The sequence below is a fragment of the Aestuariimicrobium sp. T2.26MG-19.2B genome (assembly GCF_950101875.1).
In the GTDB taxonomy this organism is placed as follows: domain Bacteria; phylum Actinomycetota; class Actinomycetes; order Propionibacteriales; family Propionibacteriaceae; genus Aestuariimicrobium; species Aestuariimicrobium kwangyangense.
This window is the reverse complement of the sequence record NZ_CATNLW010000001.1, coordinates 571,453-629,123: the sequence shown is the minus strand read 5'-3', so window position 1 is coordinate 629,123 and position 57,671 is coordinate 571,453. Positions and strand designations below refer to the sequence as shown.

47 protein-coding genes and 1 riboswitch (2 of these 48 only partly in view) are annotated in these 57,671 nt (G+C 69.1%); of the genes, 23 read left to right on the top strand and 24 right to left on the bottom strand.

Features of this window, described 5'->3' with window-relative positions; all coding sequences use genetic code 11:
- A protein-coding gene (locus QQZ11_RS02905) for a phosphotransferase (RefSeq protein ID WP_284548578.1) crosses the window boundary here: on the top strand, positions 1-161 show its end. 778 nt of this gene lie to the left of the window's left edge; the window shows 161 of its 939 coding nt (coding positions 779-939); the start codon falls outside the window, past its left edge; its stop codon occupies positions 159-161.
- 54 nt (positions 162-215) lie between these two features.
- Here QQZ11_RS02905 and QQZ11_RS02900 read toward each other — a convergent pair whose 3' ends face one another.
- The 10 genes from QQZ11_RS02900 to QQZ11_RS02855 all read right to left on the bottom strand — a co-directional run bounded on the left by QQZ11_RS02900 (position 216) and on the right by QQZ11_RS02855 (position 15,389).
- Entirely contained in the window at positions 216-431 is a 216-nt protein-coding gene (locus QQZ11_RS02900) for a hypothetical protein (RefSeq protein WP_022909379.1), read from the bottom strand.
- A gap of 12 nt (positions 432-443) precedes the next feature.
- Positions 444-2,309 carry a gamma-glutamyltransferase family protein gene (locus tag QQZ11_RS02895; RefSeq protein WP_284548576.1) on the bottom strand — a complete coding sequence of 622 codons (1,866 nt, stop codon included), beginning with the start codon at positions 2,307-2,309 and terminating at the stop codon, positions 444-446.
- Positions 2,310-2,472: 163 nt separating this feature from the next.
- Positions 2,473-4,158, bottom strand: a complete 1,686-nt coding sequence (locus QQZ11_RS02890) for a peptidoglycan-binding protein (protein ID WP_284548574.1) — start codon at positions 4,156-4,158, stop codon at positions 2,473-2,475.
- 110 nt (positions 4,159-4,268) lie between these two features.
- Positions 4,269-6,899, bottom strand: coding sequence for a hypothetical protein (locus QQZ11_RS02885; RefSeq protein ID WP_284548573.1), 2,631 nt, complete (start codon positions 6,897-6,899; stop codon positions 4,269-4,271).
- Positions 6,900-6,907: 8 nt separating this feature from the next.
- Entirely contained in the window at positions 6,908-9,148 is a 2,241-nt protein-coding gene (locus QQZ11_RS02880; RefSeq protein WP_022909383.1) for a hypothetical protein, read from the bottom strand.
- 217 nt (positions 9,149-9,365) lie between these two features.
- Positions 9,366-11,792: a CHAT domain-containing protein gene (locus QQZ11_RS02875; protein ID WP_284548572.1), complete on the bottom strand. Its 2,427-nt coding sequence runs from the start codon at positions 11,790-11,792 to the stop codon at positions 9,366-9,368.
- Complete coding sequence (locus QQZ11_RS02870) at positions 11,793-12,275, bottom strand: hypothetical protein (RefSeq protein WP_022909385.1); 483 nt, start codon at positions 12,273-12,275, stop codon at positions 11,793-11,795.
- A 4-nt stretch (positions 12,276-12,279) separates the two neighbouring features.
- A complete protein-coding gene (locus QQZ11_RS02865) occupies positions 12,280-12,849 on the bottom strand; it encodes an RNA polymerase sigma factor (RefSeq protein ID WP_284548570.1) in 570 nt (189 codons plus the stop codon).
- Positions 12,846-14,504 carry a S8 family serine peptidase gene (locus QQZ11_RS02860; RefSeq protein ID WP_284548568.1) on the bottom strand — a complete coding sequence of 553 codons (1,659 nt, stop codon included), beginning with the start codon at positions 14,502-14,504 and terminating at the stop codon, positions 12,846-12,848. Before QQZ11_RS02860 ends, QQZ11_RS02865 begins: the two co-directional genes overlap by 4 nt.
- A 177-nt stretch (positions 14,505-14,681) precedes the next feature.
- On the bottom strand, positions 14,682-15,389 hold the full coding sequence (locus QQZ11_RS02855) for an N-acetylmannosamine-6-phosphate 2-epimerase (RefSeq protein ID WP_284548567.1): 708 nt from the start codon (positions 15,387-15,389) through the stop codon (positions 14,682-14,684).
- A 118-nt stretch (positions 15,390-15,507) separates the two neighbouring features.
- On the opposite strand from QQZ11_RS02855, the gene QQZ11_RS02850 reads away from it, so the two are divergent.
- The 4 genes from QQZ11_RS02850 to QQZ11_RS02835 all read left to right on the top strand — a co-directional run bounded on the left by QQZ11_RS02850 (position 15,508) and on the right by QQZ11_RS02835 (position 19,339).
- On the top strand, positions 15,508-17,001 hold the full coding sequence (locus QQZ11_RS02850) for a methylmalonyl-CoA carboxytransferase subunit 5S (protein WP_284548565.1): 1,494 nt from the start codon (positions 15,508-15,510) through the stop codon (positions 16,999-17,001).
- A 64-nt stretch (positions 17,002-17,065) separates the two neighbouring features.
- Positions 17,066-18,613, top strand: coding sequence for an acyl-CoA carboxylase subunit beta (locus QQZ11_RS02845; protein WP_022909390.1), 1,548 nt, complete (start codon positions 17,066-17,068; stop codon positions 18,611-18,613).
- 13 nt (positions 18,614-18,626) lie between these two features.
- Positions 18,627-18,950, top strand: a complete 324-nt coding sequence (locus tag QQZ11_RS02840; protein ID WP_051139622.1) for a hypothetical protein — start codon at positions 18,627-18,629, stop codon at positions 18,948-18,950.
- 26 nt (positions 18,951-18,976) lie between these two features.
- Complete coding sequence (locus QQZ11_RS02835; RefSeq protein WP_022909392.1) at positions 18,977-19,339, top strand: biotin/lipoyl-containing protein; 363 nt, start codon at positions 18,977-18,979, stop codon at positions 19,337-19,339.
- Between the two features lie 240 nt (positions 19,340-19,579).
- Here the strand turns inward: QQZ11_RS02835 and QQZ11_RS02830 are convergent, their stop codons facing one another.
- The 4 genes from QQZ11_RS02830 to QQZ11_RS02815 form a co-directional block, all read right to left on the bottom strand.
- Complete coding sequence (locus QQZ11_RS02830; RefSeq protein WP_284548563.1) at positions 19,580-21,583, bottom strand: PhoX family protein; 2,004 nt, start codon at positions 21,581-21,583, stop codon at positions 19,580-19,582.
- 311 nt (positions 21,584-21,894) lie between these two features.
- Positions 21,895-23,568: an FAD-dependent oxidoreductase gene (locus tag QQZ11_RS02825; RefSeq protein WP_284548562.1), complete on the bottom strand. Its 1,674-nt coding sequence runs from the start codon at positions 23,566-23,568 to the stop codon at positions 21,895-21,897.
- A gap of 75 nt (positions 23,569-23,643) precedes the next feature.
- The gene (locus tag QQZ11_RS02820; protein ID WP_284548561.1) at positions 23,644-25,506 is read right to left on the bottom strand and encodes a Na+/H+ antiporter; all 1,863 of its coding nucleotides are present in this window, start codon (positions 25,504-25,506) and stop codon (positions 23,644-23,646) included.
- Between the two features lie 75 nt (positions 25,507-25,581).
- Positions 25,582-26,352 carry an SDR family NAD(P)-dependent oxidoreductase gene (locus QQZ11_RS02815; protein ID WP_022909396.1) on the bottom strand — a complete coding sequence of 257 codons (771 nt, stop codon included), beginning with the start codon at positions 26,350-26,352 and terminating at the stop codon, positions 25,582-25,584.
- A gap of 45 nt (positions 26,353-26,397) precedes the next feature.
- On the opposite strand from QQZ11_RS02815, the gene QQZ11_RS02810 reads away from it, so the two are divergent.
- Together QQZ11_RS02810 and QQZ11_RS02805 are read left to right on the top strand one after the other, a co-directional pair.
- Positions 26,398-26,700, top strand: coding sequence for a Dabb family protein (locus tag QQZ11_RS02810; protein WP_284548560.1), 303 nt, complete (start codon positions 26,398-26,400; stop codon positions 26,698-26,700).
- A 64-nt stretch (positions 26,701-26,764) separates the two neighbouring features.
- Positions 26,765-27,514 (top strand): phosphoglyceromutase, encoded by a 750-nt coding sequence (locus QQZ11_RS02805; RefSeq protein ID WP_022909398.1) that lies wholly within the window; start codon positions 26,765-26,767, stop codon positions 27,512-27,514.
- Between the two features lie 167 nt (positions 27,515-27,681).
- On the opposite strand, the gene phoU is transcribed toward QQZ11_RS02805, so the two are convergent.
- A complete protein-coding gene (gene phoU, locus QQZ11_RS02800; protein WP_022909399.1) occupies positions 27,682-28,350 on the bottom strand; it encodes a phosphate signaling complex protein PhoU in 669 nt (222 codons plus the stop codon).
- A gap of 302 nt (positions 28,351-28,652) precedes the next feature.
- Between phoU and QQZ11_RS02795 the strand changes: the two genes are divergently transcribed.
- Both QQZ11_RS02795 and QQZ11_RS02790 read left to right on the top strand, forming a co-directional pair.
- Positions 28,653-29,822 (top strand): sensor histidine kinase, encoded by a 1,170-nt coding sequence (locus tag QQZ11_RS02795; protein ID WP_084707673.1) that lies wholly within the window; start codon positions 28,653-28,655, stop codon positions 29,820-29,822.
- A 3-nt stretch (positions 29,823-29,825) separates the two neighbouring features.
- Entirely contained in the window at positions 29,826-30,503 is a 678-nt protein-coding gene (locus QQZ11_RS02790) for a response regulator transcription factor (protein WP_022909401.1), read from the top strand.
- A 109-nt stretch (positions 30,504-30,612) separates the two neighbouring features.
- On the opposite strand, the gene QQZ11_RS02785 is transcribed toward QQZ11_RS02790, so the two are convergent.
- Positions 30,613-31,101, bottom strand: coding sequence for a hypothetical protein (locus tag QQZ11_RS02785; RefSeq protein WP_284548559.1), 489 nt, complete (start codon positions 31,099-31,101; stop codon positions 30,613-30,615).
- A gap of 247 nt (positions 31,102-31,348) precedes the next feature.
- On the opposite strand from QQZ11_RS02785, the gene QQZ11_RS02780 reads away from it, so the two are divergent.
- From QQZ11_RS02780 to ispF, 3 genes are read left to right on the top strand one after another with little or no spacing between them, the layout of a single operon-like run.
- Positions 31,349-31,834, top strand: coding sequence for a CarD family transcriptional regulator (locus QQZ11_RS02780; protein ID WP_022909403.1), 486 nt, complete (start codon positions 31,349-31,351; stop codon positions 31,832-31,834).
- A 13-nt stretch (positions 31,835-31,847) separates the two neighbouring features.
- Positions 31,848-32,570 carry a 2-C-methyl-D-erythritol 4-phosphate cytidylyltransferase gene (gene ispD / locus QQZ11_RS02775; RefSeq protein ID WP_284548558.1) on the top strand — a complete coding sequence of 241 codons (723 nt, stop codon included), beginning with the start codon at positions 31,848-31,850 and terminating at the stop codon, positions 32,568-32,570.
- Entirely contained in the window at positions 32,567-33,040 is a 474-nt protein-coding gene (gene ispF / locus QQZ11_RS02770; protein WP_284548556.1) for a 2-C-methyl-D-erythritol 2,4-cyclodiphosphate synthase, read from the top strand. Before ispD ends, ispF begins: the two co-directional genes overlap by 4 nt.
- A gap of 55 nt (positions 33,041-33,095) precedes the next feature.
- Here ispF and QQZ11_RS02765 read toward each other — a convergent pair whose 3' ends face one another.
- On the bottom strand, positions 33,096-34,238 hold the full coding sequence (locus QQZ11_RS02765) for a neutral zinc metallopeptidase (protein WP_284548555.1): 1,143 nt from the start codon (positions 34,236-34,238) through the stop codon (positions 33,096-33,098).
- A 218-nt stretch (positions 34,239-34,456) separates the two neighbouring features.
- Here QQZ11_RS02765 and QQZ11_RS02760 point away from each other — a divergent pair, with 218 nt between their 5' ends.
- The gene (locus tag QQZ11_RS02760; protein WP_284548554.1) at positions 34,457-36,157 is read left to right on the top strand and encodes a DUF2207 domain-containing protein; all 1,701 of its coding nucleotides are present in this window, start codon (positions 34,457-34,459) and stop codon (positions 36,155-36,157) included.
- Positions 36,158-36,220: 63 nt separating this feature from the next.
- On the opposite strand, the gene QQZ11_RS02755 is transcribed toward QQZ11_RS02760, so the two are convergent.
- On the bottom strand, positions 36,221-37,660 hold the full coding sequence (locus QQZ11_RS02755; protein WP_284548553.1) for a glycine hydroxymethyltransferase: 1,440 nt from the start codon (positions 37,658-37,660) through the stop codon (positions 36,221-36,223).
- A gap of 281 nt (positions 37,661-37,941) precedes the next feature.
- Here QQZ11_RS02755 and QQZ11_RS02750 point away from each other — a divergent pair, with 281 nt between their 5' ends.
- A complete protein-coding gene (locus tag QQZ11_RS02750) occupies positions 37,942-38,784 on the top strand; it encodes a DUF559 domain-containing protein (protein WP_284548552.1) in 843 nt (280 codons plus the stop codon).
- A gap of 117 nt (positions 38,785-38,901) precedes the next feature.
- Here the strand turns inward: QQZ11_RS02750 and rlmB are convergent, their stop codons facing one another.
- The gene (gene rlmB / locus QQZ11_RS02745) at positions 38,902-39,846 is read right to left on the bottom strand and encodes a 23S rRNA (guanosine(2251)-2'-O)-methyltransferase RlmB (RefSeq protein WP_022909410.1); all 945 of its coding nucleotides are present in this window, start codon (positions 39,844-39,846) and stop codon (positions 38,902-38,904) included.
- Positions 39,846-41,324, bottom strand: coding sequence for a cysteine--tRNA ligase (cysS, locus tag QQZ11_RS02740; protein ID WP_284548550.1), 1,479 nt, complete (start codon positions 41,322-41,324; stop codon positions 39,846-39,848). Before cysS ends, rlmB begins: the two co-directional genes overlap by 1 nt.
- Before the next feature lie 112 nt (positions 41,325-41,436).
- On the opposite strand from cysS, the gene QQZ11_RS02735 reads away from it, so the two are divergent.
- On the top strand, positions 41,437-41,877 hold the full coding sequence (locus tag QQZ11_RS02735) for an RbsD/FucU family protein (protein ID WP_022909412.1): 441 nt from the start codon (positions 41,437-41,439) through the stop codon (positions 41,875-41,877).
- 4 nt (positions 41,878-41,881) lie between these two features.
- Here the strand turns inward: QQZ11_RS02735 and QQZ11_RS02730 are convergent, their stop codons facing one another.
- Positions 41,882-43,291 (bottom strand): DUF4032 domain-containing protein, encoded by a 1,410-nt coding sequence (locus tag QQZ11_RS02730; RefSeq protein WP_425393302.1) that lies wholly within the window; start codon positions 43,289-43,291, stop codon positions 41,882-41,884.
- A gap of 14 nt (positions 43,292-43,305) precedes the next feature.
- Positions 43,306-44,472, bottom strand: coding sequence for a trans-sulfuration enzyme family protein (locus QQZ11_RS02725; protein ID WP_284548548.1), 1,167 nt, complete (start codon positions 44,470-44,472; stop codon positions 43,306-43,308).
- A gap of 179 nt (positions 44,473-44,651) precedes the next feature.
- Here QQZ11_RS02725 and QQZ11_RS02720 point away from each other — a divergent pair, with 179 nt between their 5' ends.
- Positions 44,652-45,233 carry a GNAT family N-acetyltransferase gene (locus tag QQZ11_RS02720; RefSeq protein WP_284548547.1) on the top strand — a complete coding sequence of 194 codons (582 nt, stop codon included), beginning with the start codon at positions 44,652-44,654 and terminating at the stop codon, positions 45,231-45,233.
- Positions 45,234-45,363: 130 nt separating this feature from the next.
- On the opposite strand, the gene QQZ11_RS02715 is transcribed toward QQZ11_RS02720, so the two are convergent.
- Together QQZ11_RS02715 and QQZ11_RS02710 are read right to left on the bottom strand one after the other, a co-directional pair.
- Positions 45,364-46,479: an ABC transporter ATP-binding protein gene (locus tag QQZ11_RS02715; protein WP_022909416.1), complete on the bottom strand. Its 1,116-nt coding sequence runs from the start codon at positions 46,477-46,479 to the stop codon at positions 45,364-45,366.
- Between the two features lie 225 nt (positions 46,480-46,704).
- Positions 46,705-48,150, bottom strand: coding sequence for an L-serine ammonia-lyase (locus QQZ11_RS02710; RefSeq protein WP_284548545.1), 1,446 nt, complete (start codon positions 48,148-48,150; stop codon positions 46,705-46,707).
- A 119-nt stretch (positions 48,151-48,269) separates the two neighbouring features.
- Here QQZ11_RS02710 and tdh point away from each other — a divergent pair, with 119 nt between their 5' ends.
- From tdh to QQZ11_RS02675, 7 genes are all read left to right on the top strand, one after another.
- The gene (gene tdh, locus QQZ11_RS02705) at positions 48,270-49,298 is read left to right on the top strand and encodes an L-threonine 3-dehydrogenase (protein WP_022909418.1); all 1,029 of its coding nucleotides are present in this window, start codon (positions 48,270-48,272) and stop codon (positions 49,296-49,298) included.
- Between the two features lie 2 nt (positions 49,299-49,300).
- Complete coding sequence (locus QQZ11_RS02700) at positions 49,301-50,533, top strand: glycine C-acetyltransferase (RefSeq protein WP_446698803.1); 1,233 nt, start codon at positions 49,301-49,303, stop codon at positions 50,531-50,533.
- A 229-nt stretch (positions 50,534-50,762) separates the two neighbouring features.
- Positions 50,763-52,124: a hemolysin family protein gene (locus QQZ11_RS02695; RefSeq protein ID WP_284548543.1), complete on the top strand. Its 1,362-nt coding sequence runs from the start codon at positions 50,763-50,765 to the stop codon at positions 52,122-52,124.
- On the top strand, positions 52,117-53,172 hold the full coding sequence (locus tag QQZ11_RS02690) for a hemolysin family protein (protein ID WP_284548541.1): 1,056 nt from the start codon (positions 52,117-52,119) through the stop codon (positions 53,170-53,172). Before QQZ11_RS02695 ends, QQZ11_RS02690 begins: the two co-directional genes overlap by 8 nt.
- A gap of 100 nt (positions 53,173-53,272) precedes the next feature.
- A riboswitch (cobalamin riboswitch) is annotated at positions 53,273-53,496 on the top strand.
- A gap of 119 nt (positions 53,497-53,615) precedes the next feature.
- The gene (locus QQZ11_RS02685; protein ID WP_284548539.1) at positions 53,616-56,234 is read left to right on the top strand and encodes a ribonucleoside-diphosphate reductase subunit alpha; all 2,619 of its coding nucleotides are present in this window, start codon (positions 53,616-53,618) and stop codon (positions 56,232-56,234) included.
- 44 nt (positions 56,235-56,278) lie between these two features.
- The gene (locus tag QQZ11_RS02680) at positions 56,279-57,427 is read left to right on the top strand and encodes a ribonucleotide-diphosphate reductase subunit beta (protein WP_084707674.1); all 1,149 of its coding nucleotides are present in this window, start codon (positions 56,279-56,281) and stop codon (positions 57,425-57,427) included.
- Between the two features lie 88 nt (positions 57,428-57,515).
- Positions 57,516-57,671: the 5' end (the start) of a DedA family protein gene (locus QQZ11_RS02675; RefSeq protein WP_022909424.1), read on the top strand. 621 nt of this gene lie beyond the right edge of the window; the window shows 156 of its 777 coding nt (coding positions 1-156); its start codon is at positions 57,516-57,518; its stop codon lies off the right edge, out of view.

Genomic DNA, 57,671 nt, shown 5'->3' with positions numbered 1-57,671 from the left:
GCTGTGACGCCGATCTGCTCGACGACGTCTGGGCCGGTTTCCTCGGCTACTTCGTCTGGGTCGCCGAGAAGCCTGCCCCGGACAACCTCCCGACCATCCGCGCCTTCCAGGCCCGCTCCCGCGATGCCCTGCTGGGCGTGCTGAAGCGCCGCCTTGCCTGATCCGCGGCCGTTCTCACACCCGCCGTGTCTGCGGGCACGGGTCGGGTCCGATCGTCACCAGGGGCTGGTGGCGATCGGATGAGCCGCCCGCTCGGCAGCCACCTCGGGGCTCAGCTCGCCGTCGGCGTTGCGCGGGGTCCACGTCTGGTCGTGGGTCCACTCGGAGTCACATGAGGAACAGGTGAAGACCTCCATGTGGTCGATCTGGTCACCGGAGGGTCCCCAGTTGCACGTGCCCTGGCAGTCGCCGGACCTCAGTTCTCGTCCCATGTCTGAAGTGTGTCAGCGACCGGCGGCGTATCCCTGCATTCCGCGCGGATTCGCCCCCGCCAGCAACTGCCCGGTGTGCGGGTGACGCGCGACCACACACAGTCGTCCCTCGCTCCACGCCGGTCCGACCTGCACGATGTGCCCGCGCCGGTGCAGCCCTCCGACCACCGCCGGGTCGGTGTTCCCCTCGACGGCGATGGTGTTGGGGATCCACCCCCGCGGATAGAACGAGCCGACCACGTGTTCGGTGTGCCAGTTCGGGGCATCGAGGGCCGTCTGCAGGTCGAGCCGGGCCCGTCCCCCGCGCAGGCTCGTCCCGAAGTCGTGTGCGATGCGGCAGAACAGGTGGAACGACCACTGGTCCTGCTGGTCGCCGCCGGGAGTGCCGAAGGCCAGGGTCGGACGACCCTCGTACTGCGCGATCGAGGGGGTCAGGGTGGTGCGGGGCCGCTTGCCCGGGGTGAGGGTGTTCGGCAGGTCCTCGTCCAGCCAGGCCATCTGCAGCCGCGAGCCGAGCGGGAAGCCCAGTTCGGGGATGACCGGGTTCGACTGCAACCAGCCGCCCGAGGGGGTGGCGGCGACCATGGTTCCCCACCGGTCGACGACGTCGATGTGACAGGTGTCGCCCAGGGTCTCGCCGCGGCGGGTGACATAGGGGTCGGTGGGCTGCTGGTGTTGCACGGTCGGTTCGCCCAGACCGGACGCCGCGGCGGCGACCCGGTCGCCACGCAGCAGTCCCGTGATGTGGCTGGCCACGTGCGCCGGGATGCCCTCGAAGGGCTCGCCGGGAACCCAACCGAGCGAGGCGACCTCGCGGATCAATGACCGGCGAACCGCGGTGTAGCCACCGTCGAGCAGCAGGTCGAGTGGGGTGGGGCGGGCGTCGCCGTACCAGGCGTCCCGGTCGGCGAATGCGAGCTTGGCCCCCTCGACAAGCCGGTGCACGGTGGCCGCGTCGAAGTCACCCGAATCGGTGGTGGTGAGGTCCGCGGGGGTGAGGTCATCGAGCAGGGCGAGTTGCTGCAGGAAGACTGGCCCCTGGGTCCACTGGTCGGCCTTGTGCACCGTCCAGTCCCCCCAGCTGTGGCTCACGGTCGGTTCCCAGGTGGGCTCCCAACGGAGTTGCTCGTCCGGTTCCCAGCTGGCGGCATGCTCGGTGCCGGTGGCGTCGAGGGTGGGGGTGTTCGCAGCCCGGACGAGGGCCTCCGCGATGAATCCCTGGCGCCACACCTGCCTGGCTCGCTCGATGCGGGTCTCCCGGTCTCCACCGCCGGCCTCGGACTCGGCGAGCCAACGCTTCCAGGTGGCGGCGAGCGCGGGGTTGGTGAGCCGCTCGTCGGGACTGGGCGACCTGCCGTCGCGCAGGTAGACGTCGGCGGAGGTCGTCCAGTGGTCGGTGAACAGTGAACGGACCGATTCGACGGTGCGGCCGATCTGGGCGATCGGGAAGTGGCCGCGCTCGGCCAGTGCGATCGCGTGTTCGAGCACACCTTCGAGCCCCCAGGTGCCCTTGTCGCGCAGCAGTACCAGCCAGGCGTCGACCGCTCCGGGCACGGCGGCGGCGAGCGGCCCCGAACCCGGGACGAGGTCGAGCCCCATGGCGCGGTAGGCCTGCGCGGACGCGTGGCTCGGGGCGGGTCCCTGGCCACCCAGTACCTGGGGCTCGCCGTCGCTGGCCGTCCACAGGATGGGGGCGTCGCCACCCGGTCCATTGAGGTGCGGTTCGACCACGTGCAGGGCGAAGGCCGCGGCGCAGGCGGCGTCGGCCGCGTTGCCGCCGCGCTCGAGCACGCTCATGCCGGCGGCGGTGGCCAGCCAGTGGGTGGTGGAAACCATCGCGAAGTCGCCGGACAGGGTGGGGCGGGTGGTGAAGGCCATGACGCGAAACTACCGCTCAAGGGCGAACGGGTGCTCGGATCCGCCGCCGCGCTCACCCCTCGTGGAACTCGCAGCGCCATGGGTCGACCAGGATCACCACCGTGGCTCGACCAACCCCCGGAAATCGGGGGTTGGTCGAGCCACGGTGGTGATCCTGGCGGGCTCAGCCGAGGGCAGCCCAGGTGTTGGGTCCCACCACGCCGTCGGCCGTGAGGCCGTTGCCGCGCTGGAAGGAGCGGACGGCCGACTCGGTGGCCGGACCGAACTGGCCATCGGTCGAGAGCGAATAGCCGTTCTCGTTGAGCCGCTGCTGCAGGTACACCACGTCGGGTCCCTTCGATCCCCGCCGAATCGTCGCCCTGGCCGGTTGCTCCCCGGTGCCGGTGTCACTGTTCCCCGGGTCGGAGTTGCCGGGGTCGCTGTTGCCGGGGTCGCTGTTGCCGGGGTCGCTGTTGCCGGGGTCGGTGTTCCCTGGATCGTTGTTGCCGGGGTCCGAGTTCCCGGGATCGCCCCATCCGGACCCGGTGTTCCCGGGGTCCGAGTTCCCGGGATCGCCCCATCCGGACCCGGTGTTCCCGGGGTCCGAGTTGCCCGGGTCCGAGTTGCCGGGGTCCGAGTTGCCCGGGTCCGAATAGCCGGGGTCGGTGTTCCCTGGATCGGAACCGTTGCCCTGACCCTCGCCGAGGGCCGCCCAGGTGTCGGGTCCCACGATGCCGTCGGCCGTGAGCCCCTGGCTCTGCTGGAACGAGCGGACGGTCCGAGCTGTGCCCGGGCCGAACTGGCCATCGACCGTCAGCCAGTAGCCGAGATCGCTGAGCCGTTGTTGCAGGAAGGTCACGTCGGGCCCCGAGGAACCCTGGCGAAGGGTGGGACGTCCCGAACCCTGCCCGCCGGAACCCTGCCCGCCGGAACCCTGCCCGCCGGAACTCTGACCGCCACTCTGGCCTCCGGAACCCTGCCCACCGGAACCCTGCCCTCCGCTGGGAGGAGCCACGGTGAACGGTTCCTGCGCCTGGTAGGCCGCGGTCATCGCTCCGGTGGGGTAGTAGTTCGGCACCTGATCGGCGGGCATCCGGTTGACGATGGCCGAGTGGAAGCTGTGGTAGTCACCCACGAAGCCCCCGTCAGCCCAGACGGCCTTCAACGCCTCGGTGAACACCCCGTTGCCGTCCCCGTCGCCCGAGAGTTGCGAGTCCTGACAGCCCGAGATCAGCAGCACCTGGGCACAGATGTCGGTGCCACGGGTCTTGCCCGCCAGCGCCTGGACGCTGCGGTACACGTCCTGGCGGCGGTGGAAGTCCGCCAACGAGTCGCTGAGCGGCAGGGCTCGCGGCCTGAACGACTCCACCCTCACTCCTTGCGGCCACAGTTCGCGGCCCAGTGGGTTGCGGACCAGGGCCTCGCGGGTGGCGATCGCCAACACGGCGCGGGTCACGGTGCCCGAGTGACAGGAGTCGGAGAAGACGAGCACCCGCACCCCGGGCGCGAACTGGGCGTACATGCGCGACAGTTCGTCGTCCACGACCTGGCGGTCGTAGAGGCACCAGGTCTCGTCCATGCCGTCCTCCTCGTCACCGTTGGTGTCGGGCATCTGGCCGCCGTGCCCGGAGTAGCTGATCAGCACGATGTCGTCGGCGGTGGCCTGTTGGGCGAGATCAGACATGGCGGTGAGAACGGCCGTGGAGGTGGCCTGGCCATCGACCAGTCGGCGGGTCTGGAACCCGCAGTTGCGGGCAATGGTCTGCATGTCATTGGCGTCGTTGATGCAGCCCGCGAGCACGGGTGCGGTGATGCCATAGGCCTGGTTGTCGATGACGTTGAGGCCGATGTGCAAGGAGTAGCCGGTCATGGGAGTGGTTCCTTTCGCTGGGTCGGTGGGTTGGTGATGGCTGGGTGGCTGGGTGATGGCTGGGTCGCTGGGTGATGGCTGGGTGAATGGTCGCCCGACGCGGCAGTGCGTCAGGGGTGAGGGATCGCGATCAGGGCGCCGTCGCTGTGCACGTGCCAGTCGACGGGGGGCGCCGAGGTGCGGCTGCCGTCGGTGGCGATGGTGGTGACCGTGTAGTGCAGCACCGGGTCGGCGGCGTAGACGGTGAGCGGGAGCACGAACTGCACGTCCCCCTGCGGATGGGCGGCCGACAACTCGACGGGTGCGGGTTGGTGGCCGAGCAGTTCGGTGGCCACCTCGAGCCCCACGATGTCGGTCAGGTTGCCCGTGGCGATGAACGAGAGCCCGAGGTTCAGGTCATCGATGTAGCTGCGGTCCTCGTCCAGCGCCTCCGACCCGGGTTCGAGCTGCCAGTCCAGGGCGAGGTCGCTGCCGGTGCCCGCCGGCAGGTCGACGACGGACGAGCCCTGCGGGTCGATGGTCGTCGCCGGTGTGGCGACCGGCTGACCCGCCACCAGCACGGACGCGACCGACACCCGTCGTCCGGCCTTGTTGGTGAGCGTGAGTTGGTCGCCGGACCGGCTGACCGAGATCGGCCCGTCGGGCGGCCCGACCACCTGGTTGAGGGCCAGCCGCAGGGTGCACTGGGGATGGTCTCCCCCCGGCAACGTGTAACTGGCGGAACCCATCAGTGACGAGGCGGTCAGGATGCTCTGCAGCAGCAGCACGCCCGGGATGTCTGTCGTGAGCAGCAGCGTGAATCCCGTCGCGATCGGCATCGAGGCCACCGTCATGTTCAGCGGCACCGCCCAACTGATGGTCGGCACCAGGCCCGCATCCCAGGGGTTGACCAGTTCGACCGGTCGGCCCGCCCTGGCGCTCAGCTCCGCCGCCAGCCTCGCCCGTTGGGCGGTGGTGACGGGTGACTCGAGTGCGGCGACCAGCACGCAGCGGATGTTGGTGGGGTTCTCGGTGTCGAGCACCGTCGACAGCAGCAGCGTCGGTGCGAGGGGTTCCTCGGTGTCGTCGAGTCGGTGTCGTCCGACGTCGTAGGTGTTGGGCAGCAGCAGGTAGCGGCCGGGTTGGGTGAGGGAGCGGAAGACCTGCACGCCGGCCACGGAGGTGACCGTCTCCCGTTGCCACGTGCGGTACTCGGCCTGTCCGAGGCTGAGCGCCGGTTGGCAGCCGATGGCCTGCCAACCGTCGGTTCCCGACTGCCGGTAGAGCTGGCCGTCATCGGCGCACGGGAACAGCGCCGGCAGGTTCGTGGTCGCGGCGGTCTGGATCCACGTGTAGCTGGCCACCGTGACGGTGGTGAAGTCGGGGTCGTCGACCACCTGCAGGGGCGGACGGATCTGCAGCCGCGCCTTGGCCATCGCCGACCAGTTGACTCCCATGCCACGGTCGATCCGGTCGTGGATCCGATCGAGCATGATCTGGTGGCGTTCGGCCAGACTGGGGATCCTGGTCAGCCGCGGGTCTGCACGCCAGCCCGAGTGGGCCAGGGTGATCTGCAGTTGGGCCGGGTTGGGTTGGAAGCCGGGTGTGGAGAGCGCGCCGTAGGCCAGGCGGGCCCACGAGTCGGAGACGGCGAAGGTCAGGGTTGCGGTCGATCCGGCCTCACCGAAGTTCGCTGGCAGCGCCACCGAGGTGGCGGACACCACGTCGACCTGGTTGGCCGAGGTCTCGTCGCGGAACGGGATGGACAGTCCGGCCTGCACGGCGCAGGGGATCGGCTTCATGGCCGGTTGCCCGGCTGCCTCCCACGCCGCGGTGGTGGCGGCCGAAGGGCCGGCGGCGATCGTCAGGGTGATGGTGGCCTCCAACCCGGGTGTGCCGTCGGCCTGGTGCCCGACGGTCTGCAGGTCGAAGCGGAAGGGCGAGGTCTCGGCATCCACGCCGGGTGCCGGTGCCACCAGGGTGACCTCAGGCAGGTACCAGCGCGTGCCGTCGCCACGGTCGGTCATCAGCGGGCTGCCGTCGAGCACGGGTCCGGTCTCAACGGGCTGGATCGGGATCATCATCAGCCCGGGGTCATACCTCAGCCGGGTGGCGATCTCGATCGGGGTGACGCGGGTCTGCGCCGGTTCGATCGCGGTCGCGATCGCGGGTGGACGGATCGGGGCGACCGCCACCTGCAGGGGCACCATCGCCCCGCCCATGCGGCGCATGATCGGCAGTTCGAGGTCGAAGGCACGTCGTCGGCTCACCTGGGTGGGCCGAAAGACCTGCTCCCATCCGGCGCCGTTGACGGCGACCAGGTGGACGATGTCGGTGCGTTCGGACACCACCGGTGCCAGCACGGTGGCCAGCGGCACCCGCCAGGAGCGGGTGAGGCCGTCCACCCGTCGTGCCTCGATGCGCAGCAGCGGATCGTCGGGTCCCGGTTGCCCGTCCGTTGCCCCCGAGAGACCGGCGAGCAGGAGTCGGGCCTGGTCACCCGAGAGGGTGCCCTGCAGGGCGGCGGCACCGAACGGACCGTTGGCCTCCACCGAGGCCCACCCGTCGGGCCGGGCGAGGTCCACGAGTGTGAACCTCACCCAGCTCAACCGGTCCAGCGGACAGACGAGCTCGAGGGTGACGGTGGCCGACCTGACCAGCTCACCGATGGCCTCGTGAGGGGCTGGTGAACGGTCGAGCAGCACTGTCACGTTCGCCAGGGGAGTCCCCTTGGCGTCTCTGCGGACGTCGACTCTGGACATGGCCCGACTCACAACTTGTAGCCGAGGAAGGTGGCGGGGGCCTTCGCCGGAGCCTTGGCACCGAACAGGTCCCTGCTCGCCGGGGCCTTCGTCCCGGCTGCCGCAGCGGTGACGGGCTGACCGGTGGCCGGCTTGCCGGCCGACGAGGAGCCGGTGTCGCTCCCGGTGCCGAGCTGGTCGGGATCGGGCGGCAGTCCACGGCTGAGCTGGCGCAACTGGTGCACCCGGTCGTCCACCAGGCCACGGGTGGTGACACCCGGATCGTCCGGCATCGGAACCTGCACGATCATCGGGCCGTTGCCGTTGGCCGTGACCCAGGGCCCCGTCCACGACTGGCCCTTGCGGAACAGCGTCCCCTTGACGGTGGCGGTCACCTGGTAGCGGTAGAACGGCAGCATTGCCGGGTCACCGGAGAAGACCGTCCAGGTGCGGTCGGTGTCGAGGTCGTCGACGCCGAACCGGAACCTCACCGGAGCCATGCCCAGCGACTGGTAGTTCTCGTCGGTGGCCTCCATCACCACCTCGACCGCCTGGCTCTTGTCCTCCAGCATCGCCCCCAGTGAGATCGGTCCCACTGCGATCCGGCCCGCGTTGTCGGCACGCACCTCGAGGGTGGTGTCGTTGAGCAGGGTGCCGTTGGGTTCGGGGTCGAGATCGATCACGTTCTTCTCGATCTGCACGCGGTGGAAGGGGTCGAGCACCTCGCTGGGCGGCTCTGCCAGGAAGACCTTGCGCTTGACGTAGGTCTTGTCAGGGGTCCAGTCCGAGGGCGCGTTCGAGACGTCGCTGGCCACCTTCTGGGTGGTGGCGAACTTCCAGGTCGGGTCGGCACCGTCGGAGGAGGAGAAGCTGTGACCTTCCCAGTTGAGCTCGCCGGCGGTGTTCGGGTAGCCGATCTGCACCGACATGAACTGCACCGTGTGGTCGTCCCAGCTGGCCACCGGACGAACCACCCGGGCCAGCTTGCGTGGCCAGTCGTCGAGGTAGACGGTCAGGAAGTACTTGCGCTCAGCGTCGGGGTCGGCCTTGATGTCGTCGGCCATGCCGGCCAGCGAGGACGAGACGGTGTGGTCCTGCAGGTAGGCGAACTGCTTGGTCTCCTCGTAGTGCAGGTCGAGGTGCGATTCGTCGCGGCGGTACTTCAGCGCGACCGAGACTCCCCACGGCGAGAAGATGCTGCCGGAGCCGGAGTCGGCCTTGGCGGCGTCCACCTTGGGTGCGGGCGGGTCGAAGATCACCTTCTGGGCCATCTCCATGAACTTGTTGAACACCAGGTCGGAGCGCTCGTCCATCTTCTTGGCGATCTCGTCGGCACCCGGCAACGTGGTGTCGACCTTGATGTCGACCTTGATGTCGCCCGACTTGCGCATGTTGTTGAACTCGGCCTGGATGTCGACCTTGGCCCACAGGTAATGGGCAGAGGCGGCGGCGGAGAAGTGGGTGAAGATCGAGTCCCAGTTGCCGTCGATCTTGATGGTGCAGACCGGCGACCAGACCTTCAGCTTGTAGTTCTGGATCACGATCAGCGGGCTGGCCGCGCCGTGGAATCCTGCCCACGCGATCGAGGTGGGGTAGGTGCCCAGCAATCCCGAGAAGGCGTGGGTGCCGGTGGGGTCGATCGAACCCGCTCCCTGGCCCTGCAGCACGCAGTACCACGGGTCGAGGTTGTTGTCGGGGGCGGTGGGCTCGGCGTCGCGGGTCAGGGCCTTCGCGCGCGGCATGCCGATGGTGCGGAAGCCACCGTTCGCGAGGCTGCGGTTGCCGCCGGCGGGGTCCTGCGTGGGGAACCCGGTGGGGGTGGGTGCGAGGTTCGACACGCTCGTGGTGGTCTCGCAGATGATCGCCGGCCGGAACATCGGTGGTTTCTGGTGGCCCCTGAGTCCCCAGAAGGCGTCATCGGAGTCGGCGAACATGGCCGTGATCTGGCCCTCCGCCTGACTTCGGGTCGCCTCGGGCAGGGCGCCGGTGACCGAGAAGGTGAGCATGCCGCCCGCCACCTCGCCACCCCCGCCGACCACGCCCTCGCCGCCGGTACCGGAGAAGCGCAGCAGGTTGAACAGGTAGTCGCCGGAATCGGGGCCGTTCTTGCGGGCCATGCGCACCTGGTTGGGGATGTAGTAGAAGACGGGTGCTTCGCCGGCAGCGATCAGCTCGCGGTTGCACACGTCTGGCAGGTACAGGACGGCGTACCCGTCCTTGACGATCGGTTGGGTTCCGCCGGCGTAGGTCGGACCCATTGCCTGGACCATGGTTTCGCCTTTCCTCATGGGATGGGTGGGGACGAGGGTGTCCTCACTTCTTCCAAGAGGCGCAGCGCGGGCATGGTGATACGTGCGCAGGGAAGTGTTGCGTTGAATCTTGGGACCGATCGATTCGTCGCCGGCTGGCTTCGGGGAACCATGATCGCGAAAGGTGCTCTTCGCCCGATGAATCCCGTGAATGAGAGTGCGGTGAAGGGCGGGGCCCTCAGCTCGCGCGCCAGGTCGACCCGAAGCAGGTCCAGGCGCCCGCGGCCGGGCTGATCGCGGTCGCTTGGGCGAGGGCGCTGGCGGAGTCGTGGCCGTCGGCCAACAGGGCGTGGTAGTCGTCCATCACCTGTGCTGCCAGTGCATCGGGGATCGGTGCCACCGGCGCCACCACGCAGCTGACGCCGCAACTGAGCAGTGTGTGGGTGAACCCGAGCGGCTGGTCGCCGGGACGATGGGTGGCCCGTCCGACCTCGCAGGCGGACAGCACGACGTGGCTGGCCCGGATGGCAGCCCCCTCGAGCTCGTGGGCCCAGACCGGGCCTTCGGAGGTGAGCAGGTTCGAGAACAGGGGGTTGTCACCACGATGCTCCCCGTGGGCTGCCACGTGGGCCACGTCGGCGTCGGTGAGGGCTCTCACCAGTCCGGTCACGGGGGTGCCCGGCCAGTGACGCTGCACCGCCGCGGCTTCGGCGGGAGCAGCGGGCAGTTCAGGACCGACCACGCACGCCACCCGAGGGGCAACGACCTCGCGCTGGGTGAGGGCCCACGACGACGCGGTCGGCGCGACGGTGACCGGGCGCCCGACCCACGGCGGCAGTGCTCCCCAGGGAAGACCCGACAGCACACGCGAGGGGACGATCACCAGGGGACCAGCGATGCTGCCCAAGGGCTCGACCACCTGCGCCGCGAGTTGCCCCAGGCGCGCTTCCAGGGAGGCCCGTACCGGCACCGACAAGGGGTGTGACGCTCCCAGTCGGGCGTGGGCCGACAGGTCGGCCCGGGTGGCGTCGACCAGCTCGACGACCCGGCTGGCAGATCCCAGCTCGATCAGGCGCGTCGGCGACGATGACACCACGACCGCCGCCAAATCGTCCCCCCGGCGTACGGCGACCACCAGGGTCGCGTCGCGCTCGATCGCGGCCCGCCGAAGCTGGGCGTGGCTGAGGGGGGTGACCTGGTCGGGAAGTTGCTGCACCCGCATCCAGGTGTGCTCGCGCAGGCCCCGCTCCAGCTCCGCAATCTGGCGGACCATCTCCCGGTCGCCGGGCTGCAGTCCGGAGCGCAACACCCTCAGCTGAGAGGCCATACGGGCCAGTTCGGGGTCGTCAGCGGGGCGTTGCTGGGGGGTGCCACGGGTCGCCGCGCGCCATCGCTCGCTGACCTCGAGCAGTGCGACCGGGCCCCGCTCGGCCGCGAGGTCGAGGTCGAGTTGGGCCGCCGCCTCCCCGTGCACCGCCAGGGCCGTGCGCAGGTCGATGCTGGCAAGGCCCAGTTGCGCCCTGACCAACCGGCGGCTGGCTGCCCGTAGCACCTCCCTGGCCTTCTCGGGGCGACCGCTCGCCACCCATTGGCGCGCCTGCCCCAGTCGTGCCGAGGTCTGCTGGGACAGCGCCGGCCCCCTGGCCAGTGCCGACAGGTCACGGGCCAGGTCGCGGCCGAGTGGGGTCCCGACCGCCACCACACACGGGTCGGGCAGGGGCGCGCGCAGGGCCACCTCGGCGGACTGGCGCGCGATCTGCGGGTCGTCCAACTCCCGTGCCGTCGTGCGCAGGGCCAGTGCTGCCTCAAGACTGGGACGAGAGGCGATGGCCAGCAGCCGGGCCCGTCGCTCCCAGAATCCCTCGTCACGTGCCCCGAACGCGACCGCGGCGCTCTGGGCGGCAGCGTGGCCGGCCTCGTGGTCGCCCAGCAGCAGGTGGCACTGGGCCAGCGCCAGGTCGATCTCTGCCAGCAGCTGGTCACCCTCGGCGTGATGCCTGGTCTCGGAGAGTCCGTCACGGGCGTCGGCGAGCAGCCCCGACTCGAGCAGCACCTTGGCCCGATCCAGCCGCAGCACCGACCGGTCCATGTCGACGGGCATCTCGTCGGCGGCCTGCATCGCGGCCAGCGCGGCAGGGGTGTCGCCCCTGAGGAACTGCACCCAACCGAGGTTGTGGCGGGCCATGAACTCCAGCGGGGCGAGACCTTCGGCCCGAGCGAGGTCGGCAGCCGAGGTGAGGTCGGCGACGGCCTCGGGGTAGCGGGCCACCTGCGAGGCGATCGTCCCCCGGTTGAGCAGCACCCTCATCCGGTCGGCGGGTGGCAGGGCTGCTGCGTCGACCCTGTGGAGGGCCCGCCATGCCCCCGGTAGGTCACCGGAGCGAGCGAGCAGGATGCCGATCTGGCTTCGCGCCGACGCCTCCACGGCTGGCAGTCTTGTCCGCTGGGCGTCGGCCACCACGGCCGTCAGGGCTTGTCGGGCCGGTGTCGGGCCGTCCCTCTCGAAACCCACCCAGGCCTGGGAGATGCGAATGCGAAGCCCCAACTCCACGGCCCAGGGCGGGCACGCGGCCACCGCGCGCTGCAGCAGCACCGCCGCCTCGTCGGTGCGGTGCTCGGTGAGGGCCACGCGGGCCTGCTCGTAGAGCCGGTCGGCGTCGTCCACTCACACCTCGACGACGGGGGTGGCCACCAGTCGCGCACCGGCGCGACCGGGGTGGATGAGGAAATGGATGCTGCCGTGGGGAACGTCGGTCCACACCATCCGGCCGGTGGCGTCCGAGGTGCGCGGCCAGGTGCCGAAGTCGCCGACCAGGTCGATCTGCAGGCCACCTCCGGTGACCCAGCCGTCGATCCGGACGACGGTGTCCTCCTCCGCGATCATCACCGTCAGGCTGATCGTCGAACTGGTGAAGGTGATGGTGTCGGCCTTCGTCGACCCGCCCCGGGCGAACGCGAGGTCCTGGTCGGCGATGGTCGCGAGTTCGGCCTCCATGGCCTGCAGGGCGATGCGGAAGTGGATGCGCTCGAGCATGCCCTCGGGCATCGGGTCGTTGGCCTCCTGCGCGGCCTGCAGCCGGGTCAACAGCAGCAGGTCGTCGTCGGTGAGGGGAGCGTCCGCGCCGGGCACGGGAATGGTCTCGGGCATGTCGTCACCAACTCCAACTGGGATCGGCGGCCAATGAGGTGCGCAGTGCTGCCAGGCAGCGGCCGCGGGTGGGGCCGATCGAGCCCATCGGCATGCCGAGGGCTGCGGAGATGCCGGCGTAGTCGGGTGTCTGGGCGTGCGCGACCACCCGCAACAGGGCCTGGCAGCGCGGGCTGAGCCGTTGCACGTGTCCCCACAGGGTGCGGCCGGTGTCACGCTCGACGGCCTCGTTCTCGGGGTCGTCGGTGGCCACCAGGAACTCGGGTTCGGGGGCGGTGGCGCGCTGCTGGCGGCGAGCGCGCCAGGCGTCCCGACGCACCGTGGTGAGCAGCCAGGCCAACACGGTCTGCGGGTCTCGGATCGAGGCGGACGACTGCACCAGCTTGAGCCACGCGTTCTGCACGGTGTCCTCGGCCTCGGCCGGCGAGAGCCCCGCCGATCGCGCCACGGCCCACAGGGCAGGGGTGACCAGGTCGACCAGGTCACCCATCCGTTCGGGACGTCCCGCGAGGTGGTCGCGGAACGCCGCGGCCGCCGCATCGGCGAGCGAGGTGCTGGGCACGGTGGCGGTCATGGCTTCCACCCCACCGTCTGTTCGATGGCCGACCAACCACGCCTCAGCTGGTGGTCGCAGCCGCGTTCGGCCAGCGAGTCGTCAGCGGCGAGACAGGCCGCGATCTCGCCGGCCAGCACGGGACCTGCGAAGGAGGTGCCCGACCAGGTGGCGAACCCGCCGGCGAAGTTCTCCGGGTCGATGGTGGATCGGCGCAGGGGCCCGTCGCTCAGTCCGGCCGCTGCCTGCAACTCGCCGTCCAGGGTCTGCGGCACGGTGCTGACCAGGGCCGCCCCCGACCGGTGGGCACTGACCCAGGGGCCGGCGTTGCTGAAGTAGGCCACGGTCGACCGGTCGGGGTTGAGCGCCGCCACGCAGGCCATCGGAACCTGCCCGGGATCGAGCACCGTGCCCGGCGGCGGTGCGAATGCGGCCGGGAACAGGGGTTCGGTGGTCGACTGGTTGCCCGCCGAGGTCACGACGGCGACGCCCGCTCGTCCGAACTGGTCGAGCACCTGGCGCAGCGGGGCGTCCTCGAGCAGGTCGCTGGGGTCCTCGTGGTAGTAGCCCAACGAGAGCGAGAGCACGTCGATGATGTCGTCGTCGGGCCCGTGGTCGAGGGCGTCGAGGTGGCGGACGAGCAGCAGCGACAGCACCTGGATGAGCACCCCCTCCGGCATGCGGCCGGCGTCGTCGAGCAGGGGCACCACCTGCACCCTTGCCTCGGGGCACAGTTGGCGGATGATGCCGGTGATGAACGTGGCGTGACCAGCGTCGGACGGAACCGAGCCGTCCAGCCTGTCCCGCGGGGGCGGGGGTGGCACGTTGGGCACGTCGCCGCCCAGCCCGAGCCGCAACCCCAACGCGTGCACCTCGTCGGTGGCGAAGGCCGGGTCGGTGAACCATGCGTGGCTGCCCAGAGCGGTGTCGGGCACCACGACCAGTGGGTGCCGTGTGAGGCTGCGGCGGCGCAACGCCGGGTCGGGGAGCACGACCGAGACGGGTGCTCGTCCGCCGCTACCCGGCTGGCTGTACTGGGCGGCGGGGGGAGCACCGGCGGGCATCGACACGTAGTACGGCATCGAGACGTAATAGGGCATCGACACGTAGTACGGCATCGAGACGTAGTAGGGCATGCCCTGGTAGTCGGGCGAGGAAGCCTGCATCAGGTGGTCGAGGGCCAGGCCCCGGGCCACCTGGGGGTCGCGCCGACGGGCCTCCTGCAGGATGGGCCACGCGTCCACCGGGGCGGAGTCGGACACCAGACGCACCCGGGTCACCCAGCACCGATCCAGCTGTTCCGCGTGGTTCCTGGTGAGCGTGTCCAGCACCTCCGCGCCCCGCGGTGCGGACCGTCGTGAGTGCGTCAGGTCCCGCAGTCGTCCGGCGATCCCCTCACCGATTCCTCGGACGAACGGTCCCCGGGCGGCGTCGTTCGGCGCGCCGGTCTCGGAAGCGGGCACCCGCCGGTCGGCCACGAAGTTCTCGGGCTCGACCCGCAACCCGTGCTCGGCCGCGACCTGCTCGAGCAGGGCCAGCGGTGCGTCCTGCGCCAGACCCGGCAACCCACGCACCAGCAACACGTCCCCGAGGTGAACCGTCGGGTGCGGCGGTGCCCCCGACGGGAGCGGGGCCGAGGTGAGGGGATCGATCAGTCGGGGCAACGAGGCGGGCACGGGTTCCTCCGGTGGAGTCGCAGGGTTCGTTGCTGGTGAGGAGGAGTGCGGTGGTGCTCCTGATACATCCCGGTGCGGGTGACGACGACGTGGGCCGATGGGGTCGGCCACAGCACCCATTCCACACCTTGGAGGCACTCAACGGAAGGCCCTGTCGTTGCCCGGGTGGGACGGCCCTCAGGCGCCGCGGACCGCCTCGTTGAACCAGCCGGTGATCGAGGTGGGATGGGTGATGGCCGTACCCACCACCACAGCGAACGCCCCGGCCCGGCGACACTGCCGGGCCTGCTCGGTGGTGTGGACTCGTCCCTCGGCCACCACCACGTGGTCGGGGAGGGCCTGGACCAGCTGCACCAGCAGGTCGAGGTCAGGCCCGTCGGTCGTCGGACGAGCACCCGTGTACCCGGCCAAGGTGGTCCCGATGATCTCGGCCCCGGCCTCGGCGGCGGCCAGACCGGCCTCGAGGGAGTCGCAGTCGGCCATCACCGGTGCGTCGGTGTGCTGGTGGAGCCGGCGGATGGTCTCGGCGAGCGAGAGGCCGTCGGGACGAGGCCGCTGGGTACCGTCGAGCGCCACGATGTCGGCGCCGGCATCAGCCACGGCGACGGCGTGCGCAAGGGTGGGCGTGATGAAGACCCCGTCATGGCCGTCCTTCCAGATGCCGATGACCGGCACCGCGACCGACTGCTTCACCAGTTCGATGTCACGAATCCCCTGGGCGCGGACGGCGCTGGCTCCGCCCCGTTCCACGGCAGCCGCCATCTGGGCCATGGTCTCGGGGTGACGCATGGGTTCGCCGGGGTAGGCCTGGCACGAGACGATCAGGCTGCCCTCGAGGCCGGCGAGCAGGGGGTGCCGGCCAGGGGCGGCAGTGGGAGGGGGCACTCCGCGAGCATGACACGGACGATGCCCGGCCGGGGTGACGCACGCATAGCACGTGCGTCCGGGGAGCAATCGCCACCCCACCCCCACCAGAGCCCCGCCCGCTTCGTAGGGTGAGGCCATGAGCCAGCGAAAGATCGGCGTGACCGAGGTCGCGTTGCGTGATGCCCACCAGAGCCTGATGGCGACCCGGATGGCCATGGAGGACATGGTCGACGCCTGTGCAGACATCGATGCCGCCGGTTACTGGTCGGTGGAGTGCTGGGGCGGGGCGACCTTCGACTCCTGCATCCGGTTCCTCAACGAGGACCCGTGGGAGCGGCTGCGCACCTTCCGCGAGTTGCTGCCCAACTCGCGCCTGCAGATGCTGCTGCGCGGGCAGAACCTGCTCGGTTACCGCCACTACGAAGACATGGTGGTCGACACCTTCGTGCAGAAGTCCGCCGAGAACGGCATGGACGTCTTCCGTGTCTTCGACGCGCTGAACGACCCCCGCAACATGGAGCGGGCGATGAGGGCGGTCACGAAGACCGGCAAGCACGCCCAGGGCACCATCTGCTACACGATCAGTCCGCTGCACACCGTCGAGGGCTACGTGAAGCTCGCCGGCCAGCTGATCGACATGGGCGCCGAGTCGATCGCGCTGAAGGACATGGCGGCACTGCTCAAGCCACAGCCGGCCTACGACATCGTCCGCGGTATCAAGGAGACCTACGGCGACGTGCAGGTCAACGTGCACTGCCACGCCACGACTGGTGTCACCCTGGTCAGCCTGATGAAGGCCATCGAGGCCGGTGCCGACGTGGTCGACACCGCCATCTCGTCGATGAGCCTCGGCCCCGGACACAACCCCACCGAGTCCCTGGTCGAGATGCTGGAGGGCACCGAGTACACCACCGGGCTCGACATGGCCCGCCTCGAGAAGATCCGCGACCACTTCGCTGCGGTTCGTCCCAAGTACGCGGAATTCGAGTCGGCGACCCTGGTCGACACCGACATCTTCTCGTCCCAGATCCCCGGCGGCATGCTCTCGAACATGGAGTCACAGCTGCGCGCCCAGGGAGCCGGTGACCGCATCCGTGAGGTGATGGCCGAGGTTCCGGTGGTCAAGAAGGACGCCGGCTACCCGCCGCTGGTCACCCCCTCGAGCCAGATCGTCGGCACCCAGGCCGTGTTCAACGTGCTGATGGGCCGCTACAAGGTGATGACCGGGGAGTTCGCCGACCTGATGCTCGGCTACTACGGCGAGTGCATGGGGGAGAGGAACCCCGAGGTGGTCGAGATCGCACACGCGCAGACCAAGAAGGAACCCATCACCGAGCGCCCGGCCAACCTGCTCGAGCCCGAGTGGGAGAAGCTGCACGACGACGCCGAGGCGCTGCCCGGTTTCAACGGCTCCGAGGAGGACGTGCTCACCAACGCCATGTTCCCCGGGGTCGCACCGAAGTTCTTCAGCACCCGCGCGGACGGCCCCAAGAGCGTCGGCAAGACCACCGAGCAGTTGGCCAACGAGAAGGCCGCGGCCGACACCTCGTCCAAGGCAGTGCGCGGCCCGATCACCTACAACGTGACCCTCGCCGGTCGCACCCACGCGATCAAGGTCGAGCCGGCCTGAGGCCGCTCGTCCCACCCGCCCACCTCCCCAATTCGACCCACCTCTCCACCTCGAAGGGACGACGATGGCTGACACGATGGCCAAGCTGCTCACCCAGCTGGACGAACACCGAGCCCAGGTTGCGCTCGGCGGCGGCAAGGCCCGCCTCGACAAGCAGCGCGCGCAGGGCAAGCTGACCGCACGCGAGCGGATCGACGCCCTGCTCGACCGGGGCAGCTTCCAGGAGATCGGAGCCTTCCGTCGCAACCGCACCACCGCGTTCGGCATGGACACCGCAGACATGCCGGCCGACGGGGTGGTCACCGGTTCGGGTGCCGTGCTCGGTCGACCGGTCAACGTCGCCAGCCAGGACTTCACCGTCGCCGGTGGTTCGGCAGGTGAGACCCACTCGATCAAGGTCGCCCAGGCGCTGCGCGAGTCGCTCAAGAACGGCGCGCCCTTCGTCTTCATCAACGACTCGGGTGGCGCGCGGGTGCAGGAGGGCATCGACTCCCTGTCGGGATACGGGCAGGTCTTCTACGCCAACGTGCTGCTGTCGGGTGCGGTACCGCAGATCTCCATCATCGCCGGCCCCTGCGCTGGTGGTGCCGCCTACTCACCGGCGCTGACGGACTTCATCATCCAGACCCGCAAGGCCCACATGTTCATCACGGGCCCCAACGTCATCAAGCAGGTCACCGGCGAGGAGGTCACCGCCGACGCCCTGGGCGGTGCCGATGCGCAGATGGCATCAGGCGTGGTCTCGTTCGTGGCCGACGACGACGAGCAGGCGATCATGATCGCCAAGAAGCTGCTCAGCTTCCTGCCGCAGAACAACTCCGAGGAGCCCCCGGTCGTCGACCCGGACGACGGCGTCGACCCCCAGCCCGCCCTGCGCGACATCATCCCCGACGACTCGCGCAAGGGCTACGACGTGCGTGAGGTGATCCGCCACATCGTCGACCGTGAGGACTTCCTCGAGGTGCAGGCCGGTTTCGCCGCCAACCTGGTGGTCGGTTTCGGACGCATCGTGGGCCAGAGCGTCGGCTTCATCGCCAACCAGCCCTCGGTGATGTCGGGTGTGCTCGACATCAACTCCTCCGACAAGGGCTCGAAGTTCATCCGCTTCTGCAACGCGTTCAACATCCCTGTCGTGAACCTCGTCGACGTGCCCGGCTTCCTGCCCGGTGTCGCGCAGGAGACGGGCGGCATCATCCGCCACGGCGCCAAGATGCTCTACGCCTACTCCGCCGCCACCGTGCCGAAGATCACCGTCGTGATGCGCAAGGCCTACGGGGGCTCCTACCTGGCGATGTGCTCCAAGGACCTGGGCGCCGACCGCGTGTTCGCGTGGCCCACCGCTGAGATCGCCGTGATGGGTGCCGACGGTGCCGCCGCGGTGGTCTTCAAGAAGGAGATCGCCGAGGCCGACGACCCCAAGGCTCGTCGCGCCGAACTCGTCGAGGAGTACCGCAGCACCTTCTCGTCGCCCTACATGGCGGCCGCCCACGGCCTGGTCGACGACATCATCGATCCGGCCGAGACTCGCTACCAGATCGCCACCGCCTTGGCGCAGCTGGTCAACAAGCGCGAACTTCGTCCGGCCAAGAAGCACGGCCTCGGCCCGGCCTGACCAGGAGCCTGACATGACTGACACAGCTGGCATGAGCCCCACTGGGACGGGTGGCCACCTTGCCTCGGACCAGGTCGAACTGTCCGAACTGAAGGCCCTGCTGCTCGAGCTGAACGGACGAATCGCCTCGCTCGAGGGCGACGTCGCCCACCTCAAGGCACAGCAGGCCGAGGCCATGCAGACGTTGCCCGACGACGTCGTGATGGCGATCAGTGCAGCCGTCGCAGCGTTCCTGGGCCACAAGGCCAAGGTCCGCGCCATCCACCTGTCCGGCGAACATCGCTGGGCATCCGAAACCCGCACCCGCATCCACGACCGCTCGGTCGGGCGCCGCTGACAACCCTTGAAAACGGGAGACAACTGATGAAGCTCAAGGTGACGATCAACGGAACCGAGTACCTGGTCGACGTCGAGGTCGAGGAGGAGGAGCGTCCCACGCTCGGCCCCATCGTGATCGGTGGCGGTTCGACCGGGGCGCAGATGCCCACCACCGCCTCGGTGCCTGCCGCCAGCGCCAATGCGGTCGTGGCACCGCTGGCCGGGTCGGTGGCCCGGGTGCTGGTGAAGGAGGGTGACGCGATCGAGGCAGGCGCCGTGCTGCTGGTGCTCGAGGCCATGAAGATGGAGACCGAGATCACCGCACCCCAGGCCGGCACCGTCGACCGGGTGATGGTCGCGGCCGGGGACGCCGTGCAGGGTGGGCAGGCCCTGATCCGGCTGGCCTGACACAGCCCCACAGTCGGTGCATCTGGCGGACGGATGCACCCGGTCGGCCGTGTTGTCTGGCACGGCCTGCCTTCGGACTGGTCTCGAGAGCAACGGCCGTTGACCGCAAGGGAGCGTGCTGCGGTCGTCTCGGGGCCAGTCTTCTGCCACATGGACGAGGAACGACCCCGCGCAGGTACTGCGCGGGGTCGCCCTGTTTCCGGTCGCCGGTTCGGCGGCGTGCCGTCGGGGCGCGCCCGATCAGGCCAGGATGGCCTGCACCACGGCCGGACGCGGCTGGCTGCCGGTGTAGGGGAACCTCGAGGCGACGTTGTCTGGGCTGGCCCCGTCGACCTCACCGGGGTGCTGCACCGCCACCAGCAGCGAAAACTCGTCGTCCATGATCCAGGGACCGCAGGTCTCGGCACCGAAGGGCACCGACAGGAACTGGCGGAGCCTGCCCTTCTCCGGTCCTGCGACCGGCATCACGAAGAGACCATCGCAGTGGTTCAGGGTGCCCGGCTGGCCGTCGGTGGCGATCCACAGGTTCCCGGCCTTGTCGAAGGTGACGTTGTCGGGGCAGCTGATCGGGGTCACCGCCGACTTGTCGTAGCCGTCGAAGTAGGTGCTGGGATCGTCCGGGTTCCCGGCGATCAGCACCAGCTTCCAGGTGAACGTGGCGTTGCCGTGGCGGCCGTTGCCCGGCGTGAGCTCGACGATGTGGCCGTGCTTGTTGTTGGCCCGCGGGTTGACCTCGTCGACCTGGCTCGGGACTCGCTTGGTGTTGTTGGTCATCACCATGTAGAGCCGGTTGTTGACGGGGCTCACCTCGACGTCCTCGGGGCGGTCCATGGCCGTCGCGCCGACCTTGTCGGCCGCGATCCGACTGAAGACGAGCACCTCGGCCACAGACATCCCGGACACCTTCGACTCGCCACCGACGACCAGCGGCAACCAGGTGCCGATGCCGTCGTGCTCCCCGTCCGCAGCTCCGTCACCGGCGAACGAGGCGACGTACAGGTCACCCTCCTCGAGCAGGGTCAGGTTGTGGGCCTTGGCCCGGGGGCTTCCCGAGCCGTCGAACTTCTTCGACGACACGAACTTGTAGACGTACTCGAAGCGGGAGTCGTCACCGGAGTAGACGACCACGGTGCCGTCGGGATCGACGGCGACAGCTGCACCCTCGTGCTTGAAGCGCCCCAGCGCCGTGTGCTTGCGCGGGGTGGACGTCGGGTCATCGGGGTCGATCTCGACCACCCAGTTGAAGCGGTGCGGTTCGTGCGGTTCGACGGCCACGGCGAAGCGGTCATCGGCGCGTTCCCAGCCCCGTCCACCCGAGGTGACGGTGTACCGGGCCAGGGTCTCCAGTTGGTCTGCCGGTGCACCGGTGGCATTGAAGTACTGGTCGACGTTCTCCTCGCCCGACAGCACGGTGCCCCACGGGGTGACCCCGCCGGCGCAGTTGTTGAGCGTCCCCAGCACCTTGGTACCCGAGGGATCAGCGGCAGTGGCCAGAAGCGCGTGCCCTGCGGCGGGGCCGGTCAGCCTGAACTCGGTGTGGGTGTGGATGCGACGGTTGCGCTTGCCCGAGACGACCGGCTTCCAGGTCTTCATGGGATTGCCGCGCTCGACCTCGACCACCGTCATGCCGTGGGCGGCCATGATGGTGCGCAACTGGTCGGTGGTCAGGTCGGCCGAGCTCGAGATGTCGCGGAACATCAACTCGTCGTCGGTGTACTCGTGGTTCGAGACCAAGGTCGCCTTCGTGGCGCCACGCGACAGGATCGCGAGGTAGTCATTGTTGTAGCCGAACTGCTTCAGCTGTGCGTCGGCGGTCTGGTTGTCGAAGTCGAAGGCGGGCGCGCCGGGCAGCACAGCGTCGCCCCAGGCGATGACCGGTTCCCAGCGCCAACCCGCGGGCACGACCAGGGCGTCGGTGGTGGCGGGCTGGAGAGCGATACCGGTGAACCTGTCGATCACCAGCGCGGCCCCGCGCTGGGCATGGGGGTTGCGCTGTTCGTTGCCGTTGCCGTGGCCGTGGCCCTGGGCGAAGGCGGGGGCGGCGATGCCGGCGACACCCAGGCCGACCAGTCCGGCGAGCGCGCTGCGGCGCGACACCGAGGCGGCGACGACGTCGCCGAAGTAGGGGTTGGAGGAGGTGTTGGCGTCAGGCTTGGAGCAGGCGTCGCCACACTTGTAGTGGCAGGTCATGGCCGTGCGTCCGCCCTCGTGGGAGCGGGTCAGCAGGGGCAGGAGTGAACGCATCAAGGTTCCCTTCGGTGTGATGTCGGCCGACGAACGGCCCGGCACCGCCTGGGGCGGGTGCTCCTGAACCTAGGCAGCGCAATGGCCCGGGCAGCGGCGCTGGGGTGAACTCCCGGTGACCATTGGGTGGGGTGCTCAATACATGCGCTGCGGCTTGCGAAAAGAGCGGTTGCCCCTGACCGCGGAAGGTGCCGCCGGCCAATCGGGCGGATCGTGTGCTGTGGCGGCGATGGTTGCTGCCCCAGTGCAACAGGTGGCGTCAGGGCACACGATTCGCACGATTCGTCCGCAAGACCCGGGCCAGGTGGCGCTCAGGTGGTCAGGTCAGCCAGGTACTGGTGCACCAGGGCCACCACCGCGGCCCCCTCACCCGTGGCGGAGGCCACCCGCTTCATCGAGCCTGCCCGCACGTCGCCCGCGCAGAAGACACCGGGGACGCAGGTCGCCAGGGCGGCGGGTGGAACGTCGTCGGGCCAGCGGTCGGCGGGCACCTCCGCTCCCGTCTGCACGTACCCCCGCTCGTCGACGCAGACCTCATCCGGCAACCAGTCAGTACGCGGGTCGGCGCCGATCAGCAGACACAGGGCCCGGGCCGGGAACAGCTCGTCCTCGCCGTTGTCGTCATGGTGGGCGATCACCCCGGCGAGCATTCCCTCGGCGTCGGTGGTGGCCCCCACCACCCGGGTGTTACCGCGCACGGTCACCCGGGGGTTCCACGTCAGTTCATCGATCAGGTACCTCGACATGGTGGCCGTCAGGTCGGGCCGTCGCACCAACACGGTCACGCTTCGGGCGAACCGTGCCAGGTGGATCGCCGCCTGTCCGGCCGAGTTCCCCCCGCCGACCACGACCACGTCCTGGTCCTCCAGCTCGGCCGCGACGGTCATCGCCGAGCCCTGGTGAACGCCGTGGCCGACCAGGTCGTCCAACGCGGGGACCCCGAGTCGGCGATAGGTCACCCCGGTGGCGAGCACCACGGCGCGGGCCCGCACCTCGCCGCCATCGGTGTGCACGCGGTGCGGCTGATCGAGGCCCGTGCCCAGGGTGATCCGGGTCACTGGCCAGCCGGTGAAGAACCGGGTCCCGAACCTGATCGCCTGACTGCGCGCGCGCTGGGTGAGCCGCATGCCCGAGATTCCCCGGGGGAAGCCGAGGTAGTTGCGGATCATCGAACTGGACCCCGCCTGCCCCCCGATCACCTCTGCCTCGAGCACCACGGTCGACAGTCCCTCGCTCGAGGCGTAGACGGCCGCGGCCAGACCCGCCGGACCGCCACCCACGATGACCACGTCCACGACCTTGTCGACGTCGATGTCGTCGGGTCGTCCGTACAACTTCTCCGCCACCTGGCGCACCGAGGTGCAGGCCGCGACCTCGCCCTCGGTCGAGACGATCAGTGGCCACTGGCCGTCGAGGTCGGGCCTGGTCGCCAAGGCCCTTCGTCCGACCTCCGAGTCCGGCGGGTGCACCCCGTACGGCGTGCCCGCGCGCAGCAGGAAGTCGCCCAGCTTGCGGGTGAGCGGGTCGCGCGTGGGGGTGACGATGCTGATCGACTCGACCAGGCTCTGGCGGGTCGAGGCCCAGTCGTTGAGCAGTTCGCCGATGGCCGAGTGGAACTCCTCGTCGCGGGGGCCCCGGGGCAGCAGCAGGTAGGCGTCCGCCTTGCCCTTGGCGACCACGGCGCGAAGGGTCGGCGCGACGGCCAGGAACCTGTCCCAGGGCACCACGATGGCGCGACGGGTGTTGGCCGAGACCGTGCGCATGGCATGGATGGCCTCGAAGCAGGGGGCGTCGCTCAGTTGGTCCTCGACGACGAGCAGCGCCACCACCCCGCCGTCGTCGAGCACCCGGCGGGTGACTGACTTGGCCTCAGCCGCCGTGGTGCACACCCTGACGTCGTACTCGTGGGCGTAGCGCTGGAACTGGTCGGCCATGACGTCGGCGTTGTGGCTCGACAGGCAGACGATGGTGGGGTCGTTCGGCACGGGTTCCTCCCCTCGCTGGGCGGCTGGCTGATCGGTGCTGGCTGATTTGCGGCAGTGGCCCGTTGGACCGAGACGTCAGGACGTGCGGGAGTGCACGTAGCACCATCGCCAGTGTTCACCGGGCTCGGCCGACTCCATCACCGGGTGCCCCGTCGCACGGAAGTGCTTGGTGGCGTGGCGCCCCTTCGACGAGTCGCAGCAGCCGATGTGTCCACAGGTGAGGCACTGTCTCAGGGCCACCGGGGTCAGCCCCTGTTCGATGCAACTGCGGCAGACCGGGTGCTCGTCGGTGTCGACGGCGGGGTAGCTGCGAAGGTCTTCGCAGTCCCCTCCCTCCGACCCGAGGCTGGCGTCCGGGCCGGACGCGCGGATGGTGGCGCGCTCGCTCCGGGCGTTGTCGATCATCGACTCCTCGAGGTCCAGCATCCCCAGCACCTCGCGCACCACGTCGGAGGGAGTGTTCCCCGAATTCCTGATCTCGAGCACTCGGGCCCGTTCCGCCTCCAGCATGGCCAGGCGGGCTCGTGCGTACTGCTCGCTGGGCGCCTCGTCCGCTCCTTGGGTCGACAGTCGCTCCCAGGCGGCGAAGGTGCGTTGGTCGAGTCGATTGCGCAGCGTCGAGGCCATGCCGTGGGTGTTGTCGAGGTCGAGTTCGTCCAGACGCACCAGGGCAGCCTCACCGGCCTGCTGCAGCAGGGTTGCGCGGGCCAGGGCGTCGACGGCGGGGTCAGGCGGACGAACCTTGAGGGCTCGGGTGATGATCGGCAGGGTGAGGCCCTGGCCGAAGAGGGTGCCGAGCACCACCACCAGCGCCACCAGGATGAGCAGCGGTCGCTGGGGGGTGTCCTCAGGCAGGATCAACGCAGCCGCGAGCGTGACCACGCCACGCATGCCTGCCCAGCCGATGACCACGGCGTGCCTGGGAGGCATCCGGTCATCACTGGTGCGCAGCCGGTTGGCCAAGGCCTGCGTGGCGAGCACGAACACCATGCGCACGAGGATCACGCAGGCCAGGGTCGCCGCGCACACCGCCAGCACGATCGGCCATGGCACCACCGATTCGGCGACCTGTCCGAGGATCTCGCGGGCCTGCAGGCCGATCAGCAGGAAGACGGCGTTCTCGAGCAGGAACGAGATGGTGCGCCACGTGAGCGTCTCGTTCAGCCGCGACTGTGCCGACTGGATCGTGGCGGCCTTGTGACCGAGCAGGATCCCCGCGACCACCACCGCGATCACCCCGGACGCGTGCACCTGCTCGGCCACCAGGTAGGCCGTGAAGGGGGTGATGAACGACACCGACGTGTCGAGCAGGGGAGAGGTGAGCAGTTTGCGAACCTTCGCCACCACGATGAACACCAGCAGTCCGACCAGCACACCACCGCCGGCGGCGACGACGAAGTCGAGGCCCACGCGCTGCCATGAGACCGCCGCGGCCATGGCCACGATGGCGGTCCTCAGCGCCACCAGGGCGGTGGCGTCGTTCAGCAGTGACTCGGCCTCGAGGATCGAGACCACATCGCGGGGCAGGCCGATCCGGCGGGCGACGGCCGTCGCGGCGACAGCGTCGGGTGGGGCGACCACGGCGCCGATGGCGAGGGCGACCGGCCAACCCACATCGGGCACCAGCAGCATCACCACTGCGGCCACCACTGCGGTGGTGAGCAGGACCAACAGCACCGAGAGTTGCGCGACGGTCCTGAAGTTCGCCCGCAGGTCGATGATCGAGGTCTGGATGGCGGTGGCGTACAGCAGCGGCGGCAACAGCCCCAGCAGCACGACCTCGGGTTGAAGGTGCACCTGCGGCACGTGGGGCACGTACGAGACGGCGATGCCCAGGGCGATCAACAGCATGGGGGCAGCGATGCGCAGCCGATCGGCGAGGGCGGTGCCTGCGATCACGACCACGGCGATGCCCAGCAGCACGATCAGGGTTTCCACGGCGTCATTCTTGCGCGTGCGGACTGCCCCGTGAACAGGTTCCGCTGTCCGCGAGCGACGGGCCTCGGCAGTGGGTCAGTTCTGGCGGTGCACCTTGTGGTTGGCGGCCTGGGCGCGCGGACGAACCACCAGCCGGTCGATGTTCACATGTGCCGGTCGCTCGGCGACCCAGCCGATCACCTCGGCGATGTCCTCGGCCAGGAGGGGTTCGGCCACTCCCGCGTAGACCTGGTCGGCCTTCTGCTGGTCACCGCCGAATCGGGTGAGCGAGAACTCCTCGGTGTGCACCATGCCCGGTGCGACCTCGCAGACCCGGATGGGTTCGGCCACCAACTCCAACCGCAGGGCCCCGACCATGGATCGCTCGGCAGCCTTCACCCCGCAGTACCCGCCGCCACCCTCGTAGGCAGCCTCGGCAGCGGTGGAGGTGACGAACACCACCGTGCCCTCGGCCACGCGCACCGCGGGCAGCAGCGCCTGGGTCACCCGGGCGGCGCCGAGCACGTTCGAGTCGTACATCCGTCGCCACAGCTCCAGGTCCGTCTCGGCCAAGGGCTCCTGGCCGAGCGCCCCGCCGGCGTTGTTCACCAACAGGTCGACGCGACCACCCCACTCGTCCACCACAGCCTTGAGGGCGGCGACCTGTTCGGCGTCGGAGACATCGCAGCTGACCGCATGTCCGCCGATCTCGGCGGCGAGGGCCTCGATCCGATCGGTGCGACGGGCCACGCAGAGCACCCGCCAGCCGTGCGCAGCGAGCCAGCGGGCGGTGGCTGCACCGATGCCCGACGAGGCTCCGGTGACGACTGCGGTGCGGGTGGTGGGCCTGGCGTCGTGGCTGCTCATGAGACGATTCAACCAGTCCCGGACCCCCCACTAGCGTTGCGGTCCATGAGTGACCAGCCCATCCAGCACACCGTCAGCTTCCGACTCGTCCATGCCCCGGGTTCGGACCAGGAGCGGGACTTCCTCGACGTGGCCAGCGGCCTCGCCGACATCCCCGGGGTGCAGAACTTCCGGCAGCTGCGGCAGGTGAGCCCCAAGTCGGACCACACGTTCTGGTTCACCATGGACTTCGCCGACCAGACGGCCTACGACGCGTACACCAACCACCCGGTCCACGTCGCGTTCGTCCGTGACCGGTGGGAGCCAGAGGTGACCAGCTTCCAGGAACTCGACTTCGTGGCCCTGTGAGGTCGTCGCCCGACTTCGTGGGCCCGTGACGTCGGCGTGGAGGCCCGCCGATAGACTCGCGGCCATGAGCTACAACCTTGTGCTGCTCCGCCACGGCGAGAGCGAATGGAACGCCAAGAACCTGTTCACCGGCTGGGTGGACGTCGACATCAACGAGAAGGGTGTCGGCGAGGCCAAGAAGGCCGCCGAGCTGCTGAAGGCCGAAGGGTTGCTGCCCGACGTGCTGCACACCTCGGTGCTGCGCCGCGCGATCCACACCGCGTACCTGGCTCTCGACGGCTGTGACCGGCACTGGATCCCGGTCAAGCGCAGTTGGCGACTCAACGAGCGCCACTACGGCAAGCTCCAGGGTTTGAACAAGACCGAGATCCGCGACCAGTTCGGTGACGAGCAGTTCATGCAGTGGCGCCGCTCCTATGACGTGCCGCCGCCCCCGATCGAGGTCGACAACGAGTTCTCCCAGTTCAACGACCCCCGCTATGCCGACATCCCGGCAGACCAGCGTCCGTTGACCGAGTGCCTCAAGGATGTCGTCGCACGCATGCTGCCCTACTGGGAGTCGGACGTGAAGCCCGACCTCGCCCAGGGCAGGACGGTGCTGATCACCGCTCACGGGAACTCGCTGCGGGCCCTGGTGAAGCACCTCGACCAGATCTCGGACGACGAGATCGCCGGCCTCAACATCCCCACCGGTATCCCGCTCTACTACGAGCTGGACGAGAACTTCGCCCCCGTCACCCGCGGTGGTCGCTACCTCGACCCCGAGGCGGCTGCCGAGTCGATCAAGGCCGTGGCCAACCAGGGCAAGAAGTGATCCTGGCCTGACTTGCGCCCGCTCGCTGAGCACGCTGGGCCCCATTGGGCCCGGACGTACGAACGCGCGGCACCCTCGCTGGGTGCCGCGCGTTCGTCGTCCGTGCTGCTTCCGATGGGGCGTTGCCCGGACCGTCAGGTCGGTCTGGGCCAACACGGATCGGTCGATCAGTAGGTGGTCGGCCAGTTCTCGCCCTCGGGAACGTCGCCGGTCAGCACCAGGATGATGCGGCGGCCCATGGCGACGGCATGGTCGGCGATGCGCTCGTAGTAGCGGCCCAGCAGCGCCACGTCGACGGCCTTCTCGACACCGTGGTTCCAGTCGTCCCCGAGCAGCAGCTTGAACTGGTCGCGACGCAGGGAGTCCATCTCCTCGTCCTTCTCGGCCAGTTCGCGAGCCGCGTGCGCATCGCGGCTCTCCAGCGTCGAGCAGGCAACCGTGATCATCTCGTCGGCCACCTCGGCCATGCGCGCGAAGTTCGCCTCGAGGTCGGACGGTACGGCCTTCTCGGGGAAGCGCATCCGGGAGATCTTGGCGACGTGAGCCGCGAGGTCACCCATGCGGCTCAGTTCGAAGGTCATCCGCAGCACGGCGACGACGGTGCGCAACTCACCGGCAACCGGTGACTGGCGGGCCAGCAGGTTGAACGCCCGATTCTCGAGGGTCTCGGCCTGGTCGTCGATGCGGACGTCGTCGGCGATGACGCGCTCCGCGATGGCCTGGTCGGCGGTGAGCAGGGCGGCGGTGGCGTCCTTCAGCGCGACCTGGCTGTCGCGGGCCATGGCCACGAGGTCGGTGATGAGGCCGTCGAGTTCGGCATGGTAGCTCTCGCGCACGGTAGCTCCTGAAAGTGGCGGTGGGTACGTCTGATGCCATCAGCCTAGTCAGCCGACAGGAGCAAAGTCCTGTCCCGGTCATCGACAGCGCCCACCTGCGGCGAGCGTCGGCATCGGCCTCGACAGTAGGGGGCCCGATGGGGCACCGGCGGGCCAGTCGCTGAATCGCCGGTGAACACTGCCTGAACGTCCGGGGTGGGCCGGGCGCAGGGGTGGCCACTGCACCGGGGGGAGGCGTCCCGCCGCTGGCTCCCACCCTATGATCAGGCGTTGTGAACCCTTGGCTCGTGCTGGCGCTCGGCATGGTGCTCGGCGCCGCCGCGACGACGGCACTGTTCGTCGCGCTCCGGGTCCGCGAGCGTCGCCGCGCCGCGCTCAGGCACGAGGTCACCGAGATCCATCCGCAGTTGGGCATGGTGCTCGCCGTGCTCAGGAGCGCCGGCATGATCGTCGGTTCCCATGACGAGGTGGCGCACTCCAATGTGCTGGCGCGCACCTGGGGACTGGTCCGCGGCGACCGGCTGTCGCTGCCCCCGGTGCTCGATGCGGTCCGGGAGGCCCGCCGCACCGATCGGGCCGTCACCCGCGAGGTCGAACTCAAGCGCGGCACCGGCACCCCCGTCATGCACCTGACCGTGCGCGTGGCGCCGCTCGAGAACGGCACCATGATCGTGCTGGCCGACGACCGCACGCCCCTGCTTCGGGTGGACGAGACCAGGCGCGACTTCGTCGCCAACGTGTCGCACGAACTGAAGACCCCCATCGGGGCGATCTCACTGCTGGCCGAAGCCCTGCTCGAAGCCGCGGACGACCCCGAGGGTGTCGTCCACTTCGCCCAACGCATGCAGTTCGAGGCGGCCCGACTCTCGGAGTTGGTCAAGCAGATCATCATGCTGTCGAGGCTGCAGTCGGACGACCCCATGCTGGCCGCCGAACCCGTGCGGGTCGGCGAGTTGTCGCGCATCGCCGTCGACCGGTGCCAGGCCCTGGCCCTGAAGAAGAACATCAGGGTGCTCACCTTCGGTGACGGTGACCTCGAGGTACTGGGTGACGTCGACCAACTCGCGGAGGCGGTCACCAATCTGTTGCAGAACGCCATCGCCTACTCCGATGACCACTCCCGGGTGGTGATCACCCATCGTCTGTCGAGCGAGCCCGATGGTGACATGGTCGAGATCGCGGTGGCCGACAACGGCATCGGCATCAGGCCCGACGAGCAGGAACGCATCTTCGAACGCTTCTACCGGGTCGACTACGGCCGGAGCCGTGACCAGGGTGGCACTGGGCTGGGGCTGAGCATCGTCAAGCACATCGCGTCGGTGCATGCCGGTACGGTCGACGTGTGGAGCCAACCCGGCCAGGGCTCGACGTTCACGCTCCGTTTCCCGGTGGCCACCGAGGGTGCCGACGGCGTGCCGCCGCTGACAGCGCACGCCCCCACCGACGCCCAGGCGTCCCTGACCGAAAGGTGATTGATGACCCGCATCCTGATCGTCGAGGACGAGCAGTCCTACCGTGAGGCCACGGCCTACATGCTGCGGAGGGAGGGCTTCGAGGTCGCCGAGGCGGCGGACGGTGATGGGGGACTGGCAGAGTTCGACCGGTCCGGGGCCGACCTGGTGCTGCTCGACCTGATGATGCCCGGTATGCCCGGCACGGAGGTGTGCCGCCAGTTGCGTCGGCGGGGGAACGTGCCGGTGATCATGGTGACCGCGCGCGACTCAGAGGTCGACAAGGTGGTGGGGCTCGAACTGGGGGCCGACGACTACGTCACCAAGCCCTTCAGCCACCGAGAACTGGTGGCTCGCATCCGGGCGGTCCTCAGGCGGGGCCAGGACGTCGACCTGGCTCCTGACGTCATCGAGGGCGCGGGGGTGCGCGTTGACGTGGAACGCCACGAGGTGAGCGTCAACGGGGCACCGGTGAGGCTGGCCCTGAAGGAGTTCGAACTGCTCGAGATGTTGCTGCGCAACGCGGGGCGGGTGATGACCCGGGGCCAACTGATCGACCGCATCTGGGGAGCTGACTACGTCGGCGACACCAAGACCCTCGATGTGCACGTGAAGAGGCTGCGCTCGAAGATCGAGGCCGATCCGGCCAATCCCGTGTTGGTGGTCACCGTGCGGGGTTTGGGCTACAAGTTCGAGGCCTGAGTTCCCGAGGGCCCCTGCCCAGTGAGCCCGGATTCAGCTGCCCCGGATTCAGTTGTCCCGGATCCAGTTCTCCTCGACTCAGGCCCGTCGGATCCGGGCCGGCTAGGACTCAGGCCCGCGGAACGCTGGAGTAGTCGGGGGACGAGGCGTCCACCACCGGAACCAGCGTCGTCACCTCACCGGCCTTGGCGAAGGTGAAGGTGATCCGGGCGTAGAGGCCGGGCTGCAGCTTGTCGGAGTTGAGTGCGACCTTCTGCTGGGTGAGGCTCACGAGCTTGCCGGCAGGCAGTTCGACGTTGACCGAGCCGACTGTCAGGGCTCCGGTGTCCTCGAAGTTCGAGCCTGTCGCCTGGCCCGCGACGCCGGTCAGGGTGTCGCCGGTCGGGCTGTCGACCGACCCGGCCAGCACGCCCGCTCCATCCTTGGCGACGACGGTGATCGCGCGCAGGTGCACGCCCGGGGCCTGGGCGTCGACCCCGACGCCGGGAGTGTAGGGCTGGGCCACCTCGGTCGAGACGCAGCCCGCGAGCACGACGACGGCGAGGGCCGATGCGGCCATGCCGAGGCGGACGAAGCGGCGGCGGGGAGCGGGGCTCATGTCATTCCTCCACGGGCGATCAGGGGCGACGGTCACCGCGAGTGCAGACGACCCGTCGGCGACAGCCTAGCGAAAACCGAGACGTTGCGTTTGGGCAAGTCAGGGCCAAGATCTGCCGTCCCGGCACACATCTGACCCCTTGTCAAGGGTGTGAATGGGCCCCGATTGCGCCTCTGGCTAGGACGAACACCTGTGAGGTCACCCTCATGCCGTGCTAGACTGGGCTTTGCGAAAGGGGTTGCAACTCATGACTTTTACGGTCGGCGAAACGGTGGTCTATCCCAATCATGGGGCGGCTGTCATTGAAGACATCGAAACCCGTCAGATCAAGGGCGAGGACAAGCTCTACCTCGTGTTGAGGATCATCGGTCAGAACGACCTCGTGGTGAGGGTGCCGGCGTGCAACCTTGACCTCGTGGGCGTTCGCGACGTGGTCGACGCGGCGGGGCTCGAGCGAGTGTTCGGGGTCCTGCGTGCGCCACACACCGAGGAACCGACCAACTGGTCGCGGCGCTACAAGGCCAACCTCGAGAAGCTGCACAGCGGCAACGTGATGAAGGTGGCGGAGGTCGTCCGCGACCTGTGGCGCCGCGAGCGTGAGCGCGGCCTCTCGGCCGGCGAGAAGAGGATGCTGGCCAAGGCGCGGCAGATCCTCGTCTCGGAGCTCGCCCTGGCTGAGAAGGTCGAGGAGGACCGGGCCGAAGTGTTGCTGGACGAGGTTCTCGCGTCCTGACAGACTGACAGACATGCAAGAGCCGGTCGTCGCCCTCGTGGTGGCGGCCGGCTCTGGCGTTCGCTTCGGGGCCTCCGTCCCGAAGGCGCTCGTGGAACTGGGGGGACGAGCCTTGGTGGCCCACTCGGTCGACGCGCTGGCTGCCGGCGGAGTCTCCCGGGTCGTGGTCGTCGTACCGGCCGACCATCGTCCCGATTTCGAGCGAGCCCTCGCCGATGCCCCCGTTCCGGTCGAACTCGTGGCGGGCGGACGGCGTCGCCAGGATTCCGTCCGGCAGGGGTTGGAGGCACTGGCCATCGACCTGGGAACCGCTGACTCGGCCATCGTCCTCGTGCACGATGCGGCCCGGCCCCTCGTCCCCGCCGAGGTCGTGGAGCGGGTCCGTGATGCGGTCACCGCCGGCGCCACCGCTGTCGTGCCCGCCGTGCCGGTCGTCGACTCGATCCGCTCCATCTCGCACCAGGGTCCGGACGGGGCATCGTCCGTCGTCGACCGGTCGGGCCTGCGCGCGGTGCAGACCCCTCAGGGGTTCTCGTTCGCGGCACTGCTGGCCGCCCACCGGGCGGTTGCCGACACAACCGAGGAACTCACCGACGATGCCGCCGTGGCCGAGCGCGCGGGGCACCGCGTCGTGCTCGTGCCGGGCAGCCGGGACTCGATCAAGATCACCGAACCCCTCGACCTGGTTCTCGCCGAGGCGCTGCTGGCGGGCCGCCGGACGGGGAAGGCCCGATGAACCTTCGCACCGGCATCGGCACCGACGTGCACCGACTCGTCGAGGGTGAGTCCATGCACTGCGCAGGCCTGTCCTTCCCGGACGAGACGTATGGTCTTGCCGGTCACTCCGACGGTGACGTCGCCGCCCACGCCCTGTGTGATGCCCTGCTGTCGGCGGCGGGCCTGGGTGACCTGGGGTCGAACTACGGAACCTCGGCGCCTGAATGGGCCGGTGCGAGCGGCGTCGCGTTCGTCCGGGAGACCGCTCGCCGGGTCCGCGAGGCTGGTTGGCGGGTCGCCAACGCCTCGGTGCAGGTGATCGGCAATCGGCCCAGGATGGCAGCCCGCCGGGTCGAGGCCGAGGGCGTGCTCAGCGAGGCCCTGGGTGCCCCGGTGAGTGTGTCGGCGACCACCACCGACGGACTGGGTCTGACCGGCCGCGGAGAGGGTGTGGCGGCCATCGCCACGGCCCTGCTCACCGGCGACTGAGGTCAGCCGCCGGACACCAGGGCCGGGACCGGTTCCCGGCCGGGCCCGCAGCGGATCACTTCACGAGGGTGGCGGGGGCCACGAAGGTGTTGCACGCCCCGACCTTGGTCGACGCCAGACCCATCTCGGCCCAGTACTGGCGTGAACTGCCGTGCCCGTGGTTCCCGACGACGGCCGGCTTGCCGCTGAGGGTGTCATCGCCGATCGCCACCATCAGGGTGCGGATGTTGGCCAGGTCGGTCTGCGACATGCCCCGCGACCGGGCCACCGATTCGAGGAAGAGCCCGGCGAAGCAGTCGGCCTGCACCTCGAGGCGCCGGTTGACCTCCAGTGACTCGGCCTTGGGCAGGTTCTGGATCTCGTACGACGCGGCGGCACCGATACCGGTGCGGTACTGCACGGCGTGGCCGACCTCATGGGCGATGACGGTCTCGACGACGAAGCGTCCCCCGGCGACCTCGGGCGGGAGCACCTGGTTCAGGGTGGTCGACAGGTAGATCTGCTGGTTGGCGGCGCAGTAGACCGCGTTGCCCGCCGGGATCTTGCCGCAGGGGCTCTGGATGGAGGTCGAGTAGACGTTCGAGACGGGGCGGACGAAGGTCAACCCGGCCTGCTGCAGGGTGGGGTCCCACACCCGGGAGAGACAGGCCGTCAGTTCGTCCATCGACTTCTTGATCTGAGTCTTGGTGGCAGTGCCGAGCTTGATCTCGGTCATCTCGCAGCGGGTCGGCGACGGCACGGTGGAGTCGTAGACCTTGTTCCGCTTCGTGAGCCTGTCGAGATCGGCCTCAACCTTGGGCAACGGCAACTCCGGGGGGTTCGCCTCGGGGGGCGGTACCTGGTAGTCCTCCTGCTGGTACTGCGTGGTCTGGCCCTGGGCCCTCTGACCGCCGACGAGGTCGGTCACGACATTGGCGATCAACGCCACGGCGATGATGCCGACGATGGCCGCGACCACGACCTTGAGAACAGGGTTGCCGCGCTGCGGCGGACGAGGGGTGGGCAGCGGCGACGAGGGCTGCTGCCACTGGCCTCCCCACGGTCCACCTGCACCCGGGACCTGGGACGGTGGCCCCCACGGTCCGGCCTGGACACGGCTGGACGGTTGGGGTGCGACGGGGCGTTGACCCGTCGGCGGACCCCACTGGCCGCCCCCGAATCCCTGCTGGCCCTGTCGGCCCCACTGCTGCTGCGTCACTGCGCCAGACTAACTCGCGCCAGTGGCAGGGGGTTGGTCGATCGGTTGCTCGTGCCCATGGGCGACGGCCTCGGGCTGTGCCATAGTCGACCGTGTGGGCCCCGCACGGCCCGCACGGCCCTGTGGGCCCGTGTGATCGAAGACAGAAAGGCCCCGCGTTGACCGGCCCCTGGAACCTCGTACGATCGACCTCCCCACGATCGACCCCCTCGCGATCGATGGTCGGACGACGGCTCGCCACCGCCGCGCTCGCCTCCGCCGCGCTGGTGGCCGGACCTCTCGCCGGTGCCGCGCATGCCCAGGGGGAGGCCGTCAGCTACGTCGTCGACGGGTCCGTCGACGCCCACGGCGTGCTCAACCTCAGCGAGACCATCACCCTCGGCGACTCCGCACCCGGTCAGCTCACCCAGCGGATCGCGACGTCGGCACCAGCCGAGCACAAGATGGAGTACCACTACACGATCGGCGGTCTGAAGGCCACGGCGGGCGGCGCCGATCTCGGCGCCCAGGTCAGCGACGACGCCGGCTACAAGGTGATCCGTATCGACACCGCCAAGGCCAAGGGCAAACCCATCGTCATCAGCTACACCGTCAGCGGCGCCACCCATGCCGATCCGGCAGTGTCGGGTCGTCCGGCGACCACCACGATGGACTACCGCGTGCTGCAGGGACTCTCGGTGGGTGTCGACGAGGTCAGCGGCACCATCAAGGCACCCAGCCTGGTGAGTCAGGTCGACTGCAAGGCGGGGCCGCCCGTCAACCCTGTCGCCTGCAACTCGTGGACCGGCGGCACCGGCGAGGAGCCCAACCCCACCTTCACCGACGGTCCCCGCGGCGCGGGTGAGGTCGTGCAGGTCTCGTTCACCACCCAGGCACAGGGCATGGCGGCCAGCGAGTCGATCGACCACCAGTGGAGCCTCGACCGTGCCTTCGAGCCCAGTGCCACCTCGTTGTTGCTGGCCCTGGCGACCCTCGTGCTGGGTGCGCTCGGGCTGTGGGCTCTGCATCGACGCACGGGCCGCGACGTGGCTGCGGCCAGTCGTCCTACCCTGATCGCTGAGTTCGTGCCCGTCGGCGCCGGAGAGGAGGAGTTCCACCTGGTCGAGGACATTCGTCCGGGGCAGATCGGCACCGTCGCCGACGAGAGCGTCGACCCGATCGACGTGACCGCGACCCTGCTCGACCTGGCCGTACGGGGGCACCTCCGCATCCGTGAGCTGGGACCCGAGTCGCAGCACAAGCCCATGGACTGGTCGTTCGAGCGTCGCGAGGGTGGACGCGGTCAGCTGCGTCCGTACGAGCAGGTGCTGCTCGACGCGGTCGCGCCCCTCGATGGCCGCGTCGTCAAGGTCTCGGGGATCGCCTCGGCGATCGGTGACGTGATCCCGCAGGTGCAGGACGAACTGTACGAGGACGTCGTGCGCCAGGGCTGGTTCGACAAACGACCGGACGAGGCTCGCAACGGCTGGATGCTGCTCGGTTGGATCTCGCTGACCCTGGCGGTCCTGGTGGCCGGCCTGCTGGTCGCCTTCACCACGCTGGGGCTGTGGGGGCTGGCCCTGATTGCGATCGCCGCCGGGGTGGTCTTCCTGGCACCGAGGATGCCGCGCCGATCGGCGCGCGGATCACAGCTGCTTGCCGGTCTGCACGTGTTGGCCCACGACCTGCAGAACCATCGCACCGACCAGATGCCGCGGGGGCAGGAGTTGCGCGAACTCTCCGAACTGCTGCCCTACGCCGTGGTGCTGGGCGGACGAGGACGATGGCTCGAAGCCTTCGCGGACGCCGATGACGACGCCACCCCCGACCCCACCGACCTCGACTGGTACCACGCTCCCGACACCTGGCACCTCGCCGACCTGCCCGACTCGGTGACGGCGTTCATCACCTCGGTGCAGGGGCACCTGTTCGGGCGCTGATCCGTACCGCAGCGCCGGCGTGCTCGCGAGACCTCGCGAGCACGCCGGTGTCGTGCTCCCTGCTCAGAGTTCCAGCCCGGGGTACAGCGGGTGCGCCGTCAGCATCTCGCCGGCGGCGGCCTTGGTGCGTTCGGCCACACCGTCGGCAATCGTGTACTTGGCCTTGCCCGGGGCTCCGGATGCGGTCGGGTTCGCAGACGTGTTGGTGAGCACGTCGACGATCAGTTCGGCGACCCGGTCGAAGTCGTCCGCGCCGAAACCGCGCGAGGTCAGCGCGGGCGTGCCCAGCCGGACGCCGGTGGTGTACCAGGCACCGTTGGGATCCTGCGGCACCGAGTTGCGGTTCGACACCACGCCGGCGTCGAGCAGGGCAGATTCGGCCTGGCGTCCCGTGAGGCCGTACTGGCCGACGTCGAGCAACACCAGGTGGTTGTCGGTGCCGCCCGTCACCAGCTTCTGGCCACGCTTGAGGAATCCTTCGGCCAGCGCCTTCGCGTTGTCGGCCACGTTCTGGGCGTAGGTCTGGAACTCCTGGGTGCGGGCCTCGGCCAGGGCCACGGCCTTGGCGGCCATCATGTGCGACAGCGGACCGCCGAGCACCATCGGGCAGCCACGGTCGACTGCGCCCGCGAACTCCTGCTTGGCCAGCACCATGCCGCCACGGGGTCCGCGGAGGGACTTGTGGGTGGTGGTGGTGACCACGTGGGCGTGGGGCACCGGGTCTTCGTCGCCGGTGAAGACCTTGCCGGCGACCAGTCCCGCGAAGTGGGCCATGTCGACCAGCAGGGTGGCGCCCACCTCGTCGGCGATCTCGCGCATGGTGGCGAAGTTCACGCGGCGGGGATAGGCCGAGTAGCCGGCGATCAGGATGAGCGGCTTGAACTCCCGGGCATCGGCCCGCAACTTGTCGTAGTCGATCAGCTGGGTCTCGGGATCGGTGCCGTAGGAGCGTTGGTGGAACATCTTGCCCGAGATGTTGTGGCGGAAGCCGTGGGTGAGGTGACCGCCGGCGTCGAGCGACATGCCCATCACGCGCTGCTCACCGAAGGTCTTGCGCAGGGTCTCCCAGTCGGCCTCGCTGAGGTCGTTCACGGTCTTGGCGCCCAGCTTCTCCAGGGCAGGTGACTCGATGCGCTGGGCCAGGATCGCCCAGTAGGCGACCAGGTTGGCGTCGATGCCCGAGTGGGGCTGCACGTACGCGTACTCGGCTCCGAACAGTGCGCGGGCGTGCTCGGCGGCCACCGACTCGACGGTGTCGACGTTCTGGCAGGCGGCGTAGAAGCGGTGGCCGACCGTGCCCTCGGCGTACTTGTCCGAGAACCAGGTCCCCATGGTTGCCAGCACCGGCAGCGAGGCGTAGTTCTCGCTCGCGATCAGCTTCAGCGACTCACGCTGGTCGACCAGTTCCTGCCGGGTGGCCTCGGCGATCCTCGGCTCCACCTTTTCGATCACGGAAAGGATCGTCTGGTAGGCGCTGGCGAGTTCGGCGTTCGCATTGGACACGGGCGTGCTCCTCGGAGATCGGTGTGGTCGTCAATCTACCGCGAGGGGCCCGGAGGAGTTCCGCGCTTCCATGGGCCGCGCCACGGTGGTGTTGGCAGCCCTGTCGGTGCAGCAGGTTGCTCCGAGATCGGGCCTGGCCGTCGACATCAGCCCGGGAACCCCGTCTTGCAGCAATCTGCTGTTTGCGCTGCGACTGGCTGCAATCTGTGGACAGATTCTTGGTCCACGGCTGGTGCTGTGGACATCCCCGGAACGGCCGTCCATGGCCGTGCACTGAAGTCATGGACCACTCCGTCATCATCCGGCGACAGCTCCCCTCGGACCAGCGCAGCCGGCTTGACCAGAAGGTGCGCCACGGGAATCTGGCCCGCATCCTCCCGGGCGCCTACACGGCCGACGAGTCCGGCTCGTGGATTCACCGAGTGCTCGCAGTGCAGGGCTTGCGGCCGAGCGCTGTGCTGTCGCGGACGACCGCAGCCCGTCTGGACTTCTGGCCCGACCTGCCCAGCGACGACGTCCATGTCGACGGGGCCCGGTTCCGGGGGGCTCCGGAGTGGCTGCACCCGACCGCGCGCGCCATCCCCGGAGGCTTGGTCATGCGTCGGGGCGAGCTGAGACTCACCGCAACCCCGCTGACGGTGCTCGATCTGGTGGACGACGTGGGTGGGCGAGCGATCGACGAGGGCCTGCGCCGTCGGGTTGTCACGCTGCCGCTGCTGCACCAGACCATGGATGAGTTCAACTGGCGCCGTGGCAACACCCTGCGCCGCAGACTCCTGCACGAATCCCGGGACCAGCCCTGGTCAGAGCTCGAGCGTGACGGGCACAACCTGATGCGGCGCCACCGCATCAAGGGGTGGCACGCCAACCATCGCGTCCGGATCAAGGGCCACGTCTTCTACATCGACATGGCCATCCCGGCTCTCGGGCTGGCCATCGAACTCGACGGCTGGTCGTTCCACCGCACCCGGGAAGACCTCGAGCGTGACGCCGCCCGCCACAACTGGCTGCAGTACGCCGGCTGGACGGTCCTGAGGTTCACCTCGACAACGCTCGAGGAGATACCCACCTGGGTGCACCGGTTCCGGACCCTCAGAGCGCGGGTGACGCAGCAGGTTGCGTGAGGACGGCCGCGCCCGTGTCGGGGGAGGCCCTCTGTCCGATCCTGGAGCAACCTGCTGCCACGAGGGCGCCGGGGGAGTCGAGGAGCAGCCGCGTCCATGAAACGAGAGCAGGGAGGCTCAGCCCCGGCAGCGCATCACTTCGTAGAGCGCGATCGAGGCGGCCACGGAGGCGTTCAGCGATTCGGTGTCGCTCCCGATCGGGATGCGGGCCAGCACGTCACAGTGCTCCCTCACCAACCGGGCCAGACCTTCACCCTCGGAACCGACCACGAGTACCACCGGGCCGTCGACCCCGGGCACACCCGAGATGTCGGTCTCGCCGTCACCCGCCAGCCCGATGATGGTGAAGCCCGCCTTGGTGAAGGTCTCGAGTGCGCGGTTCAGGTTGGTCGCCCGAGCCACCGGGATACGAGCCGCGGCCCCGGCGGAGGTCTTCCACGCGGCGGCCGACATCTGCGCGGAGCGCCGCTCGGGGATGAGCACCCCGTGGGCACCGAACGCTGCGGCCGAGCGCACGATCGCGCCAAGGTTCCGCGGGTCGGTGACGCCGTCGAGTGCGACCACCAAGCCGGGCTCGTCCGACTCGACGGTCTGGGCCAACAGGTCGTCGGGGTGCAGGTACTCGAAGGTGGGGAGCTGCACCGCCACGCCCTGGTGCACCAGACCCCCGGTCATGCGGTCGAGCTCGGCCCGGGTCACCTGCAGCATCGGGATCGAGTGCTCGGCGGTGAACTTCAGGATCTCGCGCATGCGGTCGTCGCGTTCGGCGCCCTCGGCGATGTAGGCCCGCCGGACGGGTAGTCCCGCCTCCAGCGCCTCGAAGACGGGGTTGCGTCCGATCACCCAGTCGGCGGCGGTGGCCGCCTTGGGCACGTTGCCCCGCGAGGACGGCTGCCTGCGGGCGGCGGCCTGCTTGGCCTTGTACGCCTTGTGGTAGGTGCGGTCCTCGGCCTTGGGGGTGGGCCCCTTGCCCTCGAGGGACCGGCGGATGCGTCCTCCGGAGCCGGCAGTCTTGTTCTTGCCCTTGGTGGTCGCGCCGCGACGCGATGAATTGCCGGCCATCAGTTCTTCTCCAGTTCCTTGGGGTCCAGCTGCCAGGTCGCACCCTGGGGGGTGTCGGTGATCCTGAGACCCACATGGGCCAGCGTGTCACGGATGGCGTCGGCCGCGGCCCAGTCCTTGCGGGCCCGCGCCTCACCACGCTGCTCGAGCAGGGCCTGCACCAACCCGTCGACGACCGGCTCGAGCCCGTCATCGGACGCCGACCGCAGGTGCGCCCACTCCGGCCCCGCGGGGTCGAGACCCAGCACGTCGAGCATGCGGTGAACGGCGAGGTCATGGTCGATGATCGCCTGCAGGTCCGACGCGGCGATCGCCTTGTTCCCCTCGGTGACGGCGTTGAAGAGGGCCGCCACCGCACCCGGGGTGCCCAGGTCATCGTCCATCGAGGCCGAGAAGGCCTCCCATTCGGGGGTTCCTTCACTGGTCACGCCGACGGCACCGGCCCCGAAGTGCCCTGCCAGTGCCTCGGACGAACGGGCCAGGTAGGAGTCGATCCGATCGATGGCCCGGGCGGCCTCGTCCAGTGAGCCGCGGGTGCCCTCGTCCGAGGCCGAGAACTCGATCATCGAGCGGTAGTGGGGCGCGAGCAGGAAGAACCTGACGGCGCGGGGGTTGTGCACCCGTGTGACCTCGGAGACCCGGGCGGTGTTGCCGAGTGACTTCGACATCTTCTCGCCGGCCATGGTCACCCACGCGTTGTGCATCCAGTACTGGGCGAAACCGCGCCCGGCGGCAGCCGACTGCGCCAGTTCGTTCTCGTGGTGGGGGAAGCGAAGATCGATCCCGCCACCGTGGATGTCGAAGGTGTCGCCGAGGTACTTGCCGGCCATCGCGGAACACTCGATGTGCCACCCCGGACGACCGCGACCCCACGGGCTCGGCCAGGAAGCGGTGCTGGGCTCGTCCGGCTTGTGGCCCTTCCAGAGGGCGAAGTCACGAGGGTCACGCTTGCCGCGTTGGTCGGCGTCCTCGGCGGGTTCCATCTCGTCGACCCGCATGCCCGACAAGGAGCCGTAGGCGGGCCAGGACTGGACGTCGAAGTAGACGTCTCCGGAGCCGTCGGCGGCCGGGTAGGCATGGTTGCGCTCGATCAGGGCCTCGATCAGCTCGATCATCTCGGGGATGTGTCCGGTCGCCCGCGGCTCATAGGTGGGTGGCAGGCAGCCAAGAGAGCGGTAGGCCTCGTGGAGTTCGTTCTCGAACTCGTAGGCGTGGGCCCACCACGGCACCCCGCGTTCCGCCGACTTGGCCAGGATCTTGTCGTCGATGTCGGTCACATTGGCCACCACGGTCACCTCATAGCCCGAATGGGTGAGCCAACGACGCAACACGTCGAAGACCACCTCCTTGCGGATGTGGCCGAGGTGGGGGCTGGACTGCACGGTCAGGCCGCAGTGGTAGATCGAGACCGCGCCCTCGACGAGGGGCTCGAAGTCACGAATGCCACGGGAGGCGGTGTCGTACAGGCGCAAGCTCACCCGAGGATTCTAGGTGCAAGCCCCGACCGTGCGCATGACGAGGCCTGCCCGTTCCCGTTCGACACCGGGAGGCCCCTCCCGCGCTCGGGCCACGCCCGGTTAGTGTCGTGCCATGCTTCGCACCGAGATCCTTCATCCCGACCTGCTCGCCGGTCTGGCCCGCGCCGGGCACGGCTCCCAGATACTGGTCGCCGACGCCCTCTTCCCGCACGCCACGGGCGCTGCCCCCGGCGTCCCGAGGGTTCAGCTCAACCTCACCCCTGGCATGGTGCCCGCCGCCGAAGTGGTGCGGCTGATCGCGGGTGCCTGCCCGATCGAGGCGGCCTCGTTCATGGTCGACCCGGGCGCGGACGACGGCCGTTCCCCGGCCGTGGTCGACTTCGCCTCACTGCTGGCCGACCAGCACCATGCCGGCGGACGGCCCGTCGACTGGTCGGGGATCGAGCGGATGGCCTTCTACGAGGCCTGCTGGTCGAGGGACGTGGCGCTGGTGGTCGCCACCGGTGAGGTTCGCCCGTACGCGAACCTGCTGCTCACCATCGGCGTTCCCTGAGCCTTCAGGCCTTCTTGGCCTTGGCGCGCAGGGCGTTGATGTCGAGCCGCGAGGCGGCGGCCAGGTCGACGTTCTCGGCCTCCTGCTCCCACGGGTCGACCGGACGCTCGTAGTCGGGGTCGGCGAAACCCTCCGAGGGGTCGAACGGGTTGTGCAGCTTGAGTGGGCTGCCGTCGGCGAGCTGGATCATGGAGTCCTGGCTCATCGCCTCGTCCGGCAGTGTGGAGAGCACATCCCTCACGTAGCCACCCGCTGCCTCGAGCAGGGGCACCTCACGGTTCTGGTGCTGCCCCTCGTACCACCGGTAGTCGAGCACCTCATGGAAGATCTGGGCGTTGTCGCGCTTGCCCTTGAGGTCGTGCGGAACCTGGTCGAGCACCGGCTCGAACACCTGGGTGAGCCACTGGTGGGCGACGACGGCCTCGTCCATGTGCTTCTGTCCGGTGCGGGCACGGTAGGTGTCGAGGTCGTTCAGCAGGCGCCGGGCCTGGTTCTCCTCGGTGTCGAGCCCCGTCAGTCGCAGCAGCCGACGTGAGTGGTGGCCGGCGTCGACGACCTTGGGCTGGATGCTGATCCGGTCACCCGAGGCGGAGGTGTTGATGGCCAGTTCGGCGACGTCGAACCCGAGCGCGTTCAGCCGACGCACCCGACCCTCGACACGGTCGATCTCCGAGCCGGGGAACTCCTCGACGTCGGTCAGCTCGGCCCACAGTTCGCGGTAGCGGGTCTCGATGGTGTCGACCAGGGCGAGCGGGTCGAGGGACTCCGACAGCAGTCCGCCGGCCTCCAGGTCGCAGAACTCTCCGAAGATGTTGGTGCGAGCGATTTGCAGGTCGTGTTCCCGCTGACCCTTGGTGAGCACCTCGTGCAGTTCGCCGGTCTCGGCGTCGACCAGGTGGGCCGCGAACTCCTCGGCGTCGCGACGGAAGAGCACGTTCGACAGCGAGATGTCGCCCCACAGGAAGCCCAGCAGGTGCAGCCGCGCGATCAGCACCACCAGCGCGTCGATCAGCCGGATGACGGTGTCATGGCGCACCCCGGAGTGGAACAGCGAGCGGTAGGGGAGCGCGAAGGTGAGGTGTCGGGTGATCAGCACCGGGTCGAGTGCCTGACCCTCGGAGTCGACTCGTCCGGTGACCACGCCGACCGGTTCGACGCCGGGGGCTCCCAACCGCTTCAGGTCGTGCAGCAGCCGGTACTCGTGGATGGCGAGGTGCTCGATCACCTCCTTGGCGGCGTAGACCGAGTCACCCACCTTGATGAACCGGACGACGTGCCGCGAAATGCCTCGTGGCAGCGCCACCAGTCGCTCGACCGGCCACTCCGCGAGGGGGGTGCCCCACGGCAGCGGCACGAGTCGCGTGTCGGGACGAGCGGAGAGGAATCGAGGCACGTCGTCCATTCTGGCATCCACGGCCAGTGGGACGCTCAGATCTGGTCGAGGGCGTGACGCAGGTCGGCGAGCAGGTCGGCCACCGGTTCGATGCCAACGCTCAGGCGCAGCAACCCCGGGGTGATCCCGGCGGCAGCCTGCACCTCCGGGGGCATCGCCGCGTGCGTCATGGACGAGGGGTGGGCCACGAGCGACTCGACCCCGCCGAGCGATTCGGCCAGGTCGAAGCAGTGCAGGTTGCGCACCACGGTCGAGGCGGCGTCTCGTCCAGCGTGCAGGTCGAGGCTGACCAGCGACCCGAAACCCGACTGCTGGCGCACCGCGACCTCATGGCCGGGGTGTTCGACCTGACTGGGGTGGTGCACGGCGTTGACGGCCGGGTGCTGGCGCAGCAGGTCGACCACCGCCAGGGCGTTCTGCTCGTGCACCCGCTGCCGCACCTCGAGGGTGCGCAGCCCGCGCAGGGTGAGCCAGGCGTCGAACGAGCTGCCCGTGACCCCGAGGGTGTTCGCCCAGGCCGACAGGTCGTCGTGCAGGGCCTGGTCGCGGGACACCAGGGCGCCCGCGATCACGTCGGAGTGGCCGTTGATGAACTTGGTCGCGGAGTGCATCACCAGGTCGGCGCCGAGGTCGAGGGGCTGCTGCAGCAAGGGGGAGCAGAAGGTGTTGTCGACCAGCACCGTGGCGCCGGCCGCGTGCCCGAGGTCGGCCAGGGCGCGGACGTCGCTGATCCGCAGCAAGGGGTTGGAGGGGGTCTCGACCCAGAGCAGGTCGACCGGCCGCTGCAGCGCGGCGCCGGCCAGGTCGAGGTCGGTCAGGTCGACGAAGTCCACCGTGAGCCGTGACTGGTCACTGAACCGTTCGAGCAGTCGCCAGGTGCCGCCGTAGAGATCGTGGGTGGCCACCACTCGTCCGCCCGTGGGGACGAGCGCGAGCACTGCCAGCGAGGCCGCCGACATGCCCGACGAGGTGAACACGCAACCGGCACCCCCCTCGAGCGTGGCCAGCGCCTCGGCGACCAGTGACCGCGTCGGGTTGTTGGTGCGGCCGTAGTCGTAGTCGCCCCCCGGCTGGCCGAGGTCGTCGAAGGAGTAGTTGGTCGACGGGTACCACGGGGGCACGATCGCGCGCTGACCGGTATCGGTGCCCAGACCGTGACGAAGTCCCCGGGTGAGCCGTGAGATCGCAGGTGGTTCGCTCATGGGACGAGGGTAGTGCCGCAGCCTGAGGCCGACCCCTGGTGGCCACGGTGGGGGCCGAGCTGGGCGTCAGCGGGACGCCGCGCCCGGGGGACGCAGCGGGGTGACGCAGCGGGGAAGCGAGGCGGGCGCGGAGCGAGTGACGGCGGGACCGGAGGCATCTGTGGCACCGTGGGTGAACCATGAGTGATGACCTGCTGCTGCGCCCCTGGACGCATGCCGACGCGCCCGCCCTGCTGCGGCTGTACCGGAGCACCCCCGATCTCGGGCCGCAGTTGCCCGACCTGAGCGACCTCGCCGCTGCGCGTGACTGGATCTCGTGGACCCAGGTGCCGGGCAACGCCATCTTCGCCCTGACCGAGCGTGGGGTGGCCATCGGATCGGTGGGTCTGAGTGCGATCGACCAGCACCACTCCACGGGTTGGTTCCACTACTGGATGGGCCAACCGGGGCGCGGGCGGGGGCTGATGTGCCGGGCGGCGGCAACGGTCGCCACCTGGGCCCTGAGCCCGATGGCAGGCCCGGGACCGAGCCCGCACGCAGACCCGGACCAGGCGCCCGGTCTCGGGCTCCACCGACTTGAACTCGGCCATCGGGTCAACAACCCTGCCTCCGGTCGGGTCGCCCGCGCGGCCGGGTTCGTGCAGGAGGGACTGCAGCGGGACAAGCTCACCCACGGCGACCAGCGCTTCGACGTGGTGGCGATGGCCAGACTGGCCACCGATCCCCAGCCGTCGCTGACGCCCATCCGCCTGCAGACCTGAGGGACCCTGACGCGAGCCGACCGCTGGCCGGTGACGGTGAGCCGGGTCACCAACGGACGAGGGCCCCGTCGCCTGCAGTTGCAGGGGACGGGGCCCTCGTCCGACGTGGTCCTCGTGCGAGGAGCACGGATCAGGAGTGACGGTGCTCCGAGATGCGGTCCTGGGTCTCGTTCGAGAACACGTGCACGTGCTCCGGGTCGACGGTCAGGCGGACCTTGGCGCCACGCTGCGGTGGGCGACGGCTCGAGATGCGGGCCACGATCTGCTGGGCGGTGATCTTCTGGTCCTCCGACAGGCCCGACAGGGTGCCGTACAGGTAGGCGTCGGCACCGAGTTCCTCGACCACCACCACGTCGACGCCGATGCCGTCCTGGCCCTCATCGGCCAGGTTGAAGACCTCGGGACGGATGCCAACGGTCAGCGACTTCTCGCCCTTGGCCCGCTCGAGGGTCTCGCGCGAGACGGGAACGACGTAGTCGCCGATCTTGATACCGCCCTCGGTGGGAGAACCTTCCATCAGGTTCATGGCGGGCGAACCGATGAAGCCGGCCACGAACAGGTTGCGCGGGGTGTCGTAGAGGGCCAGCGGGGTGTCGACCTGCTGCAGCACGCCGTCCTTCATCACCGCGACGCGGTCACCCATCGTCATGGCCTCGACCTGGTCGTGGGTCACGTAGACGGTGGTGACGCCCAAGCGGCTCTGCAGGGCGGCGATCTGGGTACGGGTCTGCACGCGCAGCTTGGCGTCGAGGTTCGACAGCGGCTCGTCCATCAGGAAGACCTGCGGGTTGCGGACGATGGCACGACCCATGGCGACGCGCTGACGCTGACCACCCGAGAGCGCCTTCGGCTTGCGGTTGAGAAGTTCCTCCAGGCCCAGCAGCTTGGCGGCCTCGAGCACGCGGGTCTGACGCTCCGCCTTGTTGACATTCTGCATCTTCAGCGCGAAGCCCATGTTGTCGGCCACGCTCATGTGCGGGTACAGCGCGTAGTTCTGGAAGACCATGGCGATGTCGCGGTCCTTCGGGGGAAGGTCGGTGACGTCGCGGTCACCGATGAAGATGCCGCCAGCGTTCACCTCTTCCAGACCTGCGAGCATGCGCAGGGAGGTGGACTTGCCACAGCCCGAGGGGCCGACGAGCACCATGAACTCGCCGTCACCGACCTCGAGGCTCAACTTGTCGACGGCGGCCCGCTCGGCCCCGGGGTAGACGCGCGTGGCGTCCTTGAAACTCACAGTTGCCATTTCTGACAATCCTTTCCACGGGCAGGTACGTGCCCGACGATCCGTAGTGGAATCACGGCACCCCGGTGGGGCGCTTGAGTTGTGGACCCCTTCCCCGCAACGGAGCGGGCTGGTGTCTGGGATGGAGTCTGCCACAGCAGGGTTCGCATGGGCAGGGTGGTTGCCCATTGGGTCAAATCGAGACCTCGGCGTGACCTTTCACGCTCAGCCGACCCGGCAAGGGTGTCAGCACTCGACGATGTTGACCGCGAGCCCGCCCCTGGCGGTCTCCTTGTACTTGGTCTTCATGTCCTGACCGGTCTGCATCATCGTCTTGATGACCTGGTCGAGGCTGACCACCTGGTTGCCGTCGCCGGCGAGGGCCAACCGTGAGGCCGTCACCGCCTTGATGGCGCCGACCGCGTTGCGTTCGATGCAAGGGATCTGCACCAGCCCGCCGACCGGGTCGCAGGTGAGTCCCAGGTGGTGCTCGAGCCCGATCTCGGCGGCGTTGCACACCTGCTGGGTCGTCCCACCGCGTACTTGGGTGAGCCCGGCGGCGGCCATCGAGCAGGCCACACCCACCTCACCCTGGCACCCCACCTCGGCGCCCGAGATGGAGGCCGTCTGTTGGTAGATCGAGCCGATGGCACCGGCGGTCAGCAGGAAGTCCAGGACGGCCTGCTCGTCATCGCGCAGGAAATGGTGCACGTAGCTGAGCACCGAGGGGATGATGCCGGCGGCACCGTTGGTGGGCGCCGTCACCACCCGCCCGCCCGCAGCGTTCTCCTCGTTGACCGCGAGCGCCCACAGGGTGAGCCAGTCCATGCCGGCCAGTGGGTCCGGCCTCTGGCCGGGAAGCCCCGACTGGGCCTCCAGGTCGCGAAGCATCTTCGCCGCCCGGCGCCGCACCTTGAGCCCCCCCGGCAACACCCCGGTGGTCGAGGTGCCGTGGTCGATGCACTCGGTCATCACCCGCCAGATCTCGAGCAGGCCCGCGCGCACCTCATCGGCGGCGGTGGCGGGATCGGGGCGACGGGACAGTTCGTTGGCCCACATCAGTTCGGGGATCGAGAGCCGATGGTCCCGGCAGACCGCCAGCAGGTCGGTGCCGCTGCGGAACGGATGGGGCACCACGGTGGGGTCGGGTGCCAGCCGCAACCCACCCTCGGGGGCACCCTCGAGCACGAACCCACCCCCGATGGAGAAATACGTTCGGCGTGCCACCACCTCCTCACCCGCCCAGGCGGTGAAGACCATGCCGTTGGGGTGGCCGGGGAGGGCGCGATTCCGCCACATCACCAGGTCGTCGTCGTCGAAGCGGAGGTCTCGTCCGCCGCCTTCGAGGGCGCCTCCCAGTCGTAGCGATCGGTGCTCCTTGATGGCGGCCACCCGCTGGGCGGTGCTCGAGGTGTCGACCGACTCGGGCCGCTCGCCCTCCAGGCCCAGCAGCACGGCCGCCTCGGAGCCGTGTCCGTGGCCGGTGGCACCCAGCGAGCCGAACAGCTCGGCCTTCACCCGGGTGACGGCGGGCAAGGCGGAAGACCCGGCCACCACTTCGGCGAACGAGCGGGCCGCGCGCATCGGTCCGACCGTGTGCGACGAACTCGGCCCGATGCCGATCTTGAACATGTCGAAGACGCTGACCACCACGATCGCCAGTCTGCCCGAGAACCCGCCCGTACATGGCATCGCGCAGGGCCGGTGCTCTGTCCGCCCCCTGAGATGACAGGCCGGGAACCGGTGTGGTGGTGTGGTCACCACCGCGACACCGGCAACCGCCGGGCGTGAAGACCGCAAAGGGGAGAACGTTGAAGGCGCTCGTCAAGACTCAGGCCGCACCAGGACTCGAGTTGGTCGAGATGCCCATGCCCCGGGTCGGGCCCAACGACGTGCTCGTCAAGGTGCGCCGCACGGGCATCTGCGGCACCGACCTGCACATCGAGTCGTGGGACGGCTGGGCCCAGGCGAACATCCGCACCCCTCTCGTCGTGGGCCACGAGTTCTGCGGTGACATCGTCGAACTGGGGTCAGCGGTCACCGATCTCGAGGTGGGCGAGTTCGTCTCGGCCGAGGGTCACTTCGTCTGCGGACGCTGCCGGGCGTGCCTGGCGGGCAAGCGCCACCTGTGCATCAACACCCGTGGCATCGGGGTGCAGATCGACGGTGCGTTTGCCGAGTTCATCGCCATCCCCGCCGGGAACATCTGGGTGCACCGGTACCCGGTCGACCCCGACGTGGCTGCCATCTTCGACCCCTTCGGCAATGCCGTGCACACGGCCCTGCAGTTCAACCCCCTGGGCGAGGACGTCCTGGTCTCGGGAGCTGGTCCGATCGGAATCATGGCGGCCCTGGTGGCCAAGCACGCCGGGGCCCGGCACGTGGTCATCACTGACCTCTCGGACGAGCGGCTCGAGCTCGCGAAGGGACTGGGCATCGACACCACCATCAACGTCGGCCGCGAGCGGGTCACCGACGTCTGGGACTCGATCAACCTGCGTGAGGGGTTCGACATCGGTCTCGAGATGTCCGGGGCCGGTCCTGCGCTGACCGAGATGATCGCCAACATGACCCATGGTGGCCGCATCGCGATGCTCGGCATCCCCTCGAAGGAGATCTCGATCGACTTCTCGAAGCTCGTCTTCTCGATGCTCACCCTGCAGGGTGTCTACGGCCGCGAGATCTTCGAGACCTGGTACTCGATGGCCGTCCTGCTGCAGTCGGGCCTGGACATCTCCGGGGTCATCACCGACCGCTTCAGCCACCGCGAGCACGAGGCAGCCTTCGCGGCAGCGCGCTCGGGCGGTTCGGGCAAGATCGTCATGAACTGGGAGGACTGACCATGCACGCGCCAGCCGAGCGTCTGCTCGCCGATCTCGAAGCCCAGCTCAGGCAGCTGCGCACCGACGGTCTCTACAAGGATGAGGCCCCGCTGACCACCCCGCAGTCGGCCCACATCGGGGTCGGTGCCAGCCCGGCCGGGCCCGGGGGACAGGCGATTAACCTCTGCGCCAACAACTACCTGGGCCTGGCCGACTCGTCCGTGCTGATCGACGCCGCGAAGTCGGCGCTGGACCGGTGGGGATTCGGGATGGCCTCGGTGCGCTTCATCTGCGGCACCCAGACCCAGCACTCGGAGTTGGAGCGCGCGATCGCGAGGTTCGTCTACGGACCCGGGCACGCCGACCATGCCGGGGGACGCGACACCATCCTCTACTCGAGTTGTTTCGATGCCAACGGCGGACTGTTCGAGGTGCTCTGCGGAGCTCAGGACGCGATCATCTCCGACGAGCTCAACCACGCCTCGATCATCGACGGTGTCCGACTGTCGAAGGCCGCCAGGTACCGCTACCGCAACCGCGACATGGCCGACCTCGAGGCCCAACTGGTCGCGGCGAAGGATGCCCGCTACCGGCTGATCGCCACCGACGGGGTGTTCTCGATGGACGGGTACGTGGCCCCCCTGGACGAGATCTGCGCCCTCGCCGACGCCCATGACGCGCTCGTGGTGGTGGACGACTCACACGCCGTCGGTTTCGTGGGGCCGACCGGTGCCGGCACCCCCGAGAAGTTCGGGGTGCAGGACCGCGTCGACATCGTCACCGGCACCCTCGGCAAGGCACTCGGCGGGGCGTCGGGTGGCTACACCACTGCCCGCGCCGGGATCGTCGAGATGCTGCGACAGCGGTCTCGTCCGTATCTCTTCTCGAACTCACTGGCGCCCGCCATCACGGCCGCTTCACTGGCGGTGCTGGAACTGCTCGGCACCTCGTCGGGGCTGCTCGACCGGTTGAACGAGAACACGGCCTGGTTCCGCGCCGAGATGACCGGTCGCGGGTTCGAGATCCCGAGCTCCGACCATGCCATCGTCCCGGTGATGATCGGTGACGCGGTGAAGGCCGCGCGGATGGCCGACCTGATCCTGGCCGAAGGGGTCTATGTGCGGGCGTTCAGCTATCCGGTCGTGCCCCGGGGCAAGGCGAGGATCCGCACCCAGATGTCGGCGGGGCACACCCGTGATGACCTGGAGCGGGCGGTGGCAGCCTTCGAGCTGGCGCGCGAGCGGGTCGGCTGAGGCTCTCCGCCCCGGCTGCTGCGGGGAAAGCGCCGCTACAGTGGAGACGACCTCGTAGCCCAGTCGAAGGTGGATGACCCCCGATGGAGTCCCACAGTCCGGAGCCTCCCAGTCCGGATTCACCCAGTCCGGATCCAGCCAGTCGGGAGCCTGTCGGTCCTGAGCCTCCCTCAGGGAGGGCCGGCAGTCCCGGGCGTCGTGGGCCCGGCGGCACCCGCGTGGGGTGCCCATGACCGCCTGGATCCTGCTCGGGCTGTCAGCGGTGCTGGTCGTGCTCTGTGGTCTCTTCGTCGCGGCCGAGTTCTCGCTGGTGACCGTCGACCGTTCGGGGGTCGAGCGCGCGGCCAACGCCGGTGACGCCGGCGCCGGCTCGGTCCTCACGGCCCTGCGCTCGCTGTCGACGCAGCTCTCCGGCGCCCAGGTCGGGATCACCCTCACCAACCTCGCCATCGGTTTCCTGGCCGAACCGGCCATCGCGGTGATCGTCGGCCCTTGGCTGCTCGGCTGGGGCGTGCCCGCAGCAGCCACCCACCCGACCGCGATCGTCGTGGCGATGGTGCTCAGCACGGCCGGCACCATGATCTTCGGTGAACTGGTACCCAAGAACCTGGCCATCGCGCGTCCCCTCGCCACGGCGAAGGCGACGGTCGGCCCACAGCGGATCTTCACCTCGGTCATGCGAGGCCCGATCAACCTGCTCAACGGCTCGGCCAACTGGGTCGTCCGCAGGTTGGGCATCGAGCCCCAGGAGGAACTGCGCTCAGCCCGCACCAGCGCCGAACTCGCCTCGCTCATCCACCACTCGGCCCACGAGGGCACCCTCGACGAGGACACCGCCGACCTGATGGAGCGATCGGTCGAGTTCGGCAGCCGAACGGCGGGCGAGATCATGACCCCCCGGGTGCGGGTGCGATGGTTGCCCAGCACCGCCCCGACCGTCGAGGTGATCGCCCTGGCCCGCCAGAGCGGCCACAGCCGATTCCCCGTGGTCGACGAGGCCGAGGAGGTGGTCGGCACCGTTCACGTCAAACATGCCGTGGTGCTCCCGGTGGCCGATCGCAGCTCGGTCACCGTGGACCGGGTGATGGCCCCGCCCATCCTCGTGCCGGACTCATTGAGGCTCGATCCGCTGCTCGAACTGTTGCGGCGCGACGGCTTCCAGATGGCCGTGGTGCTGGACGAGTACGGGGGCCACGCCGGCATCGTGACCCTGGAGGACGTCGTCGAGGAGATCGTGGGCGACATCGCCGACGAGCACGACCGGATCGGTGCTCGGGGGAATCGCCGCCCCGATGGCAGTTGGTCGTTGTCGGGACTGCTGCGCCCGGACGAGGTCGACGACCTCACCGGGGTGGCCCTGCCCGAACACGACGAGTACGACACGGTGGCCGGCCTGGTCCTCCGCCGACTCGGACGAGTGCCTGCGGCGGGGGACTCCGTCGACGTGGTGCTGGCGGCCCGGCTCGACGACCACGGTGCCGAACTGCCCCGCACGGTGGCCACCCTGCGGGTCGATCGAATGGAGGGCAACCGGATCGACCGGGTCACTCTCTCCACCCGTGGGGCGACCGCGGAGGACCGTGATGAATGAGTGGGTGGCGTTGGGGGTGGCCGTCGTGCTGCTCGCGTTGAATGCCTTCTTCGTCGGCGCCGAGTTCGCCCTGATCTCGGCCCGGCGCACCCAGATCGAACCCCTGGCGTTGACCGGGTCGGTGCGCGCCCGGGCGACGCTGCGCGCCATGGAGAACATCTCGGTGGTGATGGCGGGTGCACAGCTGGGCATCACCATCTGCTCGCTCGGGCTGGGTGCCGTGGCGGAACCCGCGCTCGCCCACCTGCTCGAACCGGTCTTCCATGCCGTCGGGGTGCCGGGTGAACTCGTCCACCCGGTCTCGTTCGTGCTCGCGCTGATGGTGGTCGTCTACCTGCACGTGGTGCTGGGTGAGATGGTGCCGAAGAACATCGCCATCGCCGGTCCCGACCGCGCGGCGCTGGCGCTGGCCCTGCCCATGGTGGGGATCGTCACGGTGCTCCGTCCCCTGATCGTCGTGGTGAACGCGTGCGCGAACCTGGTGCTTCGAGCGCTCAGGATCGAGCCCAAGGACGAGGTGTCGTCCGCGTTCACCCGGGAAGAGGTGGCAGGTCTGGTCGAGGAGTCCCGCGGTGAGGGACTGCTCGCCGACAACGAGTACGACCGACTCTCGGGTGCCCTCGGCTTCACCGAGCAGACCGTGGCGACGGTGTTGCTGCCGGTGGCCCAGCTGGCGACCGTCCACCGTGGTTGCACCCTCGACGAGGTCGAGGCCCTGTGCGCCGAGACCGGGTTCAGTCGGTTTCCCGTGCGTGACCACGGCGAGTTGGTGGGTTACCTGCACATCAAGGACGTGCTCGAGGTCGACCCGGAACGGCGCGGGAGGGTCGTGGACGACAAGTGGATCCGCCCCTTCGCCGCGGTGAGGCCCACCGACGTGCTGCACGACGCGCTGGCGACCCTCCAGCGCAAGCGTGCCCATGTGGCTCGGGTGGTGGACGCCGAGGGGACGACGTTGGGGCTGGCCACCATGGAGGACGTGCTCGAGGAACTGGTCGGTGAGATCCGGGACGCTGCCCACACCGCGGAGGGCCCGACCGAGAGGTAGGGGAGCGTGACGGGTACGCTCAGGCGCCGCGCGGACAGCATTGCCCAGCGCGACACGTCACCACTAGATGTTGTGGGTGACATCACCTCCATTCACTGGATATGGTGTGCTTGTTGCTGGTTCGCCTTCCCGTGAAGGAGAGGCGAGGCAAGAGGGAATCCGGTGTGACACCGGGACTGCCCCGCAGCGGTGAGTGGGAACGACCGCCGTCACCAAGCACTGGGAGCCTGCTCCTGGGAAGCGACGGCCAGTAGGACCGGCCACGTCGTCCGTCGACTGGCCCTGCCCGCGAGTCCGAAGACCTGCCAGCAGCGGCCCCGCGCCGCGGGGTCGTGGTCCCGGCTCCGTGGGAGGGCCTGCCATCGTCCGTCCCCGTGTGGGACCGGACGGTCCGTGCACCCTGCCCGCCGTGACCCGTCAGTCACGTACCGAGGGAAACGCACATGACCCACATCCCACCCACCCCTGAGTCCACGGCCCAAGCCAGCGCTGACACGAGCAGTGGATCCGCCGCACCCGGCCACTCGCCGACCATCCGGGTGCGCAAGCGTGACGGCGACCTCGCCCCCTACGACGGTGCCGAGATCGCCCGCTCCATCGAGCAGGCCTCGGTGGGGCTCGACCAGTCCGTCACCCGCACCGTTCAACTGCTGAGCGAACTCGACATCGTCATCTTCGACCAGATGACCTCCGAGCAACTGGACGAGGCGGTCATCCAGGTGGCCCTGCAGAACGTCAAGGACGACCCCGCCTTCGACACCATCGCCTGCAGGCTGCTGGTCAAGCAGATCCACAAGACCGTCTTCGGTGACACCTGGGACCTGTTCGGCGACGCCCAGCCCGAGACCATTCGGGCGCTGCACCGGGAACGGTTTCCCGACCATGTGCACGACCTGGTGGGGTCAGGACTGGGCGACCCACGACTGGTCGACCTGTTCGATCTCGAGGTGCTGGCCGCCGCGCTCGATCCCCGGCGTGACGACCTTCTGGACCACGTCGGTGTGCAGACCATGCGCACCCGCTACCTGCTGACCGGGGCCGACGGTCGTCCGGTGGAGACCCCCCAGTTCTTCTGGATGAGGGTCTCGATGGGCTTGGCCCTGAACGAGGCAGACCCGACGACGGTCGCGCTCGACTTCTACGCCCGCATGAGTCGACTGGAGTACCTCTCGGCCGGGTCGACCCTGGTCAACGCCGGAACCGCCCACCCGCAGCTGTCGAACTGCTTCGTCATGCAACTCGAGGACGAGATCGAGCACATCGGCACGAGCCTGCGCGACGTGATGTGGATCACCAAGGGCACGGGGGGCATCGGCCTGTCGGTGACCAAGCTGCGCGCCGAGGGGTCGCCGATCCGCTCGAACAACACGGCCTCGACCGGGCCCATCCCGTTCATGCACACCATCGACTCGACCCTTCGGGCCGTCAGCCGCGGTGGCAAGAAGTTCGGTGCCCTGTGCTTCTACCTCGAGAACTGGCACCTCGACTTCGACCAGTTCCTCGACCTGCGCCAGAACTCCGGCGATCCCTACCGACGCACCCGCACCGCCAACACCGCAGTCTGGATCTCGGACGAGTTCATGAAGCGCGTGCACTCCGACCAGGACTGGTACCTGTTCGATCCCCTGGACGTTCCCGAACTGGTCGAGCTGACCGGTGCCGCCTTCTCGACCCGGTACCGGGAACTGGTCGACGAAGCCGAGGCGGGACGGATCGTCCGGTGGCGCAAGGTGCGTGCGCGCGAGCAGTTCCGGGCCATGCTCGTCTCGCTGCAGACGACCTCGCACCCGTGGCTGACGTGGAAGGACACGATCAACACCCGGGCGTTGAACGACAACACCGGCACCATCCACCTGTCGAACCTGTGCACCGAGATCTGCCTGCCTCAGGATCGCGACAACATCGCCGTCTGCAACCTCGCCTCGGTCAACCTGGCAGCCCACCTCGTCGACGGGACGATCGACTGGCCCCTGCTGGCGGCGTCGACCCGCTCGGCCGTGCGCCAACTCGACAACCTGATCGACATCACCCTCTCGGCAGTTCCCGAGTCGGAGGCGTCGAACCGGGCCAACCGGGCCATCGGTCTGGGCATGCTCGGGTTCACCGACGTGCTGGAACGGCTCGGACTGGCCTATGACAGCGCCGAGGCCGGCGACCTCGTCGACCAGATCAGCGAGTTCATCAGTTGGCACGCCATCGACGCCTCGGCGGAGTTGGCTCGGGAGCGAGGCAGCTACCCCAACTTCGCAGGATCGGGGTGGTCGCGCGGCCTGGTGCCGATCGACACCCTCGACCGGCTGGACTCCGACCGAGGGCAGCCGGTCGAGGTGGACCGGACGGTGCGCCTCGACTGGGAGTTCCTGCGCGACAAGGTCGCAGCCGGGATGCGCCATGCCACAGTGATGGCCGTCGCTCCCACCGCCTCGATCGGTCTGGTGGCGGGAACGACCCCTGGACTGGACCCGCGCTTCAGTCAGTTGTTCAGTCGGGCCACCGCCTCGGGCAAGTTCCTCGAGGTGAACCGCAACCTGGTCACCGCCCTGAAGGAGCGCGGGCTGTGGGAGCAGGTGCGCGGACAGCTGCTGCGACACCAGGGTGACCTGCAGCCGATCGACGGTGTGCCCGACGAGATCAAGCAGGTCTACCGCACCAGCTTCCAGCTCGACCCGGCAGCCTTCGTCCGTGTCGCCGCCCGGGCCCAGAAGTGGATCGACCAGGCGATCAGTCGCAACATCTACCTGGCCAGCCGCGACATCGGGGCCATGGTCGACCTCTACAGCCTGGCGTGGCGGATGGGGGTGAAGACCACCTACTACCTGCACATGATGCCCCGGCACACGGCCGAGCAGTCGACGGTTCGGGTGAACAAGGCCGAGCAGGTGCGTGCCCCGGGGAACCGCCGGGCGGGATTCGGCCGGGCCGGTTCGGGGCTGGGCGCGGGCCCGGTTCGTCCGGTGCTGGTCGCCGTCGAGCTCTCGAACGAGCCGGACGAGCCCGAGGTGGTGCCCGAGGCCTGCCCCACCGATCCGATGGAGCGGCTCCAGTGCGACAGCTGCCAGTGAGTTCCCAGGCCGTCACCCACCCCACCGAAGCGAACGGAAGCACCATGGACGAGACCTCTCCCGTCGACCCCCCGACCAGCAGCGCCCAGACCAGCAGCGCCCAGACCAGCAGCGCCCAGACCAGCAGCGCCCAGACCAGCAGTGCCCCGACCAGCAGTCTCCCGAGCGCGAGGACCGGAACTGTGGCCGTGCCCCACACCTCCCCGCGTCCCGGGATCCTGGGCACCGGTATCCAGGAAGGGCTGCTGCTCAAACCGCTCACCCATCCCTGGGCGATGGACCTCTACCAGCAGGCCGTGGCCAACACCTGGTTCCCCCACGAGGTGCAACTGGGGGAGGACCTCGCCGACTTCGGACGCATGTCCGCCGGCGAGCGTCACGCGGTCAGCCACCTGATGAGCTACTTCAACCCCAACGAGTTGCTGGTCAACAAGGCGCTGGCGTTCGGGGTCTACCCCTACCTCAACGCGGCCGAGTGCCACCTGTACCTGGCCAAGCAGATGTGGGAGGAGGCCAACCACTGCATGGCCTTCGAGTACGTGCTCGAGACCTTCCCGATCGATCGGGACGAGGCGTACTCGGCGCACGTCACCGTGCCGTCCATGGTCGCGAAGGAGGAGTTCGAGGTGCGCTACATCCGGCGCATGACCGAGCAGACCCTCGATATCAGCACGGTGGCCGGCAAACAGGACTTCATCCGAAACCTGGTCGCCTACAACGTCATCCTCGAGGGCATCTGGTTCTACTCCGGGTTCATGGTGGCGCTGTCGTTCCGCCAGCGGAACCTGTTGCGCAACTTCGGGTCGCTGATCGACTGGATCGTGCGTGACGAGAGCCTCCACCTGAAGTTCGGCATCAACCTCGTGCTGACGGTGTTGGACGAGAATCCCGAGATCGCCACCGAGGAGTTCTCCGACGAGATCCGCCAGATGGTGATCGATGCGGTCGCGATGGAGGAGGCCTACAACCACGACCTGCTGCCGACGGGAGTCAGCGGACTGAACGCCGACTACGTGAACCAGTACGTGCGCCACCTGGCCGATCGTCGACTCGAGGAGCTGGGTTTCGAGCCCCATTTCGGGGACGCGAACCCGGCCAAGTGGATGGCAACGGCCAACGACACCCTGCAACTGGTCAACTTCTTCGAGTCGATCAACACCTCCTACGAGGTGGATGCCAGGGCAGACAGCTGATCGGGCGTCCACGGGCGCAAGCCGGAGCAGGTTGCGCCCGTGGACCGGGTCACCCGGGTGGGAGGGCGATGGCAGGTAGCCTTGCGGCGTGACCGAGCCCAGCGACCTGTCGAAGCTCCCCCCGCCAGCCGTGGCCGCGGTGGAGGAGAAGGTCGGTGCCGTAACGGGCGGGGCCGGTGCCGAGCAGGAGTGGTGGCAGGCGGAGGGAATGCCGTGGAAGCAGCAGCCCACCCGCGCCGACAAG

Excerpts from the sequence above, each read along its gene's own strand:
- QQZ11_RS02900 (WP_022909379.1), bottom strand. The coding sequence starts at position 431 with ATGGGACGAGAACTGAGGTCCGGCGACTGCCAGGGCACGTGCAACTGG.
- QQZ11_RS02895 (WP_284548576.1), bottom strand. The coding sequence starts at position 2,309 with ATGGCCTTCACCACCCGCCCCACCCTGTCCGGCGACTTCGCGATGGTT.
- QQZ11_RS02890 (WP_284548574.1), bottom strand. The coding sequence starts at position 4,158 with ATGACCGGCTACTCCTTGCACATCGGCCTCAACGTCATCGACAACCAG.
- QQZ11_RS02885 (WP_284548573.1), bottom strand. The coding sequence starts at position 6,899 with ATGTCCAGAGTCGACGTCCGCAGAGACGCCAAGGGGACTCCCCTGGCG.
- QQZ11_RS02880 (WP_022909383.1), bottom strand. The coding sequence starts at position 9,148 with ATGGTCCAGGCAATGGGTCCGACCTACGCCGGCGGAACCCAACCGATC.
- QQZ11_RS02870 (WP_022909385.1), bottom strand. The coding sequence starts at position 12,275 with ATGCCCGAGACCATTCCCGTGCCCGGCGCGGACGCTCCCCTCACCGAC.
- QQZ11_RS02865 (WP_284548570.1), bottom strand. The coding sequence starts at position 12,849 with ATGACCGCCACCGTGCCCAGCACCTCGCTCGCCGATGCGGCGGCCGCG.
- QQZ11_RS02850 (WP_284548565.1), top strand. The coding sequence starts at position 15,508 with ATGAGCCAGCGAAAGATCGGCGTGACCGAGGTCGCGTTGCGTGATGCC.
- QQZ11_RS02845 (WP_022909390.1), top strand. The coding sequence starts at position 17,066 with ATGGCTGACACGATGGCCAAGCTGCTCACCCAGCTGGACGAACACCGA.
- QQZ11_RS02840 (WP_051139622.1), top strand. The coding sequence starts at position 18,627 with ATGACTGACACAGCTGGCATGAGCCCCACTGGGACGGGTGGCCACCTT.
- QQZ11_RS02835 (WP_022909392.1), top strand. The coding sequence starts at position 18,977 with ATGAAGCTCAAGGTGACGATCAACGGAACCGAGTACCTGGTCGACGTC.
- QQZ11_RS02830 (WP_284548563.1), bottom strand. The coding sequence starts at position 21,583 with ATGCGTTCACTCCTGCCCCTGCTGACCCGCTCCCACGAGGGCGGACGC.
- QQZ11_RS02815 (WP_022909396.1), bottom strand. The coding sequence starts at position 26,352 with ATGAGCAGCCACGACGCCAGGCCCACCACCCGCACCGCAGTCGTCACC.
- QQZ11_RS02810 (WP_284548560.1), top strand. The coding sequence starts at position 26,398 with ATGAGTGACCAGCCCATCCAGCACACCGTCAGCTTCCGACTCGTCCAT.
- QQZ11_RS02805 (WP_022909398.1), top strand. The coding sequence starts at position 26,765 with ATGAGCTACAACCTTGTGCTGCTCCGCCACGGCGAGAGCGAATGGAAC.
- QQZ11_RS02795 (WP_084707673.1), top strand. The coding sequence starts at position 28,653 with ATGGTGCTCGGCGCCGCCGCGACGACGGCACTGTTCGTCGCGCTCCGG.
- QQZ11_RS02790 (WP_022909401.1), top strand. The coding sequence starts at position 29,826 with ATGACCCGCATCCTGATCGTCGAGGACGAGCAGTCCTACCGTGAGGCC.
- QQZ11_RS02785 (WP_284548559.1), bottom strand. The coding sequence starts at position 31,101 with ATGAGCCCCGCTCCCCGCCGCCGCTTCGTCCGCCTCGGCATGGCCGCA.
- QQZ11_RS02780 (WP_022909403.1), top strand. The coding sequence starts at position 31,349 with ATGACTTTTACGGTCGGCGAAACGGTGGTCTATCCCAATCATGGGGCG.
- ispD (WP_284548558.1), top strand. The coding sequence starts at position 31,848 with ATGCAAGAGCCGGTCGTCGCCCTCGTGGTGGCGGCCGGCTCTGGCGTT.
- ispF (WP_284548556.1), top strand. The coding sequence starts at position 32,567 with ATGAACCTTCGCACCGGCATCGGCACCGACGTGCACCGACTCGTCGAG.
- QQZ11_RS02760 (WP_284548554.1), top strand. The coding sequence starts at position 34,457 with ATGGTCGGACGACGGCTCGCCACCGCCGCGCTCGCCTCCGCCGCGCTG.
- QQZ11_RS02750 (WP_284548552.1), top strand. The coding sequence starts at position 37,942 with ATGGACCACTCCGTCATCATCCGGCGACAGCTCCCCTCGGACCAGCGC.
- rlmB (WP_022909410.1), bottom strand. The coding sequence starts at position 39,846 with ATGGCCGGCAATTCATCGCGTCGCGGCGCGACCACCAAGGGCAAGAAC.
- QQZ11_RS02735 (WP_022909412.1), top strand. The coding sequence starts at position 41,437 with ATGCTTCGCACCGAGATCCTTCATCCCGACCTGCTCGCCGGTCTGGCC.
- QQZ11_RS02725 (WP_284548548.1), bottom strand. The coding sequence starts at position 44,472 with ATGAGCGAACCACCTGCGATCTCACGGCTCACCCGGGGACTTCGTCAC.
- QQZ11_RS02720 (WP_284548547.1), top strand. The coding sequence starts at position 44,652 with ATGAGTGATGACCTGCTGCTGCGCCCCTGGACGCATGCCGACGCGCCC.
- QQZ11_RS02715 (WP_022909416.1), bottom strand. The coding sequence starts at position 46,479 with ATGGCAACTGTGAGTTTCAAGGACGCCACGCGCGTCTACCCCGGGGCC.
- QQZ11_RS02710 (WP_284548545.1), bottom strand. The coding sequence starts at position 48,150 with ATGCCATGTACGGGCGGGTTCTCGGGCAGACTGGCGATCGTGGTGGTC.
- QQZ11_RS02700 (WP_446698803.1), top strand. The coding sequence starts at position 49,301 with ATGCACGCGCCAGCCGAGCGTCTGCTCGCCGATCTCGAAGCCCAGCTC.
- QQZ11_RS02695 (WP_284548543.1), top strand. The coding sequence starts at position 50,763 with ATGACCGCCTGGATCCTGCTCGGGCTGTCAGCGGTGCTGGTCGTGCTC.
- QQZ11_RS02690 (WP_284548541.1), top strand. The coding sequence starts at position 52,117 with ATGAATGAGTGGGTGGCGTTGGGGGTGGCCGTCGTGCTGCTCGCGTTG.
- QQZ11_RS02685 (WP_284548539.1), top strand. The coding sequence starts at position 53,616 with ATGACCCACATCCCACCCACCCCTGAGTCCACGGCCCAAGCCAGCGCT.
- QQZ11_RS02680 (WP_084707674.1), top strand. The coding sequence starts at position 56,279 with ATGGACGAGACCTCTCCCGTCGACCCCCCGACCAGCAGCGCCCAGACC.